Source organism: Kitasatospora sp. MAA4, assembly GCF_029893355.1.
Classification (GTDB): domain Bacteria; phylum Actinomycetota; class Actinomycetes; order Streptomycetales; family Streptomycetaceae; genus Kitasatospora.
This window is the reverse complement of the sequence record NZ_JARZAI010000015.1, coordinates 1-55,690: the sequence shown is the minus strand read 5'-3', so window position 1 is coordinate 55,690 and position 55,690 is coordinate 1. Positions and strand designations below refer to the sequence as shown.

Here is a 55,690-nt window from a genome sequence, read left to right as displayed (position 1 = left end):
CGTCCCCTGCGCCAAGGAGAAGCAGAAGGCCGACCCGACCGGCGTCGGCGACGGCTTCCGGGCCGGCTTCCTGGCGGGCCTGTCCTGGGACCTCGGCCTGGAGCGCTCGGCCCAGATCGGCTGCATGCTGGCGACCCTGGTGATCGAGACCGTCGGCACCCAGGAGTACGAGCTGCGCGCCGCCACCTTCCTGGCGCGCTTCGCCGCCGCCTACGGCGAGGACGCCGCCGCCGACGTCCGCGCCCGGCTCAGCTGACCCTGCGCACCCGGTAGGCGAGGCCCCGGTCGGCGCCGTAGTCGGCGGCCGGGGCCTCGCCCAGGTACGTCTGCTCGCGCATCGCGCACCAGGCGGGGATGTCCAGCCGGGCCGCCTCGTCGTCGGCGAGCACCACCACCTCGCCGCCCGGCGCCACCTCCCCGATCCGCTTGGCCAGCTCGATCACCGGCAGCGGGCAGCGCTTGCCGAGCGCGTCCAGCACCAGCACCTGGTTCACCGCGGGTGCGGGTGCGGGCGCGGGTGCGGGCGCGGGGGCCGGTAGGTCCAGGCCCAGCGGGGCGCGGACCGCCGCGACCAGCCCGGGCAGCACGGCGAGGAAGCGCTCCACGTCCTCGGCCGCGGTGCCCTGCGGCAGCGAGAGCCGGACGTTCCCCTCGGTCAGCACCCCCATCGCGGCCAGCACATGGCTCGGCGTCAGGGTGCTGGAGGTGCACGAGGAACCAGAGGAGACCGCGAAGCCGGCCCGGTCGAGCTCGGTCAGCAGCACCTCGCCGTCCACGTACAGGCAGGAGAAGGTGACCAGGTGCGGCAGCCGGCGGACCGGATCGCCGACCACCTCCACCTCCGGCACCAGCTGCGGCACCCGGGTGCGGATCCGCTCCACCAGCGCGTGCAGCCGGGCGTTCTCGGCCTCGGCCTCGGCCCGGACGGCCCGCAGCGCGGCGGCCGCGGCCACGATCGCCGGCACGTTGACGTAGCCGGGCACCCGGCCGCCCTCCCGCTCGTCGGCGGGCAGCACCGAGGAGAACCGGACGCCCTTGCGGACGGCCAGCACGCCGACTCCGGGCGGTCCGCCCCACTTGTGCGCACTGGCCGTCAGCAGCGACCAGCCGCCCGGCACCGGCAGCCGCCCGACGCTCTGCGCCGCGTCGACCAGCAGTGGCACCTCGCCGCACCGCTCGGCCACCTCGGCCACCGGCTGCACCGTGCCGACCTCGTGGTTGGCGGACTGCAGCACGGCCAGCGCGGTGTCCGGCCGGAGGGCGAACCGCTCGACCAGGACGCGCCCCGAGCGGTCCACCGGCACCACGTCGACCGACCCGCCGTCCGCCTCGTGCAGCTCGGCGGTGTGCAGCACGCTGGAGTGCTCGACCGCGGAGTGCAGCAGGTGGCGCCCGGTCCGGCGGCGCCCGCGCAGCGCGCCGAGCATCCCCAACTGGACGGCCTGCGTCCCGCTGGTGGTGAAGGACACCTCGTCGGCCCGTGCGCCGAGCACCTCGGCCACCGTCTCGCGGGCCGCGTCCAGCAGCATCCGGGCCTGCCGGCCGGAGCGGTAGAGCCGGGCCGGGTCGGCCCAGCCCTCGTCCAGGGCGGCGTTCAGCGCCTGCCGCGCGACCGGATGCAGGGGAGCGGTGGAGGCGGCGTCGAAGTAGGTCACGACGGACACCGTAGCCGGGTCTCACTGCGCGTCAGCTGAGCACCGGATTTGTCCGCTTCGTCCGCACCCGACGATCCGTCACCCGGACGCCCGGGCGCCGTCCCCTGATCGGGTGAATGGACCCCGAATGCCTGCCGTGACCTGCGAGTCCACGCCCGCCGGGGCTGATCGGGTAGGCGGACGGCGCGTTACCGGGACCTGCTCGTCAGGTCCGCATAAGGCTGGAGTAGGGTTTGGCCCGCATAAGCATTCAAACCGTGCCCGTGGGCGGGTCGCCGGGGAGGCGAAGCACTCCTCGGGGCGACGCGATCGCGGGCGAGACTTCGGGAAGGCGCTACGTGAGTCCCAACGGCTCCGACCGCTCGCCGCGGCGCACGATGCGGCGGAAGCTGCCTCAGGCGCTGGCACTGGGCCTCGTCATCGCGACCGCTACCGGCTGCTCGGCCAACGACCTGCCCAGGCTTGGCCTCCCCAGCCCCGTCACCACGGACGGACATCTCGTCCTCCAGATGTGGCAGGGTTCCTGGATCGCGGCGCTGGTGGTCGGCGTACTGATGTGGGGTCTGATCATCTGGAGTGTGATCTTCCACCGGCGCAGCCGCACCGGTATCCAGATCCCTCCGCAGACCCGGTACAACGTGCCCATCGAGGCGCTCTACACCGCGGTCCCCATCGTCATCGTCTCGGTGCTGTTCTACTTCGTCGCACGCGACGAGTCGCGCCTGACGCATGTGTCGGCCAAGCCGCAGCACTTCGTCAACGTGGTCGGCTTCCAGTGGAGCTGGGCGTTCAACTACGAGAACACCGAGACCCCGGACCCGACCAGCCAGATCGCGGCCTACGACGTCGGCACTCCGCAGGACATGCCGACCCTCTGGCTGCCGGTCAACGAGTCGGTCCAGTTCCGGCTGACCTCGCGTGACGTGATCCACGACTTCTGGCCCGTCAACTTCATGATGAAGATGGACGTCGTGCCGGGCGTGGTGAACAAGTTCGAGGTCACCCCGACCGTCCTGGGCACCTACGACGGCAAGTGCGCGGAACTCTGCGGCGTGAACCACGACAAGATGCTCTTCAAGGTCAAGGTCGTCACCCACGACGAGTACATGAACCACCTGCAGCAGCTCCGGGCCAGTGGCCAGGCAGGCGCGGTGCCTTCGGGCATCACGACCATGGGAAGTGAATAGTGACCATCCTCAATGAGCCCGCCGCTGCCGGCGGGGCATCCGGGGGCACCGTCAGGGTGGGCGGGGGCGTTCAGCGCACTCGCAAGCCGGGTTCCACCATCATCAAGTGGCTGACCACCACCGACCACAAGACGATCGGCACGATGTACCTCGGTACCTCGTTCGCGTTCTTCCTGATCGGTGGCATCCTCGCGCTCGTCATGCGTGCCCAGCTGGCTCAGCCCAACGGCCAGATCCTGACGAACGAGCAGTTCAACCAGGCGTTCACGATGCACGGCACGATCATGCTGCTGATGTTCGCGACGCCGCTCTTCGCCGGCTTCGCGAACTGGATCATGCCGCTCCAGATCGGCGCTCCCGACGTCGCCTTCCCGCGTCTGAACATGTTCGCCTACTGGCTCTACCTGTTCGGCTCGACCATCGCGGTGGGTGGCTTCCTCACCCCGCAGGGTGCGGCCGACTTCGGCTGGTTCGCCTACTCGCCGCTCTCCGACGCGGTCCGCTCGCCGGGCGTCGGCGCCGACATGTGGATCATGGGTCTGGCCTTCTCCGGCTTCGGCACGATCCTCGGTGCGGTCAACTTCATCACCACCATCATCTGCATGCGCGCGCCCGGCATGACGATGTTCCGGATGTCCATCTTCGTCTGGAACGTCCTGCTGACCGCCGTGCTGGTCCTGCTGGCCTTCCCGGTTCTCGCCGCCGCGCTCTTCGCGCTGGAGGCGGATCGGAAATTCGGGGCACACATCTTCGACCCGGCCAACGGCGGGGCGTTGCTCTGGCAACACCTCTTCTGGTTCTTCGGTCACCCCGAGGTGTACATCATCGCGCTGCCGTTCTTCGGCATCATCTCGGAGATCATCCCGGTCTTCAGCCGCAAGCCGATGTTCGGTTACTCCGGCCTGATCGCCGCGACCATCGCGATCGCCGGCCTCTCCGTGACGGTGTGGGCGCACCACATGTACGTCACCGGACAGGTGCTGCTGCCGTTCTTCTCCTTCATGACCTTCCTGATCGCGGTCCCCACCGGTGTGAAGTTCTTCAACTGGGTCGGCACCATGTGGAAGGGCTCGCTGAGCTTCGAGACCCCGATGCTCTGGACGGTCGGCTTCCTGGTGACCTTCCTCTTCGGTGGTCTGACGGGTGTGCTGCTCGCCTCCCCGCCGATCGACTTCCACGTCTCGGACTCGTACTTCGTCGTCGCCCACTTCCACTACGTGGTCTTCGGCACCGTCGTCTTCGCGATGTTCGCCGGTTTCCACTTCTGGTGGCCGAAGATGACCGGCAAGATGCTCGACGAGCGCCTTGGCAAGATCACCTTCTGGACGCTGTTCATCGGCTTCCACACCACTTTCCTGGTGCAGCACTGGCTCGGCGCCGAGGGCATGCCCCGCCGCTACGCCAGCTACCTGCCCTCGGACGGCTTCACCACCCTGAACACCGTCTCGTCCATCGGCTCCTTCCTGCTCGGCCTGTCGATCCTGCCGTTCCTCTACAACGTCTGGAAGACCGCCAAGTACGGGGAGAAGGTGGAGGTTGACGACCCGTGGGGCTACGGCCGTTCGCTGGAGTGGGCGACCTCCTGCCCGCCGCCGCGGCACAACTTCCTCACCCTGCCCCGGATCCGTTCGGAATCCCCGGCGTTCGACCTGCACCACCCGGACATCGCCGCGCTGGACTACCTGGAGTTCCACGGCCACCCGGCCAAGCACTTCGAGGGCGTCACGCCGGCCGTCTACGACACCCCCGAGCTGACCACCAAGGGTAAGAAGGAGGGCGACGCCTGATGAAGGAACAGGGAAAGATCTTCGCAGGCTTCGCCGTCTTCATCCTGATCTGCGCCATCACCTACGGTCTGTGGACCACGCACAGCTCGCACGGCACGGAGGCCGCCGGTACCACCGCGCTCTTCCTGGCCTTCGGCCTGTGCGCCTTCATCGCGTTCTACCTGGGCTTCACGGCCCGCCGGGTGGACCTCGGTGCCGGTGACAACCCCGAGGCCGAGGTCTCCGACGACGCCGGCGAGCAGGGCTTCTTCGCCCCGCACAGCTGGCAGCCGCTCTCGCTCGCCTGTGGCGGCGCGCTGGCCTTCCTCGGTGTCGTCTTCGGCTGGTGGCTGATGTTCTGGTCGATCCCGGTCATCCTGATCGGCCTCTTCGGCTGGACCTTCGAGTTCTACCGCGGCGAGAACCGGAACCAGTAAGGCCGGTTCGCTCACGCAGCACGGCGGGATCCCTCTTCGGAGGGGTCCCGCCATTTTTGTTGGGCTCACCGGGTGGGCCGTTCACACGGGTGGGCGCTGCGGCGTGCGTGGGGCCGATCGGAATGCGCTGATGTTCCTACAGATCCGCACCCCCAGGAGGCTCCGGTGGCCGGCACACGCGCAGCAGGTCGAGAGAACGGGACGGCGCGGCACCGCACGGTGCCGGCCTGGCTGGCGCTGGCGCCACTGCTGTTGAGTCCGCTGGCGGGCTGCTCGGACGGCGGCGGGCAGAACGGCAGCGGCAAGCCGCCGCGGGCCGTCAACGCGGCCACCCTGGTGAACACCTCGGACGTCGTGAACGCCGACCCCGCCAAGCCGTTCACGGTCACCGCCAAGTCGGGCGACAAGATCACCGACGTCACCCTGAGCGGCCCCGGCGGCACCGTGGTGGCCGGGGCGCTCGACAGCGACGGGCACGGCTGGCACAGCACCGCCCCGCTCGCCCCCGCCACCCACTACACCGCGCGGATCGCCGCCGCCGACGGCAGCGGCGCCCGCGGTGAGTCCACCGCCGACGTCACCACCAAGCCCGCCGACCGGCTGCTCACCGCGGCGCTCGGCCCCGACCTGGGCCGGGACGTCTACGGGGTGGGCGAGCCGCTCACCGTCCAGCTCTCCCAGGCGGTCACCGACCCCGCCGTCCGCAAGCAGGTGGAGCGCGGCCTGACGGTCTTCTCGCAGCCCGCGGTCACCGGCGCCTGGCACTGGGTGGACGACAAGAACCTGCACTTCCGCCCGCAGGGGTACTGGCCGGCCAACGCCTCGGTGCGGCTCACCTTCGACGTGCAGGGCAAGGCGATCGGCACCGACGGGACGTACGGCGGCGCGCCGGGCCGGGTCGCCTTCCGCACCGGTGACCGGGTGGAGGCGCTGGTCGACGCGTCGACCGACGAGCTGACCTTCAAGCGCAACGGCGAGGTGGTCAACACCATCCCGGTGACCACCGGCAAGCCCGGTTTCGACACCCGCAACGGCATCAAGGTGGTGCTCGGTCAGGAGCGCGAGGTGCAGATGAGCAGCGAGACCATCGGCATCGCCAAGGGCAGCAGCGAGGCGTACGACCTCAAGGTGGAGTGGGCCACCCGGGTGACCTGGAGCGGCGAGTACGTGCACGCGGCGCCCTGGTCGGTGGCCTCGCAGGGCGTGGAGAACGTCAGCCACGGCTGCACCGGGATGAGCACCGACAACGCCGAGTGGTTCTACGAGCAGACCCGGGTGGGCGACATCGTCCAGGTGGTGAACAGCAAGGGCCACACCATGGAGCCGTTCGGCAACGGCTTCGGGGACTGGAACCTCGACTGGGCGGACTGGGTCAAGGGCAGCGCGCTCGGCAAGGAGGTCAGCACCACCAGTTCCACGCCGGTGGCGGAGGCCTCCGCGGCCCTGCGGCCGCAGATCTGATCAGTCCGTCCCGCTCTCCCCGCTCTCCCCGCTCTTCCCGTAGACGAGGTCCAGCGCGCCGCTCACGGCCGCCAGGGCCTCGTCGCGCGTGACGCCCAGCCGCTGGGCGCGTTCGGCGAACTCCACGGCGGCCGTGGTCGCCAGGCGGTGCGCGCTGTCACCGGTGGCGGCGACCAGGGTGCCGCGCCGGCCGTGGGTCTCCACCACGCCGTCCGCCTCCAGCTCCCGGTAGGCGCGGGCCACCGTGTTGGCGGCCAGGCCGAGCTGCTCGGCCAGCGCCCGGACGGTGGGCAGCTTCAGCCCGGCCGGCAGCACGCCGGCTCGGGCCTGCTCGGCGATCTGCGAGCGGAGCTGCTCGTACGGGGGAGTGGCGGCGGAGTGGTCCATGCTGAGCTGCACGGGTGGAGCCTCCTAGGTGGGTCGGCGAAGGTTCGGGTCGGGGGACATTCTCCCGCGATCCGGCCCGGTGCGAACGCCAAGGGCCCCCGCCCGGCAGTGCCGGACGGGGGCCCTCAGGTGGCGAGTGGTCAGCTCAGGAGATCAGTGGTGGCCGTGGCCGCTGGTGATCTCCTGGTGCTCCTCGACGGTCGGCTTCGGGATCTGGCCACCCTCGCCGAAGTAGCCCTCGGAGAGCTTGGCGCGGGTCTTGGTCAGCAGGCCGACCTTGCGGGCGACACCGTTCTCGTCGACCTCGGACGGCAGCTCCAGCGGCTGGGGCTGCTCGTGCGAGGTGAGCGTGTGCAGCGCGCCCTGCGGGAGCTGGGCGTGCACCTCGATGAACTCACCGTGCGGCAGGCGCTTGATGACGCCGGTCTCGCGACCGTGCAGCACCTTCTCCTTGTCACGGCGCTGGAGGCCGAGGCACCAGCGCTTGGTGATGTAGAAGACCGCGATCGGGAGCACGAACGAACCCACCCGTACGAAGTACGTGATGTCGTTGAGCGACAGGTGGAAGTGGGTCGCGATGAGGTCGTTGCCACCGCCGATCAGCAGCACCACGTAGAGCGTGATCCAGGCCGCGCCCAGACCGGTGCGGACCGGGACGTTGCGCGGGCGGTCCAGGATGTGGTGCTCGCGCTTGTCACCAATGATCCAGCCCTCGATGAACGGGTAGGCCGCGATCAGGACCAGCACCAGCGGGAAGAGCATCAGCGGGATGAACACACCCAGGTTCAGGGTGTGGCCCCAGGCGCGGACCTCCCAGCCCGGCATGACACGGATCAGACCCTCGGCGAAGCCCATGTACCAGTCGGGCTGCGCGTCGGTGGAGACCTGGTCGGGCCGGTACGGGCCGTACGCCCAGACCGGGTTGACCGAGGCGACCGCGGACATCATCGCGATGATGCCGAACACCAGGAAGAAGAAGCCACCGGCCTTGGCCATGTAGACCGGCATGAGCGGCATGCCCACGACGTTCTTCTCGGTCTTGCCCGGGCCGCCCCACTGGGTGTGCTTGTGGTAGAAGACCAGGATCAGGTGGGCCACCAGCAGGCCCAGCATGACGCCGGGGATCAGCAGCACGTGGATCGTGAAGAACCGCGGAATGATGTCCGTGCCGGGGAACTCGCCCCCGAAGAGGAACATCTGGATGTAGGTGCCCACCAGCGGGACCGCCAGGACGGCGCCCTCCATGAACCGGATACCGGTGCCGGAGAGCAGGTCGTCGGGGAGCGAGTAGCCCATGAACCCGTCGAAGAAGCCGAGGCAGAGCAGCAGGAACCCGAAGACCCAGTTGATCTCGCGGGGCTTGCGGAACGCACCGGTGAAGAAGACGCGCATCATGTGCACGAACATCGCGGCGACGAAGACGATCGCTGCCCAGTGGTGGATCTGACGGATCAGCAGGCCACCGCGGACCTCGAAGCTGATGTTCAGCGTGGAGGCGTAGGCCTCCGACATCCTGATGCCGTCCAGCGGCGCGTACGAGCCGTTGTAGACGACCTCGCCCATGCTGGGCTTGAAGAACAGGGTGAGGTAGACACCCGTCAGGATGATGATGACGAAGGTGTAGAGGCAGATCTCACCGAGCATGAAGGACCAGTGGTCCGGGAAGATCTTCCGCAGGTTGGCCTTGGCCAGGGAGTAGATCCCGAGCCGGCCGTCCAGGTAGTCGGCCGCGGCCTCGCCCTTGTTGGCGGGCTTGGCACGGGTGCTGGCCGGGGCGGCCGGCGGCGTGGTGCTGGGCGAGGAACTCATGCGCTGCGCTCCCAGAAGCTCGGGCCCACGGGCACGGTGAAGTCCTGCGTGGCCACCAGGTAGCCCTCGGTGTCAGTAGTGATCTTCAGCTGCGGCAGCGGGTGGCCGGCCGGGCCGAAGATGACGCGAGCGCCGTCCGACAGGTCGAAGGTCGACTGGTGGCAGGGGCAGAGCGCGTGGTGGGTCTGCTGCTCGTAGAGGCTGATCGGGCAGCCGACGTGCGTGCAGATCTTCGAGTAGGCGAGCACGCCCTCGAAGCCCAGGTTCTTGGACTTCTCGTCCTTGAGGTCCTCGGGCTGGATGCGGATCAGCATCAGCGCGTCCTTGGCGATCGCCTGCTGGAAGTCCTCGTCGGAGTCCTGCAGACCGTTCGGACGGCTGGCCGAGGGGCCCGGCTTGGCGAACGTCAGCGAACCGACGGCGATGTCCTCGGCCTTCATCGGCTCGTCGGTGTTCATGTTGACGAGCCGGATCGGCGCCGCGGGGGTGGCCTCGATCCAACCGGTGTGGTCGAGCTTCTTCTCCGGCAGCGGGCCGAGGTCGCGCAGCAGCACGACACCGGCGAGCGGCACCATGGCCATCGAGCCGATCATGGTGTTGCGGATCATCTTGCGGCGGCCGAAGCCGGACTCCGCAGCACCGGTCTTGAACTGCTGGATGACGTCCGCGCGGACCTCGTCGTCAGCCTCGATCGGGTGACGCTCGGCCGGCATCTCGACGTCCGACATCAGGGTGCGGGCCCAGTGGACCGCGCCCGCGCCGATGCAGAAGAGCGCCACCGCGAGCGTCATGCCCAGCGCGAAGTTCAGCGCGCTGACGTGACCGAGCGGGAAGATGTAGACCAGCTTGTCGGGCTTGATCGCCACGTACGAGGCGATGAAGCCGACGGTCGCCAGCATGGAGGTGACGAACATCAGCGACACCTGGCGCTCGGCCCGCTTGGCGGCCCGCTCGTCGATGTCGGTGCGCCGCGGCTCGTGGGCCGGCAGGCCCGGGTCCGCGAACGGGTCGTCGGCTACGGCGGGGAGGCCGTGCCCTTCGGAGGCCGCGTGAGCCTCCGGCAGCTTGTCATCTGAGATGTTGTCGTGGCTCATGACTTCTTGGCCTTGGTGGTGTGGGCAGCGACCCAGATCGCGACCGCGATGAGAACGCCGAGACCGAAGATCCACCCGAACAGGCCCTCGGTCACCGGACCGAGACTGCCGAGGGTCAGACCACCGGGGTTGGGGGCCTCGTTCGCCTGGTAGCGGACGAACGCCACGATCTCCTGCTTCTGCTTCTCCGGCATGGTGCTCTCCGGGAAGGCCGGCATGCTCTGCGGGCCGGTCTGCATCGCCTCGAAGATGTGCTTGGCGCTGACACCCTCCAGCGAGGGGGCGTACTTACCCTGCGTCAGGGCGCCACCCGCACCGGCGAAGTTGTGGCACTGCGCGCAGTTGGTGCGGAACAGGTCGCCGCCCTTGGAGATGGCGTCCGTCTCCGTGGAGGTGTACTGCTCCGAGGTCGGCGTCACCGGGCCCGGGCCCAGCGAGGCGACGAAGGCGGCCATCTGGTCGATGTCCGACTGCGAGTAGATGTTCTTCTTCTTCGGGATCTGAGCGCCGGGCTGCTGGGCCGGCATCCGGCCGGTGCCGACCTGGAAGTCGACCGCGGCGGAACCGACGCCCACCAGACTCGGACCGTCAGCGCTGCCTTCGCCGTTGAGGCCGTGGCAGGAGGAGCAGCCCACGGCGAAGAGCCGCTTGCCCTCGTCGATCGCGAGCGACTGAGCGGAGCTGTCGGCCTGTGCCTTCTCGGCGGGCGCGAACGCAGCGTAAGCCCCCCCGGTGATCGCCAGGGCGAAGAGTAGAACGACCAGCGCCGCCAGTGGGTGGCGCCGTCGTGCGGAGAGCTTTTTCACGGAATAACCCCGGTGTCAGGATCTGGTCGGCTGGTGGTGGGCCCGGCGCGCGGTCGGCGTCGGCAGGGCATCGGCACGGACAGAAGGACCCGTAGCCGGTGAGGGCAGCGGGTCCGGCCGGCGGCCAGCGACCTGATCGGCTACTTGATCAGGTAGATGGTCGCGAACAGGCCGATCCAGACCACGTCGACGAAGTGCCAGTAGTACGACACGACGATCGCCGCAGTGGCCTGCTCGTGCGTGAACCGCTTGGCTGCGTAGGTCCGTCCCAGGACCAGCAGGAAGGCGATCAGACCGCCCGTCACATGCATCCCGTGGAAGCCGGTGGTCAGGTAGAACACCGAGCCGTACGGGTCGGAGGACAGCGACAGGCCGTCCTTCTTCACCAGGGAGGTGTACTCGTAGATCTGACCGCCGATGAAGATCGCACCCATCACGAAGGTGAGCGAGAACCACGAGCGGAGCTTCTTCACGTCACCGCGCTCGGCGGCGAAGACGCCGAGCTGGCAGGTGAGCGAGGAGAGCACCAGGATCGTGGTGTTCACGGAGGAGAAGGGGACGTTGAGGGCATGTGCCTTCTCGGCCCAGAAGTCTGGTCCCTTCACGGAGCGAGCCGTGAAGTACATCGCGAAGAGGGCCGCGAAGAACATCAGCTCGGAACTCAGCCAGACGATGGTTCCGACGCTGGTCATGTTCGGTCGGTTGACCGATCCATGTGCGTGCCCGGTTTCTGTTGCTGTTGCTGTCGCCACGACCGACATTATGTCGGTCCCTTATTCCGTCTTCACGTCGGGGGGTGTCCCTCGGAGTGTCCGGTGCGTGCGGTATGCCCGGATGGCCGTGTCCGGGTCGCCCGGGACGCGGCGAGCTGTGCGGGGCGGATGAGATTCGTCGTCCGATGCGACTTTTCTGACGGTTCGTCCGGCTGGACCACCCCTTCGCCCTGCGTGTCCTGACGCTCGGGGAGGCCGTGAGGAGGTAGCGCGTGGGCCGTTCGGGTGATCTGTGGGGGCGGGGGTGACGGCCGTTCGCCCGGTTGGGTGACGCCGGTCCGCAGCCGGTCCGCAGGAGATCACGCGGGACGCTCACCGGGGCGGGTGATGCGGAGTAGCATCCGGGAGTGGTGGACGTGGTGCGGATCACATCCGTGACGCGACCTTTATAGCGAGGCACCTTTTTCTGAGCACCCGGGAGCAGGGCCCATGACGCACACCAGCGACGAGAAGCTGACCGTTCTCGTCTACAGCGACGATCGCAACACCCGTGAGCAGGTCATCACCGCGCTCGGCCGGCGGCCCGCCGCCGACCTGCCGGAGCTGGCCTACCTGGAGTGCGCCACCACCCCCGCGGTGCTGCGTGCACTGGAGAAGGGGGGCGTGGACCTCTGCGTCCTGGACGGCGAGGCCGTCCCGGCCGGCGGCCTCGGTCTGGCCCGCCAGGTCAAGGACGAGATCTACGGCTGCCCGCCCGTGCTGGTGCTGATCGGCCGCCCGCAGGACTCCTGGCTCGCCGCCTGGAGCCGGGCGGACGCGGCGATCTCCCACCCGGTGGATCCGGTGGCGCTGGCCGACGCCGCCGCGACGCTGCTGCGGGCCCGGCTCGGCGCCCGGAGTCTCTCCAGCTGACGCTCGCCGACCCAGCTGCGCGCGAGATGTCTCACCAGGAGAGACGGAGCCGCCGTCGACCCGGCGGCGGCCCCGTCGGCTGCCCCGCTCGATAGGCTGGCGGCATCCTTTTCGAGCACCTCGGATGCGAGCTGGAGTCAGCCATGGTGAATGTGAACCCTGCGAACGGCGGCAAGGACCCCGTGCAGGTGGTCCACACCTGGCCGGACGTCCTGAGCACGCTGCTGAACGGCGGCAACCTCGCCCAGGCGGACGCCGCCTGGGCGATGGACCGGATCATGAGCGGCGAGGCGAGCCCCGCGCAGGTGGCCGGGTTCGTGGTCGCGCTGCGGGCCAAGGGCGAGACCGTCGACGAGATCGCCGGGCTGGTCGAGGCGATGTACGCGCACGCCGAGCCGCTGCACATCCCCGGCCCGGCGGTCGACATCGTGGGGACCGGCGGCGACCGGGCGAAGACCGTCAACATCTCGACCATGTCGGCGATCGTCGCGGCCGCGGCCGGCGCCAAGGTGGTCAAGCACGGCAACCGGGCGGCCTCCTCGTCCAGCGGCTCCTCGGACGTCCTGGAGCGCCTCGGCATCCGGCTGGACCTCAGCGCCCGACGGGTGGCCGAGGTTGCCGAGGAGGTCGGTCTCACCTTCTGCTTCGCGGCGAAGTTCCACCCCGCGATGCGGCACGCCGCTCCCGCGCGCCGCGACCTCGGGGTGCCGACCGCCTTCAACATCCTCGGCCCGCTGACCAACCCGGCCCGGGTGACCGCGCACGCGGTCGGCTGCTTCGACACCCGGCTCTCCGGCCTGATCGCCGGGGTGCTGGCCCGGCGCGGTTCCAACGCGCTGGTGTTCCGCGGTGACGACGGCCTGGACGAGCTGACCGTCTGCACCACCTCGCGGGTGTGGATCGTGCGCGGCGGCGAGGTGGCCGAGACCGTCTTCGACCCGCGTGAGGTGGGCATCGAGTTGGCCGGGGTGGAGAGCCTGCGCGGCGCGGACGCCGAGTACAACGCGGACGTCGCCCGCCGGGTGCTGGCCGGGCAGCGCGGTCCGGTGCGCGACGCCGTGGTGCTGAACTCCGCGGCCGCGCTGGTGGCGCTGGACCTGACCGGGGCTCCGCTGACCGAGCAGCTCGCGGCCGCCATGGTGCGCACCACGGCCGCCATCGACTCCGGGGCGGCGCAGGCCACCCTGAAGAGCTGGGCCGAGGCGACCGCGCGAGCCTGACCCCTCCGCACTCCGCACTCCGCGCGAGTTGAGACCCGCAGGGCGCTGACCTGCGGGTCTCACTGCTGTCCGGATGGTGGAACAGTGTTTGACCATCCTTCGGTCGCTGGCTAAAGTCTTCGTCAGGTCATGAGTGACAGCGCGACTAGCCCCAGCTTGCTGTCCGGCAACCCTCCGTCCGTGGCGGGGTGCCCTGGGTGAAGACCAGGCCAGACGGCGACAGGTCCGTGTGGCAAGCGCGGACCACCGGTGTATCCACTCCCCGGGGTCCAGACCCCAGGAGGAGTGCATCCCCATGTCTCTCGACACCTCTCTCGACACCGCTGTCTGCGCCCCGCTCGCCGTGCTCGGCTCCGCCGTCGAGGTCCCGCTGGTCGGCGGCGAGAAGGTCACCTACGCCGCGCTCGACTACGCCGCCAGCGCCCCGGCCCTGCAGCGGGTCTGGGACGACGTCGCCGCGTACGCCCCGTACTACGGCAGCGTGCACCGCGGCGCCGGCTACCTCTCGCAGCTGTCCACCGACCTCTTCGAGCAGAGCCGGCGCACCGTCGAGGAGTTCCTGGACCTGCGCGACGGCGACCAGCTGGTCTTCACCCGCGCCACCACCGACTCGCTGAACCTGCTGGCCGCCGTGGTCCCCGCCGGCACCCGGGTCTTCGCCTTCGAGACCGAGCACCACGCCTCGCTGCTGCCCTGGCGCCGCCAGGGCCTGGAGGTCAGCTTCCTGCCCGCGCCGCGCTCGCACGCCGAGGCCGTCGCCGCCCTGGACGCGGCGCTTGCCGCGCAGCCCGCCGAGCACCGGCTCTTCTGTGTCACCGGCGCCTCCAACGTCACCGGCGAGCTGTGGCCGGTCGCCGAGCTGACCGAGGTGGCGCACCGGCACGGCGCCCGGGTGGTGCTGGACGCCGCGCAGCTCGCCCCGCACCACCGGGTCTCGGTGCGCGAGCTGGACGTCGACTGGGTCGCCTTCTCCGGGCACAAGCTGTACGCGCCGTTCGGCGCCGGCGTGCTGGCCGGGCGCTCGGACTGGCTGGAGGCGGCCGAGCCGTACCTGGCCGGCGGCGGCGCGAGCCGGACGGTGGCCCGCCAGGAGGACGGTTCGGTGGCCGTCGAGTGGCACCAGGGCCCGGCCCGGCACGAGGCCGGCTCGCCCAACGTGATCGGCGCGTACGCGATCGCCTCCGCCTGCCGGGCGCTGACCGAGGCCGGCTTCGACAGCCTTCAGGCGCGTGAGGAGCAGCTGCTCGCCCGGCTCAAGGCCGGACTGGCCGAGATCCCGGAGGTCACCGTGCTCAGCCTGTTCGGCGGCGCGGCTGCGCAGGTGGGCGTGCTCTCGTTCGTGGTGCAGGGCTGGAACAGCTCGCACTTCTCGGCCGCGCTGTCGGCCGAGTACGGCATCGGGGTGCGCGACGGACTGTTCTGCGCGCACCCGCTGGTCCGCACCCTGCTCGCCGGCGACGCCCCGGCGCCGGCCTCCAGCTGCGGCGCCCCCGACGCCTCGCTGCCGGGGGAGCGCAGCCTGAACGCGATCCGGATCAGCTTCGGTGCCGGCACCCCCGAGGAGCACCTGGAGCGCTTCCTCGGCGCCGTCCGCGAGCTGGTCTCGGACGGCGCGCGCTGGACCTACCGCAACGAGGGCGGCCGCTGCGTGGCGGACACCCGCCGTTAGTCACTCTTATTCGAGACCGAGGGCGAAGGCCGTCTCCAGGTCGTGCTGGGAGTAGGTGCGGAAGGCGATCTGGGTCTCGGTGTGCTCCACACCGGGGACCTTGTTGAGCCGCCCGGGGATCACCTCGGCCAGGTCCTCGTGGTGGCGCACCCGCACCATCGCCACCAGGTCGTACCCGCCGGTCACGGAGTAGACCTCGCTGACGCCCTCGATGGCGGCGATCGCCTCGGCGATCTCGGGGATCCGGTCGACGCTGGTCTTGATGAGGACGATGGCGGTGATCACGAGGGAGCTCCTGGGTAGCGAGAAGTGCGGCCAGCGTATCGGGGACGCCGACAGGCCACCCACACGGCGAGAAAGCCTGCACTGAAGCCGATCACATGCGCGAGGTAGGCGACACCGGGCAGGGCGTCGCGGGCCGACCACCACTGGACGCCGAACCACAGCCCGAGCACCAGCCAGGCGGGGAAGCGCAGCGGCAGGAAGAACAGCAGGGGGACGAGCGCGGTGACGCGGGCCCGCGGGTACAGCCGCAGGTAGCCGCCGAGCACCCCGGCGATCGCTCCGGAGGCGCCGACCAGCGGCCGCAGCGACTCGGCGCCGCCACCTCCCGTCAGGGCGTAGCCGTACGCGGCCAGTGCCCCGGCGGCGAGGTAGAAGAGGAGGAAGCGGAGCCGGCCCAGCCGCTCCTCCACGCCCGGGCCGAAGACGAAGAGGAAGAGCATGTTGCCCAGCAGGTGCAGCCAGCCGCCGTGCACGAAGAGCGAGCTGAGCAGCGAGAGTGCCGGGCTCTTGCCGGGGGTGGCGACCAGTGGGCAGCCGGGGAGCGGCGGGGTGCTCCCGGCCAGCTGAGCCGCGGTCAGCGGACGGTCGCTCAGCAGCTCGGCGGGGATCGCGCCCCAGCGCTGCTGGTAGTGCTGGGCGGCGCAGGCCCGGTCGGCGGCGCTCGCGCCGTACAGCGGGTTGACGCCGCTGGGGCCGAGCAGGAAGACCACGCAGTTCAGCCCGATCAGCAGATAGCTGACCAGTGGGGCCGGGCCGGCCGGCTCGTCCTCGGGACGGCCGGCCTCGTCGCGCACCGTGAGCACCATGGGCGGATGCATTCCGCGCCGGGCGGCCGCCGACACCGCGCTGTGCTGCGACCGGGTTACCGCAGGGGCCGCGCGGCCGGTCCGGGGCTGGTGGGAACCGGTATCCGGTGCCCGGTGCGTCAGGGGCAGGCCCTAGGCTTGGAGCCTGGGCGGTGTACCGGCCCGGACCATGGACCAGTCGAGAGGACCCCGCCCATGCCCGTCCCCGCGCCCACCGCCGAGACCCGCTGGCGCTGCACGCTGTGCGGCAACCTGACCCGTTTCGACGTGACGCGCTCGTCCCGAGTGGTCGAGTACGTCCACCTCGACCTGGCCGGCGAGCCGAAGGTCGAGGAGCGCGAGGTGCTGAGCGAGTCGGTGGAGTCGGTCCGCTGCCGTTGGTGCAACGCGGTCGACCAGATCGAGCTGGTCGCCCGCCCGGGTTCCGAAGAGTAGCGGGTCCGGGTCGGCCGGGGGGTGCGATGTGTGGCGTGGTGTCCGCCGAGGCACGGTTCACGCGACAATTGCACAGAGTGGTGAGTTTCAGGGCGTCGGCACCCGGCCGCACGGCCCCCGCAGACCAGGATCGGAGCCGAGGACGCGATGGACGCAGCGAGGGAGCCCGCCGAGCCGCAGGAGCAGCTGTCCGCTGTTCCCGGCCCGGAGGCGGACACCCCTGAGGAGGCGTCCGGCGCTGGCGAGCAGTTGGACCGGCCGCTGCCCGAGGGCGTCCGTCGCCGGGTGGTCGGCCTCGCTGCCGATGCGCTCGGCGGCCTGCCCGCCGGGGAGTTGCCCGCCACGCTCCGTCCGTATGCGAAGTTCACTCCGGCCCGCCGGGCCAAGTACGCCGGGACGGCGCTGGCCGCCGCACTCGAGGCCGAACCGGTCTTCCGGCTGCGGATAGCGGAACGGCTCCGGCTCGGCCAGCCCGACCTGGTCAGGGCGCTGGAGGCGGGCAGTGTGCCCGGCGCGGCCGAGCCGCTGGATGTGGCCGCCGCCGCCTACCTGCTGCGCCCGCGCGGCTGGGTCCGGCTGGTGGAGGACGTCAGCGACCGGGTGGAGCGGGCCGGTGCGGACGATGCGGCCGCCGAGGCGGCGCGGATGGTGGAGAAGCTCCAGGAGGAGCTGACCTCCCTGCGGGCCTCGGCCCGGGCCGACCTGGACCGCCAGCGGGCCGAGTCGGAGGGCACCCGCCGGGAGTTGGAGTCGCTGCGCAAGAAGCAGCGCAGCCTGGAGAGCGACACCCGCCGCGCCCAGGCCGAGGTGAAGAAGCTCCAGGTCGAACTGGCCGCCGCAGCCTCGGCGGCCGCCACCGAGCGCGGCGCCGCGGAGAGTGAGAACCGGCGGCTCAAGCACCGGGTCACCGAGCTGGAGAGCGCGCTGGAGACCGGTCGCCGCTCGGCCCGCGAGGGCCGCAGTGTCGAGGACATGCGGCTGCGGCTGCTGCTGGACACCGTCCTGCAGTCGGCCCAGGGCCTCCAGCGCGAGTTGGCGCTGCCGGTGACCCAGCTGCACCCGGCCGATCTGGTGGACGCGGTGGTGCCGGCCTCGGCCTCGCCGCACGACGTCGCCCGCCGGGCGCTGGCGGAGGACGACCCGGCGCTGCTCGACCAGCTGCTGGCGATCCCTCAGGTCCACCTGGTGGTGGACGGCTACAACGTGACCAAGACCGGCTATCCGACCCTGCCGCTGGAGCAGCAGCGGATGCGCCTGCTGGGGGGGCTGGCGATGCTGGCGCAGCGCACCCAGGCCGAGGTGACCTGCGTCTTCGACGGCCAGGACCTGGACGTTCCGGTGATCATGGCGCCGCCGCGCGGGGTGCGGGTGCGGTTCAGCCGCACCGGGCAGACCGCGGACGAGCTGATCCGCCAGCTGGTGCGGGCCGAGCCGCAGGGGCGGCCGGTCGTGGTGGTCTCCACCGACAAGGAGGTCGCGGACGGCGTGCGCAAGGCGGGCGCCCGTCCGGTCGCCTCGGTGCTGCTGCTGAACCGGCTCTCGCGCGCCTAGCCCACGGGTGTGTGGAGGTTCGGTGAGAGCCTTCGGCCGGACGGTAGTTCGTGCCACGAGGAGAGTGGCGCAAAGATGTGATCTTCACTAGGGTCTGGCGTCAAACCTATTTTTCCGGCCACTCGCCCGATCGGGTGAGACCGCAGGAAGAAGGAGCCGTCCAGTGGCGACCCATCGCCGACCCAAGCAGCCGAGCCGCGCACGGATCACCGTGCTCACCGCAGCTGCGGCGACTGCTGTCGCGCTGTCCGCGCAGAGCGGTGCCTGGGCCGATCCCAAGCCCTCGCTGGACGACGTCAAGGCACAGATCGACGGCCTCAACACGCAGCAGGAGGCCGCCTCCGAGAAGTACGACGGGGCCAAGGAGCGCGGCGACCAGCTGCGCCAGCAGGCCTCCCAGCTGCAGGACCAGGTGGCCCGTCAGCAGGCCGACGTGACCCAGCTGCAGTCAGGGCTCGCCGGGGTGGCCGCGGACCAGTACCGCAGCGGCGGCATCGACCCGTCGGTGCAGCTGATGCTCAACTCCAACCCGACGGCCTACCTCGACCAGGCCTCCAGCATGGAGCAGGCGACCACCACCCAGACCGAGGCGCTCAAGTCCCTGCAGTCCGACCAGCGCAAGCTGGACCAGGAGAAGCAGGAGGCCGCCGCCACGCTGGCCGAGCTGGACCGCTCCACCCAGGAGCTGAACCAGGCCAAGGCGGACGTGCAGGCCAAGCTCGCCGCAGCGCAGAAGCTGATGAACTCGCTCAGCGCCTCCGACCGGGCCAGCCTCCAGCAGGCCGACCGCGCCTCGCGCGACAGTGCCCGTACCGACCTCAGCAGCCTCAACCTGCCGCCGGCCTCCGGCTATGCGGCCAGCGCCGTGGCCACCGCGCTGAGTGAGCTGGGCAAGTCGTACGTCTGGGGGGCGACCGGCCCCAACACCTTCGACTGCTCCGGTCTGATGGTCTTCTCGTACGCCTCGGCCGGCGTCTCGCTGCCGCGCACCTCGCAGGAGCAGGCCTCCTACGGCGCCACGGTGCCGAGCCTGGCCCAGGCGCAGCCCGGCGACCTGGTGATCTACGGCCCCGGCGCGCACCACGTGGGCATGTACATCGGCAACGGCAAGGTCGTGCACGCTCCGCACACCGGTGACGTGGTCCGGATCGCCGACGCCACCTCGATCGGCACGATCCAGACCATCCGCCGGGTCTGACGCCGAGTCGCCGCGACTGCGCTCGCGACGAACTGACGCTCCACCACCGGCTTTTGTGAGCTGCGCCACTCGGCGCGCCCTTCTTGATCGACCGCCGGTGACCCTCATATCACCCACAGTCAAAGTTGCACGTTTTTTCCGACAAGGATTTGAACGGATCACGGTTCTGTTACTAGGGTCATGATTCGAGCCGCCGCGATGGAGATCACCCGACCCGGGTGGCAGCGGGGGCACCGCCGAGTCTGGAATGCAGCGGGGCAGTTGACTGCCCGACGGGGGATCCCTCCCGAAGTGCTGCGGACCGGAGCCGGGGAACCACGTTCCTCGGGGTGAATCGGCGCCAGGTCGACCGAGAGGTCGGTGAGGCGTCGTAGGGCATCTCTTCCAGCCCGAACCCGTCAGCTCACCCGGTAGGCGGACGTAGGAAGAAGGAGCTCGCCTTCGTGGCGTCCCATCGTCGTCCCAAGCCCGCCGGCCGAACTCGCGCGTCGATCCTGACCGCGGCTGCCGCAACCGCCATGGCCCTGTCCTCCCAGACGGGTGCGCACGCAGACCCGGCACCCACGCTCGACCAGGTCAAGTCACAGGTCGACACCCTCAACCAGCAGGCCGAGGCCGCCAGCCAGGCGCTGGAAGGTGCCCAGGAGAAGCAGACGGCGCTCAACACGCAGGTCAGCCAGCTCCAGGACCAGGTGGCCCGCCAGCAGGACCAGGTGACCACTCTGCAGGGCGGCCTGGCCGAGGTGGCCGCCGACCAGTACGCGTCGGGCGGGATATCCCCGACCGTCCAGCTGATGCTCACCGCCAAGCCGGACAGCTTCCTCACGCAGGCCGGTTCGGTCAGCCAGATGAACAGCACCCAGTCCGAGACGCTGAAGGACCTTCAGCAGCAGCAGCAGAAGCTCGACCAGGAGAAGGCGGACGCGCAGAGCAAGCTCGCCGACCTGGCCGCCACCACGCAGACCCTGCAGGCCGCCAAGACGGACATGCAGGGCAAGCTGGCGAAGGCGCAGGCCCTGCTGAACACGCTGACCGAGCAGCAGCGCCAGCAGATGGCCGCCGCCGACGCCAAGGCCGCCGCCGACTCCGCGGCGAAGGCCGCCGCCCAGGCCGGCGGCACCGCCTCGCGCAGCGCGGCTCGCACCGACCTGAGCGCCCTGACCTCCACGGCGGGCGCCAACCCGCAGGCCGCCGCCGCCGTCGCGGCCGCCGAGAGCAAGCTCGGTGCGGCCTACGTGTACGGCGCGACCGGGCCGAGCACCTTCGACTGCTCGGGTCTGACGCAGTGGGCGTACGCGCAGGCCGGCGTCTCGCTGCCGCGCACCTCGCAGGAGCAGGAGTCGGCCGGCACCAACCTGGGCACCAACCTCGCCAACGCCCAGGTCGGCGACCTGATCATCTTCTACGGCGGCGACCACGTCGGAATCTACGTCGGCAACGGCAATGTCATCCACGCGCCGCACACCGGCTCGGTGGTCCGTTACGAGGCCGCCTCGAACATGCCGATCACGGCCATCGTGCGCCCCTGATCGCAGGCCCCTTTGGCCCGTACGGCCCGGTCTCCCCTGGGAGGCCGGGCCGTTGGCGTTCCCCGGAGCGGACAGATGTCCGATTGGTGGTCAAATATTCGCCTTGGCAGGGGTTTGGACTCATTCGCTGCACACCGCTAACGTCGGCGCTCGGAGTTCCGCTATCCCCGTCGATTGGAGCCGTCGCCTCATGGTGATGTCGCACCGTCCGACCAACCCCGGTCGCGCTGCCCTCCCGGGCACCGCACGGCGGTTCGCCCGCGCGCTGGCGGTCACGGCTGCCGCCACCACCGCCGTGGCGATAGCCGCCGCCGGCGGCGCCCAGGCCGTCCCCACCTCGCCCACCCCTGACAAGAAGGACGTCAAGGCGCAGGTCGACCAGCTCTACTCGGAGGCCGAGCAGGCATCGGAGAAGTCCAACGCGGCGGAGGAGGCCCAGAAGCGCCTGCTGAACGAGTCGGGAGCCCTGCAGGCGCAGGTCGCCGAGGGGCAGGACGTGCTCAACCGGATGCGCGGCCAGCTGTCGACGGTCGCAGCCGCCGAGTACCGGACCGGCGGCATGGACCCCTCGGTGCAGTTGATGCTCTCCTCGGACCCGGAGCGCTACCTGGACCGGGCCCGCAGCCTGGAGCAGGCCGCCGAGCAGCGGGCCGCCTCGCTGCGCGAGGTGGTCGAGCAGCAGCGCCGACTCGACCAGCGGCGTGCCGAGGCCACCAGCAAGCTCGCCGAACTCGACGGCGTGCGCAAGACCCTGGTGGACAGCAAGCAGCAGGTCCAGCAGCGGCTCAAGACCGCACAGGCCCTGCTGAACACCCTGGACGCCCACGACCGGGCCCAACTCGAGGCGCAGGACGCCCGGGACGCGGAGACCCGGGCCGCTCGCGGTGCCGACCGGGTCGACCTGGGCAACCAGGTGCCCTCCTCGGACCGGGCGGCGGTCGCACTGGCGGCGGCGATCGGCAAGATCGGTTCGCCGTACGTCTACGGATCCACCGGCCCCGGTACGTTCGACTGCTCGGGTCTGATGTACTGGGCCTGGCGGCAGGCCGGAGTGACCCTGCCGCGCACCTCGCAGCAGCAGGCGTTCGGGGGGCAGCGGATCAGCCTGGCCGAGGCGCGACCGGGAGACCTGGTGATCTTCTTCAGGGACATGCACCACGTCGGCATGTACGCCGGCGGCGGTGTCGTCGTGCACGCGCCCTACCCCGGCGCCCGGGTGCGCTACGAGAGCGTCTCGGCGATGCCGGTCGCGGCGGTGGTGCGACCCTGAACGGCGACGAGCGGCTGCGGTCCGCCCCGGCGGCCGCAGCGGCCCTGGGGCTGCCGCGGCGTGCCGCGCTGCTGCTCGCGGTCGGCGGGCTGGCCCAGCTGTCGCTGCCCCGCGTGGTGGCTCCGGCCCGGGCGGTGGCGAGCGGGCCTACGGCGCGGCAGGTCGACCAGCTGCTCGCCGAACACGCCCTCCAGCTGCGCGAAGGCCCGCTGGCCGCGCTGCCGCTGGCCGCTCTCGACTACCGGGTGACGGCCCGGCAGGGGTCCCAGGTCTCCGCCGAACTCTCCTACCGGATCAAGGACTTCGACGACTTTCCGGCCGTGCTGCAACGCCGCCTCACGCTCGGTGCGGACGGCCGGCCGGTCGCCGAGGCGGCGGCCCCCGATGCCCCGGCCGCGCCGTGGGACCCGGGCCCGCTCGCCGTCGTCCAGGGGCAGAGCAGCCTGGTGCTGGGCGCGGCCGACCGCGAGGAGCTGACCGCGCTGGCCGCCGTCGCCGACGCCGCGGTGCCGGCCGTCAGCGATCTCTGGGGGACCGCCTGGGCGGATCGGCTGCTCGTCCAACTCCCGCAGACCGAAGCTCAGTTCGCGAGCCTGCTGGCGGTGGCGGCGGACTCCTACCAGGACATAGCCGCGGTCACCAGCGCGGCGGCCGGGGCGCCCGTGCACACCCCCGCCGACCGGGTGCTGGTCAACCCGGAGGCGTACCGGCAACTCAGCGCGTTGGGACGGCGGGTGGTCATCACCCACGAGTCCACCCATGTGGCGACCCGCGCGGACACCCACCCCTGGACCCCGCTCTGGCTCTCCGAGGGGGTCGCCGACTACACCGGTTATCTCGGCACCGGCCGCACGGCCCGGCAGATCGCGCCGGAGCTGGCGAAGGACGTCGCGGCGGGCCGGACCCCGACCGAACTGCCGCTGGACAGCGACTTCGCGGCCGGCGCCCCCGCGATCGCGCAGGCCTACGAGCTCGCCTGGCTGGCCTGCGACCTGATCGCCCGGCGGCACGGCAGGCCCGCGCTGGTACGGCTCTACCGGGCGGTCGGCGCGGCCGGGCCCGGATCGGGCCGCGAGCAGCAGCTGGACCAGGTCTTCCAGGCCGAACTGGGCTACGGACTGGCGAAGTTCACCCAGGACTGGGCGGCCGAGACGGTCAGCCAGCTGAGCTGAGCTCGGCGAACTCAGTCGTCCAGCAGGCTCTGCTCGTAGGCGATCCCGGGCCGGACCGGGTAGTTGCTCTCCGGCTCCGCCGCCGAGGCGGTGACGGGCAGCGGCGCGGTCCCCTTGGTGGACTGCCAGAGCCGGTAGCAGGAGATCAGCGTCGCGGCCAGCAGCAGCAGGTTGCGGCTGGAGAGCACCACCACGCCCCACGGATTGCTGTTCACGACCTGGCCGAACATCAGCGGGAACTCCGCCGTGGTCAGCGCGGTGGCGAGCAGGATCAGCGCCGCCACCGGCTTCTGGCTGGTGCCGCGCACGGTGAGGCAGACCGCCGCCAGACCCACCAGCCAGACCATGTACTGCGGGCTGATCACCCGGCTGGTCACCGTGAAGATCAGCAGCGCGGCGAGCGCCGCGTCGAAGGTGGTGGAGGGCTGCCAGCGGCGCGCCCGCAGCCGCCAGACCAGCAGCCAGCCGAAGCCCGCCACGCTGAGCAGGACCGCGATCTTGGAGATCACCGGCACCCAGGGCCCGAGCATCTCCACCGAGCCGTAGTTCATCATCACCTGGCCGTGCCAGGCGCCGGCCAGCCGGGCGAAGTGCAGTGGCAGCGCGCCCAGTGACTCGACCTCGATGCCGCGGTTCGCCTGGAAGGTCAGGAACTCGAAGGCGCCGTTCATCCCGGCCGCCAGCAGGAAGGCCAGCGCCGCCACGGTGGCCGCCGCCGCCGTCCAGGAGTGCCGGGTGCGACGGCCGCGCGGGGTGCCCGCCAGGGCGATCAGCGGCCAGACCTTGATCAGGCCGCCCAGGCCCAGCAGGAAGCCGCCCAGCACCGGTCGGCGCAGCAGCACCAGCAGCCCGGCGATGGCCAGCGTGGTGACCAGGATGTCGTAGCGGCAGTAGACCGTCGGGCCGAGCAGCGGCACGCCGACCACCCAGACCCAGCTGCCCGCGAAGCTGCGGCCCTTGCGCAGGCCGTTGCGCACCAGCATCGTCATGGCCACCACGTCGAAGACGCAGCACAGCACGAAGAACGAGGTCATGTACGCCCACGGCAGCATCCCGGGCAGCAGCATCACCAGGGCGGCACCGGGCGGGTACTGCCAGGTCACGTCGTCCATCGGGAAGGTGCCGGTCTGCAGCACCTCGTACCAGCCGTGGTAGATCACCGAGACGTCGGTGGTCACGTCCAGCTGGCTGATCCTGATGACGCCGAACACCAGCAGCAGGATCAGGACGCGGGTGGCCGTCCACGAAGCGCCGAGCGCCCAGAGGGCTCCGCGGGCGGCCGGTGGGGCCGTCGGGGCGAGCGCGGTGGCGCCCTGTGCCCGGTGTTCGGCGACGGCGAGACCGCCGCTGCCGCTGCCAGCCTGGCCGGCTGGGCCGTCCTGCGCCAACACCACTGAGCTCCCTCGTCAACGTCTCCGCATGCCGGCCTCTCCGCATGCCGTCCTGAACCTTTTCCGACTAGGACAGGTTCAGCGGAGAAACGGTTCCGGTCGGGTCATCCGTTCCCAGCAGGTGGGCATGGTGTCCTATGGTACGGATCTGTGAGCGGTGAACCGTGCACCCCCCGACCGAGCGAGCCGTGGCCAGTATGCGCAAGACCCTCATCGTCACCAACGACTTTCCCCCGCGCCCAGGCGGAATTCAGGCCTTCGTCCACAACATGGCGGTGCGCCAGCCGGCGGGCAGCATTGTGGTGTACGCCTCATCGTGGGGCGACAAAATTAAGATGGACCGCTTCGACGTGGAGCAGCCCTTCCCGGTGATCCGCGACCGGACCACCATGATGGTCCCGACCCCGCGGGTGACCCGGCGGGCCACCGAGATCCTGCGCTCCGAGGGCTGCGACGCGGTCTGGTTCGGCGCCGCCGCACCGCTGGGCCTGATGGCCCCCGCACTGCGCCGGGCGGGCGCCCGGCGGCTGCTGGGCATGACGCACGGCCACGAGGCCGCCTGGGCCCAGCTGCCGGGCTCGCGGCAGCTGCTGCGCCGGATCGGCGAGGGCACCGACACACTGACCTACCTCGGCGAGTACACCCGCTCGCGGATCGCCCGGGCCGTCGGCCCCGGCCCGGCCGCGCGGATGACGCACCTGCCGCCGGGCGTCGACGAGAAGACCTTCCACCCCGACTCGGGCGGCGCCGAGGTGCGTGCGCGGCTCGGGCTGACCGATCGGCCGGTGGTGGTCTGCGTCTCGCGGCTGGTTCCGCGCAAGGGCCAGGACACCCTGATCACGGCCATGCCGCAGATCCTGGCCGCCCAGCCGGACGCCGTACTGCTGATCGTCGGCGGCGGGCCCTACCTCGCGGACCTGCGCAGGCTGGCGGAGGCGACCGGTGTCGCCGACTCGGTGCGGTTCACCGGAGCGGTGCCGTGGGAGGAACTGCCGGCGCACTACGGCGCCGGGGACGTCTTCGCGATGCCCTGCCGGACCAGGCGCGGCGGGCTGGACGTGGAGGGCCTGGGGATCGTCTACCTGGAGGCCTCGGCCACCGGGCTGCCGGTCGTCGCGGGGGACTCCGGCGGGGCGCCGGACGCGGTGCTGGAGGGGCAGACCGGGTACGTGGTGCCCGGCGGCTCGCCGGGTGCGGCGGCCGAGCGGATCGTCCGCCTGCTGGGCGACGAGCGGCTGCGCGGCGAGCTGGGCGCGGCGGGGCGCCGCTGGGTGGAGGAGGCCTGGCGCTGGGACCTGCTGGCGGGCCGGCTGGGCACCCTGCTCGCGGGGGAGTAGGGCGCCCAGCCGGCTTGCGGTGCCTACTTGCGGTAGAGCGCCTCGACCTCGGCGGCGTAGTCCTTCAGCACGACGCCGCGCTTGAGCTTGAGCGAGGGCGTCAGGTAGCCGTTGGCCTCGGAGAAGACGGTGTCCAGGATCCGGAACTTCTTCACGGCCTCCGCGTGTGAGACCGCCTTGTTGCCCTCGTCCACGGCCTCCTGGACGGCGGCCAGCAGCGCCGGGTCGTCGCGCAGCTCGGAGAGCGGCGCGGCCGGGCGGCCGTTCGCCTCCAGCCAGCGCGGCAGGAACTCCTCGTCGACGGTGACCAGGCAGGCGATGAACGGCTTGGCGTCGCCGACCACCATCACCTCGCCGATCAGCGCGTGCGCGCGGATCCGGTCCTCGATCACGGCCGGGGCGACGTTCTTGCCGCCGGCGGTGACGATGATCTCCTTCTTGCGGCCGGTGATCGAGAGGTAGCCCTCGTCGTCCAGGCTGCCCAGGTCGCCGGTGGCGAACCAGCCGTCGCGCAGCGCCTCGGCGGTGGCGGCCGGGTTGTTCCAGTAGCCGGTGAACACCTGCGGGCCCTTGAGCAGCACCTCGCCGTCCTCGGCGATCCGCACCGCGGAGCCGGGCAGCGGCTGGCCGACCGAGCCGATCTTCGGCTTGTCGTCCGGGTTGAAGGCGGTGGCCGCGCAGGTCTCGGTCAGGCCGTAGCCCTCCAGCACGGTGAAGCCGATACCCCGGTAGAAGTGGCCGAGCCGCTCGCCGAGCGGGGCGCCGCCGGAGATCGCGTGGGTGGCCCGGCCGCCCAGTGCGGCCCGCAGCTTGCCGTAGACCAGCTTGTCGAAGACCTTGTGCTTGAGCCGCAGGGCCAGGCCCGCGCCGCCCTGGTCCAGCGCCCGGCTGTAGGCGATCGCGGTGTCGGCGGCCTGGTCGAAGATCTTGCCCTTGCCGTCCGCCTGGGCCTTGGAGCGCGCGGTGTTGTAGACCTTCTCGAAGACCCGCGGCACGCCGAGGATCAGGGTCGGCCGGAACGAGGCCAGCTCGGCCGTGACGTCCTTGATGTCCGAGACGTGGCCCAGCTTGCAGCCCGAGATCGCCGCGGCGATCTCGGCGATCCGGCCCAGCACGTGCGCCAGCGGCAGGAAGAGCAGCACCGAGCTCTGGTCGGGGCGGAACAGCTCGGGCATCCGGGCCGTCACGTTGCCCAGCTCGGACAGGAAGTTGCCGTGGGTCAGCTGACAGCCCTTCGGGCGGCCGGTGGTGCCCGAGGTGTAGACGATGGTGGCGATCGAGTCCTCGGTGGGCACCGAGCGGCGCTCGGTCACCACCGCGTCCGCGACGGCGCTGCCGGCCTCGGCCAGTGCCGCGATCGCGCCGCGCTCGATCTGCCAGCTGTGCTTCAGCTCGGTGAGCCCCTCGCGGACCTCCGCCAGCACGGCGGCGTGCCCGTCGGTCTCGGTGATCACCGCGACCGCGCCGGAGTCGCCGAGGATCCACTGCACCTGCTCGGCGGAGGAGCTCTCGTACACCGGCACGGTGATGGCGCCCGCGCACCAGATGGCGAAGTCCAGCAGCGTCCACTCGTAGCGGGTCCGCGACATCACCCCGACTCTGTCGCCCGGCACGACGCCGGAGGCGATCAGGCCCTTGGCGGTGCGGTGCACCTCGGCGAGGAACTCGGCTGCGGTGATGTCCTCCCAGCGACCGTCCACCTTGCGGCTGAGCACCGCGGTGCCGGGGCGCGCGGCGGCGTTCTGGTGGACCAGGTCCGAGAGGTTTCCACCGCTCGGAACCTGGTAGAGGGCCGGAAGGCTGAACTCGAGCACTGCTGCTCCTGTCTGCGACGCTGCGGGACGGCAGGACGTTACTGCCCGGTAGGGAGATTCGGGTAGGGGTGTCGGGCATGGTGTTCGCAGTGTCACACCGGCGGCCCGCCGGGGGTCGTTCCGATCCGCACCTTACGGCAGGCCGCCCGTGACGTGCGGATAGCCCCGTCTGCGGGGACAGGCGGGGGACGTACAGCGGTGGTACCCGCGGGCCGGGCGGCGTCCCCGACCGCGATAGCCTTCGAGCGCGCACACCTGACGACTCGCACGGGACAACGCGGAGGCCCACTCATGGCGGAACACACCAGGTCGAGCATCGTCGTCGAGGCGACCCCGGCCGAGGTGATGGCGGTGATCGCCGACTTCGAGGCCTACCCGCAGTGGACGGGCGAGGTCAAGGAGATCGAGGTCCTCGGCCGTACCGACGCCGGGCGGGCCACCGAGGTGCGCCTGGTCCTGGACGCCGGGGCGATCCGCGACGAGCACGTGCTGGCCTACACCTGGGACGGCGACCGCGAGGTCTCCTGGACCCTGGTGAAGAGCCAGATGCTCCGCGCGCTGGACGGTTCGTACGCGCTGGCGCCCGCCCAGGGCGGCACCGAGGTCACCTACCAGCTCGCGGTGGACGTCAAGATCCCGATGCTCGGGATGATCAAGCGCAAGGCCGAGAAGGTCATCATCGACCGGGCGCTGGCCGGGCTCAAGAAGCGCGTCGAGGGCTGATCGCCGGATGCCGGACGGAGGCGCGGCGGGCCTGATGCGGACGATCCTGGTCACCGGCGAGAGCGGCGGGGTGCCCGAGGTGGCCGCCGCCACCGCGCTGCACGCCGCCGGGCGCGGTCGGCGCACCCTGCTGGTGGCCGCCGACGACTCGCACCGCCGGCTCGACGACCTGCTCGGCCACCGCCTGAGCGCCGAGCCCCAGCAGATCGCCGACGGGCTGTGGGCCGCCCGGATCGACGAGCAGCAGGCCTTCCGGCAGGCCGTCGCCGGCCTCGACGGACGGCTGCGCAGCGGCTACGACCTGCTCGGCGTCGAGCCGCTGGACGACGACGAACTCACCGCCCTGCCCGGCACCCGCCACCTCGCCCTGCTCCGGGCGCTGCGCCAGCCGCCCGGGACCTGGGACGTCCTGGTGGCCGCCGCCCCGCCGCCCGCCGAGCTGACCGCCGCCCTCGCGCTGCCCGAGCAGCTCGACCGCTACCTCGCCCGGCTGCTGCCCGAGCAGCACCAGGCCGCCCGTTCGCTGCGTCCGATGCTGGCGGCCCTGGTCGGCATGCCGATGCCGGCCGACTGGATCTACCAGGCCCGCGGCTGGGCGGCCGGTGAACTCGCCGCTGCCCGCGAGGTGGTGGAGTCCCCGGCCACCACCGTGCGGCTGGTGGCCGACGCCGGTGGCAGCACCGCCGCCGGGCTGCGCCGGGCCCGGGCCGGCCTCGCGCTGTTCGGCCACCGGGTGGACGCCGTCGTCGCGCACCGCGCGCTGCCGGCCGCCGCGCTCGCCTCGTCCGACCCCTGGCTCGCCGCGCTGGCCGCCAGTGAGCGCGACCGGCTGGACGGTCTCGCCCTGGACGTCCCGCTGCTGGTCGGGGACCAACTGGCCGAGCAGCCCAGCGAACTGGCCCGCCAGCTGTACGGCGAGGGTCCCGGGCCCGAACCCGCCGAGGTCTGGCCCTGGACGGCCGAGGACCGCCTGGCGCAGGACGGCGTGCTGATCTGGCGGCTGACCGTGCCCGGCGCCGACCGCGCCGATCTGGAGCTGATGCGGCGGGGCGACGAGCTGGTGGTCGGGCTCGGCCCGTACCGGCGGATCCTGTCGCTCCCGTCCGCGCTGCGCCGCTGCACGGTGGCGGGCGCCGGCCTGCGGGACGGCGAGCTGACGGTGCGCTTCGCGCCCGATCCGGAGCTCTGGCCGCGCTCCTGAGCGCTCTTGGCCGCGCATGTGGCGGCCTCCGGTAGCGTCGGAGCAGGGGCCGCGGTCGCGGTCGCCGGCACGAGGAGGCGCCCGTCATGAACAGTTCAGATCCTGTCGACAACCCGCTCGGCCCGGTCGTCGAGGAGGCGCGCAAGCTGGCCTCCGCCGTCGGCGAGAAGGCCCAGCAGGCCGCCGACCAGTTCCGCGCCCAGTACCCGGACGTCTACGGGCACCTCGCCACCGCCGGGAGTGAACTGCTGGCCGCCTACCGGGCCGCCGTGGCCGGTCACGAGCGCCGCTGGTGCGCCCCGGAATCCACCGGAACCGAACACATCGACGTGGACGACTGAACACGGTTACCCAGAGGTCCAAACCAATTACGGATCGGCTTGAATCGTACGACTATTGAAGCCTCTCGGCGGGGTTCGCTTGCTGTTGTCTTCGGATAATGTATGGCACGGTGTGTAGGGGAGTACGGACCGGGCGAGTACCGGCCCACCCATCGGGCACGAGCGAATGACTGAGGGACACATGGCTCTGACCATCGGCGTCGACGTCGGCGGGACCAAGATCGCGGCTGGTGTGGTCGACGAGGCCGGCGAGATCCTGGCCCGCACCCGGGTACCCACCCCGGCCGACCCGCAGTGGGCCGTCGACGCCATCGCCCAGGCGGTGCGCGAGCTCAAGGAGCAGTACGGCGACGTGACCGCGGTGGGCGTGGGCGCCCCCGGCTTCGTCGACCGGGAGCGGTCCACGGTGATCTTCGCGCCGAACATCGCCTGGGAGAACGAGCCGCTGCGCAGCCGCATCGAGGAGCTCACCGGCCTCGAAGCGGTGGTCGAGAACGACGCCAACTGCGCCGCCTGGGCCGAGTTCCGCTTCGGCGCCGCGGCCGAGCACAGCGACATGGTGCTGATCACCGTCGGCACCGGCATCGGCGGCGGCCTGGTGCTCGACGGCCGGCTGCACCGCGGCCGCTTCGGCGTGGCCGGCGAGATCGGCCACCTCAACATGGTCCCCGACGGCCTGCTCTGCGGCTGCGGCGGCCACGGCTGCTGGGAGCAGTACGCCTCCGGCCGGGCGCTGCGCCGCTACGGCCGCGAGAAGGCGGCCGCCGACCCGATCGCCGGCAAGCGGATGCTGGAGCTCAACGACGGCGCCGCCGACACCATCCGCGGCATCCACATCACCGAGGCGGCCGAGGACGGCGACCCGCTCGCCCTGGAGTGCTACGCCGAGCTGGCCGACTGGCTCGGCCGCGGCATGGCCGACCTGGCCGCGCTCTTCGACCCGGGCGTCTTCGTGCTGGGCGGCGGGGTCTCCGACTCCGGCCGACTGCTGCTCGACCCGGTCGCCAAGGCCTTCGGGACCTACCTGAACGGCGGCGTGCACCGCCCGCGCGCCGAGGTGGTGCTCGCCTCGATGGGCTCGGCCGCCGGCATCGTCGGCGCCGCCGACCTGGCCCGCACGCGCTGAGGATCCGTCACGCTACCGGTCCCGCAGCGGCGGAACCGGTAGCGTGTCGAGGATGACCCTCGACCTCCCGCCCTCCGGCCCGGAACCCGACGGCGCCGAACGGGTCCGCGTGCTCAGCTACAACATCCGCTCGCAGCGCGACGACCGGCGCGCGCTGGTCCGGGTCGTCCGGGCCTGCGAGGCCGACCTGATCTGCATCCAGGAGTCACCCCGCTACTGGCGGCCCCAGGCCCAGGCGCAGTGGCTGGCCCGGGAGACCGGCACCGTCGTGCTCTCCGGCGGCGGCCGCGCGGCCGCCGGGCCGCTGCTGCTCGGCAGCCCGCGCGTCACCGTGCTGCGCCGCGCCGACCTGCTGCTGCCCAAGGCCCGCGGACTGCACGCCCGCGGCTTCGCCACCGCCGTCGTCCGGATCGGCCGCGCCGCCCCCTTCGCGCTGACCAGCTGTCACCTCAGCCTCGACCCGGCCGAGCGGCTGAGCCAGTTCCAGCTGCTCCCCGGACAGCTCTCGGGCGCCGAACACGCCGTCATCGGCGGCGACTTCAACGAGCACCCCGAGGACCCCGGCTGGCAGTGGCTGGCCGCCCGCTACCAGGACGGCCACGCCACCGCTCCCTGGGGCGGCGAGTACACCTCCCGCCCCGGCGACCCCTACCAGCGCCTGGACTCCGTCTTCGCCACCCCCGGCATCCGCATCCTCGCCTGCGGCGTCCCCGCACTGCCGCACACCGACCTGATGGCCGCCACCGACCACCTCCCGGTGGTCGCGGTGCTCCAGATCCCAGCCGCTAAGACCGACCGGCAATTGGGGGGTGGGTGAAGAAGGGGGTCCCCCCGGCCGGAGGCTGGGGGAGGGTCGAGGGCCGAGTCTGGGCGGTGCCGACGAGGGAGCCACTGCGGAGCATTGGCGACTGAGGAGAAGCCGTCCAAGGGGGCACCTCCCGCCCGAAGGGTGGGGGAGACAGCCATCGGGCCGCGACGCCGCCCCCCAATTGCCGGTCGGTCTAAGTCCTAGACGACCGCGCCGCCGTGCGGGTCCGGGGGCTCGTCCTCGTCGCGGTCCTTCATCCGGATCACGAGCGTGGCGAAGCCGCCGAGGAAGGCGGTGAGGCCGACCCATGCGGGCCAGCCGGCGATCTCGCGCCAGAAGAAGGCGTCGAAGAGCAGCAGGGCGGGACCGCCGAGGACGGCGATCCAGGCGAACTTGGCGGTGGTGTCGCCCTGGGGGAGCGGCGGCGGCTCCGGGGGGATGTAGTGGCCCTCGTCCGGGTCCTCGGCCGGGGTCCAGCTGCGCGGGGGCTCGGCGGGAGTGGTGCTGGGACGGGGGCGGGGCTGGGGGTTGAACCCGGCCAGGTCGTTCTTGGCGCGCAGGTTCTCGATCTCCGGCCAGTCCGGCCGGTTGAGATCCACCGGGTCGTCGAACTGCGCGACCAGGGCGGCGAAGATCGCGTCCTGTTCGGCCTGGCTGCCAGGGGCCGGAGCAGGCGTGTTCTCGCTCTCCTGGGGACGGTCCTCGTCGGCGCCCGGCGCCCCGCTCATCGGTACTGCCTCATCTGCTCTGCCGGCCCTTCAGCCCTGGTGGCCCTAGCCCTGACGATCATCGGCCTTCGCGACAGTGGTCAAACGCTGGATGAACGCGAGAGATTCCTCGAATACCAGTCCGGCGTCGTGGTCCAGCGTGGCCACATGGAAGCTGCGCTCGCAGAGCCGCTCCGTCACGTCGACCGAGGATATCCGGGCGAGCACCAGCGCGGAGTTCGCCGGGGAGACCACGTGGTCCTGCGGGCTGTGCAGCAGCAGGACCGGCCGGGTCACCCGCGGCAGGCCGCGCTGGATCTCGCGCCAGAGCCGGGAGAGCGACCAGGCGGCGTGCAGCGGCGTGCGGTGGTAGCCCACCTCCGAGGCACCCTCCAGCGCGATGTCGCCCGCCACCCCGGGAATGCTGGGCACCAGGTGCCGCAGGGCGGGGAGCAGGGCGGTGGCGGGGGTGTCGGAGCGGACCGACGGGTTGACGACGACCACTCCGGAGATCAACTCGCCGTACTCGGCGGCCAGCCGCAGCGCCAGCCCGCCGCCCATCGACAGGCCGGCCACGAAGACCTGCTCGCATTCCTCCGAGAGGAGGAGCAGCTCGCGGACGACCTCGGCGTACCAGTCCTCCCAACGGGTCACCTGCATGTCCTGCCAGCGGGTGCCGTGACCGGGGAGCAGTGGCAGCGAGACGGTGAGTCCGGCGGCGGCCAGGTGCTCGGCCCAGGGGCGCATCGACTGCGGGGAGCCGGTGAAGCCGTGGCAGAGCAGGACGCCGACCGGCCCGCCGCGGTGGCGGTACGGTTCGGCACCGGGCAGCAGCGGCATGCGCAGGCTCCTTCGCGGAGGTGGGGGAAGCGCCGGGAGCGAATCGTCCCATGCGCGGGGGCGGCAGTACACCCCGCGGAACGCCCCGCGGAGCGGCTGTGAGCGGTGCGCCCGGGCGGTCGGGTGTCGGGAGGGACGCTTCGGGGCATTAGGATCGACCGGTCTGCAACACAGGAGGCCCCGGTTGTTCTACCGACTGATGAAGATGATCGTCGCGCCGCTGCTACGGATCTTCTTCCGGCCGTGGATGGAGGGTGCGGAGAACATCCCCGACGAGGGAGCCGCGATCATCGCGAGCAACCACCTCTCCTTTTCGGACTCCTTCTTCCTGCCCGCGCTGATGAAGCGTCGGGTGACCTTCATCGCGAAGGCGGAGTACTTCAACACGCCCGGACTGAAGGGCAAGCTCACCGCGGCCTTCTTCAAGGGCGTCGGCCAGCTGCCGGTGGACCGCTCCGGCGTCCGCGGCGCGGGCGAGGCGGCGATCCGCAGCGCGATCTCGGTTATCGACCGCGGCGAGCTCTTCGGGGTCTACCCCGAGGGCACCCGCTCGCCGGACGGCAAGCTCTACCGCGGCAAGGTCGGCGGCCTGGCCCGCGTCGCGCTGGCCACCGGTGCTCCGGTGATCCCGGTCGCGATGATCGACACCGAGAAGGTCCAGCCGCCCGGCCAGGTGCTGCCCACCTTCGGCATCCGCCCCGGCATCCGGATCGGCCGCCCGCTGGACTTCTCCCGCTACCAGGGCATGGAGAACGACCGCTTCATCCTGCGCTCGGTCACCGACGAGGTGATGTACGAGATCATGCGGCTGTCGGGCCAGGAGTACGTGGACATCTACGCGACCGCCGCCAAGCGGCAGATCGCCGACGACAAGAAGCGGGCCGACGCCGAGCGCCGGGCCGAGCAGCGCGCCCTGCACGCCGAGCAGAAGGCGGCGCTGAAGGCGCAGCAGGAGGCCGAGCAGGCCCAGCGAAACGCGGACGCCAAGTCCGAGGAACAGGCGAAGAAGCAGGAGCCGGGCAACTCGTAGAAGTCGGTCGACGGGGGACGACATGGCGGCGCAGACACCTGCCCGCGCACTGCTGCGCAGTGGGCCCGGCGGGGCGGTGGCGGCCGGCGGCATGTCGGTCGAACTGCCGCTCTGGCGGGCCATCTCCTGGTTCCGGGTGCTGGCCCTGGGCTACGCGCTGATCCGTTTCGCGCTCGCCTACCAGCACGTCCGGCACCCGGTCGCGGGCTGGATCTACCTGGGCGCGCTGGTCCTGTGGACGCTGGCCAGCCTGCGCGCCTTCACCGGACCGGGCCGCTGCACCTGGCCGGTGCTGGCCTGGGACCTCACCATGACCGTCACCGGCGTGGTGATGAGCGGGGTGATCGACACGCCCGCCCGGGTGGCGGCCGGCGCGGCCACGCTGCCCACCATCTGGGCGGCGGGCACGGTGCTGGGCTGCGCGGGCAAGGGCGGCTGGCGGCCGGCCGCCGTGGCCGGCCTGGTGATCGGGCTGGCGAACATCGCCCGGCACGGCGGCTTCACCACCGACAACGTGCACGACATCGTGCTGCTGCTGATGGCCGGCTGCGCGATCGGGTACGTGATCGAGCTGGCCCGGGCCAGCGAGGCCACGCTGACCCAGGCCCTCCAGGTGGAGGCGGCCAACCGGGAGCGCGAGCGGCTGTCGCGCGACATCCACGACGGGGTGCTCCAGGTGCTGGCGCTGGTGGCCCGCGAGGGCGGTGGCTCGGCCGAACTCGGTCGACTGGCGGGAGAGCAGGAGCGGGCGCTGCGCGCGCTGATGACCGGCGGCCCGCTGCCGGAGCAGCGCAGCGGGGAGCCACGGGACCTGGGCGCACTGCTCGCGCCGTACGCGGGCGAGCGGGTGACGGTGTCCGCGCCGGGGGAGCCGGTGCTGCTGCCGGGAGCGGTGGCCGACGAGCTGCTGGCCGCGGTGGCGGCCGCGTTGGACAACGTCCAGCGGCACGCCGGACCGGACGCCCGGGCCTGGGTCCTGCTGGAGGACGAACCGGACCGGGTGACGGTGAGCGTCCGCGACGACGGCGCGGGCTGCGCGCCGGACCGCCTGGCCCAGGCCCGGCGCGACGGACGGCTCGGCGTGGCGCAGTCCATCCAGGGCCGGCTGCTGGACCTCGGCGGCACCGCCGAGTTCTACTCCGCGCCGGGCGAGGGCGTGGAGATCGAGATGTGCGTGCCGCGAAAGGGGGCGTGACGATGGAGCAGCTGCGCGTGATGGTGGTGGACGACCACCCGATGTGGCGGGAGGCGGTCTCGCGCGACCTGGCCGACGCCGGGTTCGCGGTGGTGGCCACCGCGGGGGACGGCGAGCAGGCGGTCCGGCGGGCCCTGGCCTGCCGGCCGCAGGTGATCGTGCTGGACCTCAACCTGCCGGCGCTGCCCGGCGTCGAGGTCTGCCGCCGGGTGATGGCGCAGGACCCGGCCGTCCGGGTGCTGGTGCTCTCCGCCAGCGGGGAGCAGGCGGACGTGCTGGAGGCGGTGAAGTCCGGGGCGACCGGCTATCTGGTCAAGTCGGCCGGCCGCGAGGAGCTGTTGGAGGCGGTGCGGCGCACGGCGGCCGGCGACCCGGTCTTCACCCCGGGCCTGGCCGGCCTGCTGCTGGGGGAGTTCCGCCGACTGGCCGGTCAGCCGGCGGAACTCCCTCGGCAAGGCGTCCCGCAGTTGACGGCACGCGAGACCGAGGTGCTGCGGATGGTGGCCAAGGGCCTGTCGTACCGTCAGATCGCCGACCGGCTGGTGCTGTCGCACCGCACGGTGCAGAACCACGTCCAGAACACCCTGGGCAAGCTCCAGTTGCACAACCGGGTCGAGCTGGTCCGCTACGCCATCGAGACCGGCCTCGACACACCGGACTGACCCGGGCTCACCGCAGGACAGCAGGTAGGCTCGGCGCGATCGGCAGTAGGGCGGCCACGATGTCCACGCCGTCCCGGGTCAGCACCGACTCCGGGTGGAACTGCAGGCTCGCGAAGCCCGGGCCGCGCAACGCGTGGACGTCGCCGGTGAGTTCGTCGCGGGCGACCTGGATCCCGGCCCCGGCGAGCCGCTCGGCCCCGGCGTCGGTGCAGCGGGCGGTGAAGGTGTTGTAGAAGCCCACCGTCCGGCGCTCGCCGAACAGGTCGATGCTCTCCTGCGCGCCCTGGAACGGTACGGCCTTGCGGCCCAGCGGCAGCCCGAGCTCCCGGCAGAGCAGCTGGTGGCTGAGGCAGACGGCGAGAAGCGGCGCGGTGCGGGTCAGCGAGCGGACGCCCTCCAGTACGTCGGCGGTGATCTGCCGCAGCAGCGCCATCTTGGGGTCGCCGAGGTCGGCCGGATCGCCCGGGCCGGGGCCCAGCACCAGCGGTCCGGTGTGCGCGGCCACCCGGGCCCGCAGGTCGGGGACGTCGTAGCGGACCACGCTCACCCGGTGGCCGAGCGAGGTCAGCAGGTGGGCCAGCATCGAGGTGAAGGTGTCCTCGCCGTCCACCACCAGGGTCTGCGCCTGCTGGGAGGCCGGTGCGGGCTGCTGCATCCGCAGCCAGAACGGCGCCAGGTTGGTCCGGCGGGCGTCCAGCGCGTTCTGCACCCGGTGGTCGTCGGCCAGGCGCGGGCCCGAGCCGTGCGCCGAGGGGCGGGCGGAGGCGGGGCGGGCGCCGATCGCGGTCAGCACCCCGGCCGCCTTGGCATGCGTCTCGGCCACTTCGGAGTCCGGGTCGGAGTGCCGGACGAGGGTGGCGCCCACCCGGACCACCAGGCGGCCGGTGGCGGGCTCGATGTCCGCGGTCCGGATGCAGATCGGCGAGTCCAGCTGCTGGCCGCCGCTGGAGGAACGGCCGATCAGGGCGAGTGCGCCCGAGTAGTAGCCGCGTCCGCTGCTCTCGTAGCGGCGGATCACCCGGGTCGCGTTCTGCACCGGGCTGCCGGTGACGGTGGCCGCGAACATGGTCTCCTTCAGCACCTCCCGGACGTCCAGCGAGGTGCGGCCGCGCAGCTCGTACTCGGTGTGCGCGAGGTGGGCCATCTCCTTGAGGCGCGGGCCGAGCACCTGGCCGCCCAGGTCGCCGACCGTGCACATCATCTTGAGTTCCTCGTCGACCACCATGGTGAGCTCCTCCAGCTCCTTGGGGTCGTGCAGGAAGTCGAGCAGCGAGCCGAGGTCGGGCCCGGCGGCCGGATAGCGGTACGTCCCGGAGATCGGGTTCATCACCACCGTCCCGCCGCTCTGCCGCACGTGCACCTCCGGCGAAGCGCCGACGAGAACCCTCTCCCCGGTGTGCACCAGGAAGGTCCAGTACGCGCCGCGCTCCTGCTCCAGCAGGCGGCGGAACAGGGTGAGCGCCAGCGCGGGCGAGAAGTCCTCCAGGGTGGCGGCGAAGTCGCGCCGGATCACGAAGTTGGCGCCCTCGCCGTTGCCGATCTCCTCCCGGATGACCTGCCGGACGATCTCCGCGTACCGCGCGTCGTCGATGTTGAAGCCGCCGCCGGTCAGCGTCACCGGCCGGACGGGCAGTGCGGGCAGCACCTCCGCCAGCGGAAACGCGTACTGCTCGGTCACCGAGAGGGCCTGCAGCGGCGTGCCGTCGTCGTGCGCCTCGAAGCCGCGCTCCCGGATCTGCCGGTACGGGACGAGGGCGAGCAGGTCGTGCCGCGGTGCGCCGTCGGCCGGGCGCCCGAACCGCACCGGCAGCTCGGCCAGCGTCTCGTACGAGCCGACCTCGCCCAGCAGGATCTCGACGGTGTCCGGAGCGAGCCGGGGAGCGCGGCGGTGCAGGAGGGCGAAGGCGGGTGCGCCGGGGGCGCTGAGACGGGCGAGCAGAGCGGCAGCTGTGGGGCTGGTCACGTTCGGCTTTCCTTCCGGAGGGTTTCTCGGGTGAGGGATGCGGGTCCGCTCTGCCGGGAAGGCCGTCTGCCGGGAAGATGCCGACGGCCGCCCCGAGGGGCGGCCGTCGTGTCGTCAGGGACGCGCGATCAGTGGGCCACCTCGGGGATGGTCCACCACCAGCAGAAGGTGTGCGGCGCGTTCATGGATGCGACAGTAGCCGATGGGCCGCCGGAGTGAAGCCGATCGGTGAATTGTCCGCGAGCCGTCTCACCCACCGGGCAGCAGGAACAATTCGGTTGTCGCACCCCGTAGCCTTGGGCCCGTGACCGTGACAAATCATCACTCCTGGCAGTCCCTGCCCGCGGCGCAGCAGCCTGAATGGCCGGATCCTGAGGCGCTGCGCACCGCTCTTGCGGACCTCGCCTCGTATCCGCCCCTCGTCTTCGCCGGCGAGTGCGACCAGCTGCGCGCCCGGCTCGCTGCCGTTGCGCGTGGTGAGGCCTTCCTGCTCCAGGGCGGCGACTGCGCCGAGGCCTTCGACGGCGTCTCGGCGGAGCACATCCGCAACAAGCTGAAGACCCTGCTGCAGATGGCCGCCGTGCTGACCTATGCGGCGTCCGTCCCGGTCGTCAAGATCGGCCGGATCGCCGGGCAGTACTCCAAGCCGCGTTCCAAGTCGACCGAGACCCGCGACGGTGTGACCCTGCCGGTCTACCGCGGCGACTCGGTGAACGGCTTCGAGTTCACGCCGGAGTCCCGTCGCCCCGACCCCGAGCGCCTGAAGCGGATGTACAACGCCTCCGCGGCAACGCTCAACCTGGTGCGCGCCTTCACCACCGGTGGTTACGCCGACCTGCGCCAGGTGCACGCCTGGAACCAGGACTTCGTGCGCAACTCGCCGGCGGGCCAGCGCTACGAGCGCCTCGCCAAGGAGATCGACAACGCGCTGAGCTTCATGCAGGCGTGCGGTGTCGCGCCCGAGGAGTTCAAGACCGTCGAGTTCTACTCCTCGCACGAGGCGCTGGTGCTCGACTACGAGACCGCCCTGACCCGGGTGGACTCGCGCACCGGCAACCTCTACGACGTCTCGGGCCACATGGTCTGGATCGGCGAGCGCACCCGCCAGCTGGACGGGGCGCACATCGAGTTCGCGTCCAGGATCAGCAACCCGATCGGCGTCAAGCTCGGCCCGACCACCTCGGTGGACGAGGCGCTCACCCTGATCGAGCGGCTCGACCCCGAGCGCGAGCCCGGCCGGCTCACCTTCATCACCCGGATGGGTGCGGGCAAGGTCCGCGACCACCTGCCCACCCTGGTGGAGAAGGTCACCGCCTCCGGTGCCCAGCCGGTCTGGATCTGCGACCCGATGCACGGCAACACCTTCGAGGCCGAGACCGGCCACAAGACCCGCCGCTTCGACGACGTGCTCGACGAGGTCAAGGGCTTCTTCGAGGTGCACCGCGCGCTCGGCACCCACCCGGGCGGCATCCACGTGGAGCTGACCGGCGACGACGTCACCGAGTGCGTCGGCGGCGGCGACGAGGTGTCGGTGGACGACCTGCACCAGCGCTACGAGACGGCCTGCGACCCGCGGCTCAACCGCAGCCAGTCGCTGGACCTGGCGTTCCTGGTCGCCGAGATGTACCGCGGGCACTGACCCGCCGAGTGTGACGAAGGCCCCTTCGGTCCTGGACGATTCCAGGACCGAAGGGGCTTTTTCGTTCTCCGACCGCCAGGTAAGGTAAGGCTTAGCTCAATGGCCCTGAGACTCCGGGAGATACCGCGATGTACGTGTGCATGTGTCATGCGGTCACCGAGGACCAGGTCAAGCAGGCCATCGACGGCGGTGCCAACTCCCCGCGTCAGATAGCCCAGGGCTGCAAGGCCGGCACCGACTGCGGCTCGTGCGTCCGACGGATCCAGGCGATGCTCGGCGAGCACGGCGCGCGGCCGTGCCCGACCGCGCGGTTGGCCGCGAAGCTGGGCCTGGCCGATCCGGAGGTCAACCTGCCGGCCGTGGCGGAGTCATCCGTTCGCCGCGCCGCGTAGCAGGGCTCCCGGGTCAGGACTCCGGCTGCTCGATCAGCTGCGCCAGGTAGAGCGCCTCGCCGAGCTTCTCCAGCAGTTCGAGCTGGGTGTCGAGGTAGTCGATGTGGTGTTCCTCGTCGGCCAGGATCGCCTCGAAGATGTTGGCCGAGGTGACGTCGTTCTTGGCGCGCATCACCACGATGCCCCGGCGCAGCCGGTCGATCGCCTCGACCTCGACCTGCCGGTCCGCCTCGAACATCTCCTTGACCGTCTGGCCGACCCGGACGTGGAAGAGCCGCTGGTAGTTCGGCAGGCCGTCCAGGAAGAGGATCCGGTCGGTGAGCAGCTCGGCGTGCTTCATCTCGTCGAAGGACTCGTGCCGGGTGTACTTCGCGAGCTTCGTCCAGCCGAAGTTCTCCTGCATCTTGGCGTGCAGGAAGTACTGGTTGATCGCGGTCAGCTCGGCGGTGAGCTGCTCGTTGAGGAACTCGATGACCTCGGGGTCGCCCTTCATGGCGTGCCTTCCTGCCTGCGGGGGGAACAGGTTGTTTCGAACGGCATAGTGGCACTGGGTGAGGGGGAATTTCCAGTAAGTTCACACTTACCCCGTGATGGGTGGGATTGTCCGATAGAGGGAGATTCTCCCGATTGAGGGGCGCGCGGCCCGGCCAAGGGGCGCGCGGCGAGCATCGCCCGCCGTCTGTCACCATGGACGCATGGGTCAGTCCGAACAAGAAACTCAGCAGTCTGACCCGAGCCTCCCGCCCGGCCAGCGCCTGCAACGCGGCTGGCCGGTCCTGCACTACGGTCCGGTCCCCCGGTTCAAGCCGCTGACCTGGGACTTCCAGGTCTTCGGGGCGACCGCCTCGGCCGAGAAGCACAGCTGGGACCACGAGGGATTTCACAGCCTGCCCCGGCGCACCGTCTCTGCCGACTTCCACTGCGTCACCCGCTTCTCGATGCTCGGCAGCGAGTGGAGCGGTGTGTCGGCAGCCACCATCCTCGAACTCGCCCCGCCGGACCCCGCCGTCACCCATGTGATGGTCTGGGCCGAGTACGGCTACAGCTCGAACCTGCGGATGGAGGATTTCGCCGACCCCCGGACGCTCTTCGCCACCCACCGCAACGGCGAGCCGCTGACCGTCGAGCACGGCTTCCCGGTGCGCCTGGTCGTCCCGCAGCTGTACGCCTGGAAGGGCCCCAAGTGGGTGCGGGCCGTGGAGTACATGCGGGCCGACCGCCGGGGCTTCTGGGAGGAGCGCGGCTACCACAACCGGGCCGACCCCTGGGCCGAGCAGCGCTACTCCTACCAGGAGGAGCCCGGCGACGGGCCGATGCGCTAGCGCGTCAGAACTTGATCGTCACGGTGGAGCCCTTGGGCGCCGACTGACCGGCGCTCGGGCTCTGCGAGCTGACGTTGATCAGGCCCAGCAGGCTGAGCCCGCTCTCCTTCACCTTGAAACCGGCCGCGGTCAGCGCGCTGGTCGCCGCCGACTCGCTCATCCCGGTCACGTTCGGCACCACCACCGGCTGCGGCCCCTTGGAGAGCGTCAGCGTCACCGTCGAGCCCGGCACGGCGGTGCCGGTGACGTCCTGCGCGGTGACCGCCCCGGCCGGGACGGTGTCGGAGTACGCCTGGTCGCTGCCGAGCGCCGCCCTGAAGCCTGCGGTCGCCAGCGCGCTCTGCGCCTGGGTCACCGGCTGGCCGACCACGTTCGGCACGGCGACCGGCGCCGGGCCCTGGCTGACCACCAGCGAGACCGGGGCGTTGACCGGCAGCGGCTGGCCGGCGGCCGGCGAGGTGCTGATCACCGAGCCCTGCGGCACGGTGGGGCTGAAGTCCTGGCTGGTCGTGCCGGGGGTCAGCCGGGCGGCGGTGAGCTGCTGCTTCGCCTGGTCCAGCGGCTTGCCGCCCACGTCAGGGACGTTGATCCGCTCGGGCCCCTTGGAGAGGGTCACCTTGACCCCGTCGCTCTTGCGGGCCCGCGCGCCGACCCCGGGATCGGTACTGATCACCTGGCCGGCCGGCACGGTCTCGCTGAACGCCTGGACGAACCGGCCCTGCAGCCCGGCGCCGTCCAGGGTGGCGACGGCCTGCGCCTGGGTCTGGCCGAGCACGCTGGGCACCGACGCGTACACCGCGCCGGACAGGAAGTAGCTGACCACCGCGACGACCAGCAGGACGGCGCCGAGCGCCGAACCCCAGACCAGGGAGCGCCGCGAGCGACCGGTCCGGCGCGGGCGCGGGGTCCGGACGGGCGTCGGCTCGTTGTACGGCCGGGACGGGGTGACGAGCTGCGGTTGCTGCGGCGGCGGGAACGCGAACACGCTGGTGGGCTCGGGGGCCGGGGCGGTGATCACCGAGGTCGCCTCGTTGGTGGCGAACCGCGGGGTGGGCCGGGTGGAGGCGGGCGGCTCGGCGTCCAGCTGGTCCGGCGTCAGGGCGCGGCGCACCCGTTGCAGCGCGGCCAGCAGCTCCACCGCGTCCCAGGGGCGGTACTGCGGGTCGCGCGCGGTGGCCGCGGCGACTATCGCGTCCAGCTCCGGCGGGATGCCGGGGACGGCGATCGAGGGGGCCGGGACGGACTCGTTCAGATGACGGTAGATCACCTGCATCGGGCTCTCGGCGGTGTAGGGCTTCTGACCGGTCAGCAGCTCGTAGAGCATGATGCCGGCCGCGTAGACGTCCACCCGCTGGTCGGTCGGCTCGCTCTGCATGATCTGCTCGGGCGCCAGGTACGAGACGGTGCCCATGATCATGCCGGGCGTGGTGGCGCCACCGGTGTCGGCGGGGCCGGCGCCGCTGGTGGAGAGCAGCCGGACCAGGCCGAAGTCGGCGACCTTGACCATGCCGCCGTCGGTGATCAGCACGTTCTCCGGCTTGACGTCCCGGTGCACCAGGCCGGCCCGGTGCGCGGCGCCGAGCGCGGCCAGCACCGGCTCCAGCACGTCCAGCGCGGCCCGGATGCTCAGCGCCCCGCGGTCGGTCAGCACGTCACGCAGGGTCCGCCCGGGGACGTACTCCATGGCCAGGAAGACCGCGGTGCCGTCGGCGCCCTGGTCGAAGACGTTGACCACGTTGGGGTGCGAGAGCCGGGCGACGGCCTTGGCCTCCCGGATGAAGCGCTCGGTGAACCCCGCGTCGCCGGCCAGCCCGGGGTGCATCACCTTGAGCGCCAGCACCCGGTCCAGGCGGGTGTCGGTCCCCCGGTAGACCGTGGCCATGCCGCCCACCGCGATGCGCTGCTCGACCCGGTACCGGCCGTCCAGCAGCGCTCCGAGCAGGGGATCGTTCAGCGTCATGTCCACCGGAGCAGTCTAGGGCCGGGTCCGACGATTCCCGCCGGGTGCCGCGGGGTCAGAACGCCGGGCGCTCGCGGTGGTCGAGGTCGGCTCGGCCGGCCATGGCGGAGGAGGCCTCGGCGTGGAAGCGGCGCGGGATGCGGCCGGCCCGGTGAGCGAGGCGGCCGGCCTCGGCGGCCCTGCGCATCGCGTCCGCCATCAGCACCGGCTCCTGAGCCCGCGTCACGGCCGAGGCCAGCATCACCGCTGCGCAGCCCAGTTCCATGGCCAGCGCCACGTCCGAGGCGGTGCCGGCGCCCGCGTCCAGGATCACCGGGACGTTCGCGCTCTCCACGATCAGCTGGAAGTTGTGCGGGTTGCGGATGCCCAGGCCCGAGCCGATCGGCGAGCCCAGCGGCATGATCGCAGCGCAGCCGACGTCCTCCAGCTTGCGGGCCAGCACCGGGTCGTCGTTGGTGTAGGGGAGCACGACGAAGCCGTCGTCCACCAGCGTCTCGGCAGCGTCCAGGGTCTCGATCGGGTCGGGCAGCAGGGTCCGCTCGTCCGCGATGACCTCCAGCTTGACCCAGTTGGTGCCGAGTGCCTCGCGGGCCAGCCGGGCCGTCAGGACGGCCTCGCCGGCGGTGAAGCAGCCGGCCGTGTTCGGCAGGATCCGGATGCCGTTGCGGGTCAGCACGTCGAGCACCGAGCCCTGGGTGGTGGCGTTCACCCGGCGCATGGCCACCGTGGTCAGCTCGGTGCCGGAGATCAGCAGCGCCTGCTCCAGGACCTCCAGGCTGGGGGCGCCGCCGGTGCCCATGATCAGGCGGGAGCCGAAGGTGGTGTCGGCGATGGTCAGCAGGTCGTCGGCCATGGTGGTCAGCCTCCCTGGACGGCGGTGAGGATCTCGACCCGGTCGCCCGCGCTGAGCACGGTCCGCTCCCAGGCGCTGCGCGGCACGACGGTCTCGTTGAGCGCCGCGGCCACCCCGGTGGGCGCGCTGCTGAGCGTGCCGACCACCTCGGCGAGGGTGGCGGACTCCGCGACCTCGCGCGGTTCGCCGTTGACGGTGAGCGGGATCAGGATCGGTGTCGCGGTCATCATGCGGCCTTCACGGTGAAGCGGGTGGGAGAGAACGGGAGGGCCGACGCGGGGGTGACCCCGGTGGCCAGGTACTCGGCGAGCAGGTCGCCGGTGACGGCGCTGAGCAGCACGCCGTTGCGGTAGTGGCCGGTGGCGGCGACCAGGCCGGGCAGGTCGGTGGGTCCGAGCAGCGGCGCGTTGTCGGGCGAGCCCGGGCGCAGGCCGGCGCTGGTCTCCACCAGCGGCAGTTCGGTGATCCCGGGCACCAGGTCGTGCGCGTCGCGCAGCAGCTCGTAGACGCCGCCCGCGGTGACGGTGGTGTCGTACCCCTGCTCCTCGCTGGTCGCGCCGATCACCAGCTCGCCCTCGGCGCGCGGCACCATGTAGAGGTGCTGGCCGCGGACCACCGCCCGGACGTTGCGCGAGAGGAAGGGGCCGTGCCGGTCCGGCATCCGCAGCCGCAGGATCTGGCCCTTGACCGGCCGGATCGCGGGCAGCACCCCGGCCGGCAGGCCGGGCAGCAGATGGCTCTGCGGGCCTGCGGCGAGCACCAGTTGAGGGGCGCTCAGCGCGTCGCCGCCGTCCAGTCGGACGCCGCTCGCGCGGCCGTCCTCGACCAGCAGCTCGGTCGCCAGGGCGCGCCGCAGCACCACGCCCGCCTGCTCGCAGGCGGCCACCAGGGCGGCGCTGAGCCGGCGGCCGTCCACCTGGTGGTCGTCGGCGACCAGCAGGCCGCCGCGCACCGCGGGGGAGAGCATCGGCTCCAGGCGGCGGCACTCGCGGCCGGTCAGCCAGCGCGAGTCCAGGCCGAGGCGCTGGTGGAAGGCGTAGAGCTCGCGCAGTTCCTCGCGGTCGTCGGCGTCCAGTGCGACGGCGAGTGTGCCGGTGGCGCGGTAGCCGGTGGACAGGCCGGTGAGCTTCTCCAGCTCGGCGGCGAACGCGGCGTAGCGCTCGTTGGAGGCCATCCCCAGCCGCAGCAGCGGCTCCTCGCCGTACTGCAGCTCGGTGACGGGAGCCAGCATCCCGGCCGCCACCTGGGCCGCGCCGCCGCCCGGGTCCGGGTCCACGACGGTCACCGCGAGCCCGCGCTGGGCGGTACGCCAGGCGACCGCGAGCCCGATGATGCCGCCGCCGATCACGAGCACGTCAGGTCGTGCGTCTGTGCAAGCCAAGGCGCTGATGCTCCCTTCGCCGGAATGACCCGGATCAGGTTCGGACGGTCGCAGGCTGCATCGGCCCGCCTCTCAGCCCGGTGCACCGGGCTCCCGTGATGAGGATGCCCCCACCATAACTCCGGGCCGCAGCCGCGCCGAAGGCCTGTCCGGTGCGCGATACCCCTCGATAGGGTGAGCGGGTGGCTGAACTGGAGCGGGCGGAGCAAGTGGTCGTGGTGGGGTCCGGGATGGCGGGGGCGCAGTGCGCGCTCGCGCTGCGCCAGGGCGGTTGGCGCGGGGGGATCAGCCTGCTGGGGGCGGAGCCGCACCCGCCGTACGACCGGCCGCCGCTCTCCAAGGACGTGCTGCTCGGCAAGGCCGACAGCAGCGTCTTCGACCTGGACTTCGACCAGCTGGGCATCGAGCTGCTGGCCGGCCGCCGGGCCACCGCCGTGCGGCCCGGGGTGCTGCACACCGACGCCGGTGAGCTGCCGTACGGGCGGCTGGTGCTGGCCACCGGCGCCGACCCGGTCCGGCTGCCGGTCTCGGACGGCGCCCGGGTGCTGCGCACCGTCGACGACGCGCTCGCGCTGCGGGCCGCGCTGGGTCCGGGGAGCCGGCTGGTGCTGGTCGGGGCGGGCTGGATCGGCGCCGAGACCGCCACCGCGGCCCGGCAGCTGGGCTGCGAGGTCACCGTCCTGGAGGCCGCCGCCGAGCCGCTGGCCGGCGTGCTGCCGCGTGAGCTGACCGCGCCGATGGAGCGCTGGTACGCCGAGGCCGGGGTGCGACTGCGGCTGGGTGCGAAGGTGGCCGCGGTGGAGCCGGGCGCGGTGGTGCTCGCGGACGGCGACCGGGTTGCCGCCGACGAGGTGGTGATCGGCATCGGCGCGCGGCCCGCCACCGGCTGGCTGGCCGACTCGGGCATCGAGCTGGACGCGGCCGGGGCGATCGTCGCCGACGCCTCGCTGCGCACAAGCCTGCCGCTGGTCTGGGCGGCCGGGGACTGCGTCAGCTACCCCTCGGCGCGGTTCGGCGAGCGGATCAACGTCCAGCACTGGGACCACGCGATGCACTCGGGCCGGGCGGTGGCCGCCGCGCTGCTGGGCTCCGACGAGCCCTACGACCCGGTGCCGTACTTCTGGTCCGAGCAGTTCGGGCGGATGGTGCAGTACGCGGGCCGGCACGCGGCCGGCGACCGGATGGTGCTGCGCGGCTCGCCCGAGGACCCGGCGTGGAGCGCGCTCTGGCTGCGCGAGGGCGTGCTGGTGGCGGCCATGGCGGTGGATCGGCCGCGCGACGTGGTGCAGGCCCGCAAGCTGATCGCGCAGGGCTCGGCGTTCGATCCGGAGCGGGCAGCCGACCCCTCGGTGGCCCTGAAGTCGGCCGTCGTCTGAGACCCTGGTGCTGTGAGTAGCGATACGGATGCCAAGATCGAAGCCCTCGTGAGCGAGTGGATGTACCTGCCCGACATCTCCGAACAGTGGGGTGTACTGGTCACCGAAGTGCGTCAGATGGTCAAGGACCACAAGCTGATCGCGTTCCGCCGCGGCGCGAACCGCTCGCTCCAGGTGCCGGCCGCCTTCATCGACGGCCCGGGCCTGACCAAGCACCTGGCCCCCACACTGACCCTGCTGCAAGACGCCAAGTTCACCGACGAAGAGATCATCGAGTGGCTCTTCACCGAGGACGAGACTCTGCCGGGCAGCCCGATCCAGGCGCTGCAGGAGAACCGCGGGACCGAGGTCAAGCGGCGCGCCCAGGCGATGCTGATCTGATGGCCGGCGCGGACCACCGGGCGAAGCTCGCGGACGCCCGGCTCTACCTGTGCACCGACGCCCGGCGCGAGCAGGGCGACCTGCCGCAGTTCCTGGACGCCGTGCTGGCCGGCGGCGTGGACATCGTCCAGCTCCGGGACAAGGGCCTGGAGGCCAAGCAGGAGCTGGAGTACCTGGAGGTCTTCGCGGACGCCGCCCGGCGGCACGGGAAGCTCTTCTCGGTCAACGACCGCGCCGACGTCGCGCACGCCGCTCGCCCCCAGGTGCTGCACCTGGGCCAGGACGACCTGCCGGTCCCGCACGCCCGGGCGATCCTGGGCGAGGACGTCGTGATCGGGCGGTCCTGCCACGCGGAGTCCGAGGTGGACGCGGCGATCGCCGAGGCCGGCGTGGACTACTTCTGCACCGGGCCGGTCTGGCCGACGCCCACCAAGCCGGGCCGCTTCGCACCGGGCCTGGGCCTGGTGGAGTACGCGGCGCGGCAGTCGACGGACCGTCCGTGGTTCGCGATCGGCGGGATCGACCTGGGCAACCTGGACGAGGTGCTGGCCGCCGGTGCCCGCCGGGTCGTGGTGGTCCGGGCGATCACCGCGGCCGAGGACCCGGGCGCGGCCGCCGCGGAGCTGGCCCGCCGGGTGCGCGCCGTCTCCTGACTCAGTAGCGGCGGACGGTGGCGGCCCGGGCGAGCGCGAGCAGCGTGGCCCGGGCCGCCTCGTCAGCCAGCGGCGCCGCGTCCAGGGCGGACAGCGACTGACGCATCAGCACGTCGATCCGCTCCTCGACCCGCTCGGCCGCGCCGCTGCGGGCCACCAGCTCGCTCAGTTCGGCGATCTCCTCGGGGGTGAGCCCCGGCGCGCCGAGCCGGGCGTCCAGCCGGGCGGCCTCGGCCGGGGCCAGCGCGCGCAGGGCGAGCGCGATCAGCAGGGTGCGCTTGCCCTCGCGCAGGTCGTCCCCGGCGGGCTTGCCGGTCACGGCCGGGTCGCCGAAGACCCCCAGCAGGTCGTCGCGGAGCTGGAAGGCCTCGCCGAGCGGCAGCCCGAAGGCCGAGTACGCGTCGACCAGGGTCTGCGAGGCGCCCGCGAGCCGGGCGCCGACCTGAAGCGGCCGCTCGATGGTGTACTTCGCCGACTTGTAGTGCAGGACGGTCTGCGCCCGGTCCAGGGCCAGCGCGTCGGTCGAGTCGCCGGCCACCGGCTCCAGTACGTCCAGGTACTGGCCGGCCATCACCTCGGTGCGCATCAGGTCGAAGACCGGCTTGGCGGCCAGCACCGCGGCGGACTCCAGGCCGCAGCGGACGAACAGTTCGTCGCACCAGATCAGCAGCAGGTCGCCGAGCAGCACCGCCGCCGCCGCACCGTACTGCTCGCGGTCGCCGCGCCAGCCGCTGTCCCGGTGCAGTGCCTCGAAGCGGCGGTGGATGGAGGGCAGCCCGCGCCGGGTGTCGCTGCGGTCCATCAGGTCGTCGTGCACCAGCGCGCTGGCCTGGAGCAGCTCCAGCGCCGCCGCGGCGTGTGCGATGCCGCTGCTGTCGGCGGCCCCGCCGGCGCCCCGCCAACCCCAGTAGCAGAACGCCGGGCGCAGCCGCTTGCCGCCGTCCAACAGGAAGTCCCGCAGCGCGTCGGCGGCCGGGACCAGGCCGGGGGAGATCTTGCCGAGCAGGACGCCCTGTTCGTCCATGAACGCCGCGAGAGCGGCGTTCACGCGCTCGCGGACCGCCTCCACATCAAGGGGCTGGACGGGCGAGGGGCTGGGCGAGGTCACGACGGTTCTCCGCAATCATTGGGGTACCGCCAGACTAGCGCCGGGTGCCGGGCACTGGCCGCCGCGCCGCTTCCGTGGCGCCCCTTGGACATGTGGACATTCCGTCTCGTTCTGTGGACGTTCTCTGTCCGCGACCCCCTGGTGACCGTTAATCTGCGGTCATGGCACTAGGAATCCCCTCCACCAGAACCGACCGCGCGCTCACGGTCCGCGAACTGCTGGCGGCAGGGCAGAGGTCCTTCTCCTTCGAGTTCATGCCCCCGCGCAGCGAGGCAGCCGAGCACAAGCTCTGGGACGCGATCCGCCGTCTGGAGACGCTCAATCCGAACTTCGTCTGCATGACGTACGGCGCCGGCGGCTCCTCGCGCGGGCGCACCGTCAACATGGTCGGCCGGATCGCCACCGAGACCACGCTGACGCCCGTCGCGCACCTGACCGCCGTCGACCACTCGGTGGCGGAGCTGCGCAACATCATCGGCCAGTACGCGGACGAAGGCGTCCGCAACGTCCTCGCGGTGCGCGGCGACCCGCCCGGCGACCCGCTGGGCGACTGGGTGCGCCACCCCGAGGGCGTCACCTACGCCTACGAGCTGGTCGAGCTGATCAAGGGCATCGGCGACTTCTGCGTGGGCGTGGCGGCCTTCCCGCAGATGCACCCGCGCTCGGCGAACTGGGACGAGGACATCCGCCACTTCGTCGCCAAGGTGCGGGCCGGTGCCGACTACGCGATCACCCAGATGTTCTTCGAGGTCGAGGACTACCTGCGGCTGCGCGACAAGGTCGCCGCGGCCGGCTGCGACGTGCCGATCATCCCGGAGATCATGCCGGTCACCAACGCCAAGCAGCTGGAGCGCTTCCCGCAGCTGAGCGGCTCGGCCTTCCCCGCGGAGCTGGAGAGCCGGCTGCGCGCCGTCGTGGACGACCCGCAGGCGCTGCGCGAGGTCGGCATCGAGCACGCCACCGCGATGTCCGAGCGGCTGCTCGCCGAGGGCGTGCCGGGGCTGCACTTCATCACCCTCAACGGCTCGCTGGCCACCTTGCAGATCTACCAGAACCTCGGCCTGCACCGGGGCTGACCGCGGGTACCGGCAGGCCCCGGCCGGATGTGGGGCCGGATGGTTGGAACCGGTACAGTCGCCGCACGCGCGGGCCCGCGCGCCGGGCTGTGGTGGAGGTCGCAGATGAGCATCGGATTGCTGGTGTTGTACGCGGCCCTCGCGGTGGTCGCCCTGTGGCTGGTCGCCGAACTGCTGTTGCAGAACCGGGCGCCGCTGCACTGGCGGGGCGTCGCACTCGGCGGGTTCCTGCTGGTGGTCGCCGGGATGGCGATCCGCTCGGTGCCGGTGATCGGGGCGGGCGCGGTGGCCTTCGCGACCGGCCAGGTCTTCGTGACGCTGGCGGTCAAGCGCGGGACGACCAGGAGCTGGTCGCTGCGCGCCTCGGACGGCGCGCTGCCCGGCCCGCTGGCCAAGGTGCCGCTGCTCAGCGCGGCCACCGGCGGCGAGGCGGCGGTCGCGGCGGTGGCGGTGCCGGTGGTCGGTGAGGTCGGCCCGATCGAGGAGCCGGAGCAGGGGATCCTGCCGGAGCCGCTCACCGAGGACGACTTCGGCGTGTACGAGACCCCCGGCTACCTGCAGGACTCGCCCCAGGAGGAGCCGCAGCCCCAGCAGCAGTCGTACCCGCAGTACGGCGAGCAGCAGCAGTGGCAGCAGCAGCCGGTCCAGGGCTACCAGGACGCCGGTTACCAGCAGGGCTGGGACGGGCAGCAGGGTTACCCGCAGCAGCAGCAGTACCAGGACCCGTACTGGCAGCCGCAGCAGCAACAGCAGTACCAGGACCCCGCCCAGTACCAGCAGGACTACGGCATCCCGCACCAGCAGGGCTACGAGCAGCAGCACTACCAGCAGCCCGAGAGCTGGACCCAGCAGCAGTAGGCGGGTCAGGCCGGGCCGATCAGCCCGGCCGTGATGCAGGCCGACATGCCCGCGCGAGCCAGCCCGCCGCCCGGGTGCGCGGAGCCGCCGATCAGGTAGCGGCCCGGCGTCGGTTCCTCGTTCGGCGTCAGCAGGAACTCCCCGCGCGCGCCCGCCAGGGCCGGCCGCGGGACGGCGCCGCCCGGGGCGGAGGTCTCCCGCTCGGTGTCCGCCGGGGTGCGCACCACCCGCCAGAGCAGCCGCTCGCGCAGGCCGAGGCCGGCCGCGTCCGCGTGCTCCAGCAGCCGGTCCGCGAAGCGGTCGGCGACGCCGGCGGCGGTCCAGTCCAGCCGGGCCTGCGAGGGGACCGTGACGGTGAGGGTGACGCACTCGTGGTTGTCGTCCGGGCGCAGTGACGGGTCGTCGGGCCGCAGCACCTGCACGGTCGGGCGGTCGCAGAGCCGGGCGGTGGGGCCGAACAGCGCGTCGAGCTCGTCGGCCCGGTCGGCGGCATGCAGCACGGTGCGGTGCGGCGTCCCGGCGGGCCGCGCCCCGCGCAGCGCGAGCAGCACGCTGACCCGGCCCGGCAGCGTCGGGTCGCCCGGCGCCTGACGCAGCAGCACGCCGGTCGGCGGCTCCACGACCCGGGTCCTGAAGTGGAACTCCACGCCGCGCTGCTCGCAGCGCCGGTAGACCGCCTCGGCCAGCGCCCGCATGCCGCCGCGGACGTACCAGACGCCGAAGCTCTGCTCCATGTACGGGATCACGGTGGCGCCGGCCGGGACGGTCCGCGGGTCGAAGCCGAACCGCAGGGCGTACTCCTCAAGGAGTGCGGTCAGCGCCGGGTGGCCGCCCAGTTCGCGCTGCGCGACCTGGGCGAGGGTGGGTTCGCCGCCGAGCAGCCGGCCCAGTCCCCGGCGCGGTGCGGCCGGGTACGGGTCGCTGCGCAGAGCCGCGGGGTCGGCGGGCAGCGGCTCCTCGAGCAGCGGGCGGCGGGTGGCCTCCCAGACCGTGCGGCCGCGGTTCGTCAGCTGCCCCCAGCGCTCGCCCGCCCCCGCGCCGAAGGCCGCGTCCAGCGCCTGGCCGACCCCGCCGCGCGAGGCGTTGGGCAGCAGGACGGACGAGCCGTCGGCGAAGACGTGCCGGCTCTCGGGGTCCACCGGGGAGAGCTCGACCAGCTGCTCCAGCGGCTCCCGGCCGGTCTTCAGCGCGAGGTCGCGGTAGACCGCGGGCAGCGTGAGCAGGGTGGGACCGGTGTCGAAGGCGAAGCCGTCGCGCCGGTACTGCCCCAGCATCCCGCCGTACGTGCTGCTCGCCTCACAGACCGTCACCCGGTGCCCGACCGTCGCCAGCCGCGCCGCCGCCGCCAGTCCGCTGATCCCCGCTCCGATGATGACGATCCGTGCCATGGCTCAAGATCCTAGTAGGGGCGTCTGCCGCATCCGGCGGGCCCGGCGCTCGCGGCGGTTGGCCAGGAAGCGGCGGATCCGGGAGAAGGCGAACCAGACCACCAGCAGACCCGCGGCCAGCAGCACCGCGGCGATCGAGGCGGCCACCCAGGGGTGGAAGATCGCCAGGGTGACCAGGCCGGCCACCGCGAGATCCTCCAGCAGGCTGATCACGATGTTGCTGAACGGCTCGGGCGAGGTGTTGACCGCCATCCGGACCGAGGCCTTGACCAGATGGCTGGCCAGCGCGGTGGTGCCGCCGATCGCGCCCGCGGCCAGCTGGCCGAGCGAGCCCGGGTGCTGGCTCGCCAGCAGGGCGGCCACCACGGCGCCGGCGATCGGGCGGATCACCGTGTGGACGGCGTCCCAGACCGAGTCCACGTACGGGATCTTGTCGGCCACGGCCTCGCAGAGGAACAGCACGATCGCGGCGATCAGCACGTCGGTGCGCTCCAGCACCGGCGGCACCGAGTCCGCGCCGCCGAAGCGGCCCAGCAGGCCGAGCAGCATGACCACGGCGTAGGCGTTGATGCCGCTCGCCCAGCCGCTGGTGAAGATCAGTGGTAGGACCGTCAAGGTTCTCTCCCCGTGTCGAATATTCGCCGGTCACCGTATCGCGCGCCGTCGTTGTCAGTGCCGGGGGACAGCATGGGGGAGCACGGGTCGACCGATCCGTGCGGCCTGCTCCGGACCGGGGGAGAACATGAACGTCACCGACCTCCCGAACGAGATCCCCGACAGGACGTCCGCTTCGGCGTCCGACCAGATCCCGCTGCGTTCCGTCGACGTCCATCCGGTGCTGCTCAGGGCGGGGGCGCCGCCGGCTGCCCTGGACCTGCTGGCGCAGGCCCACCGCACGCTGGTCCGAGCCGGCAGCGCGCAGGACCCGCTGGAGCGGTACGCCACCGCGCACCTGGCCGCGCTGCGCACCACCGCAGCGGTGCTCGCCGTGCGCGGGCGCCCGGAGACCAACCCGCGCCGGCGCAGGGCGATCCGCAGCGCGTGGGAGGTGCTGCCCGAGATAGCGCCCGAACTGGCCGAGTGGGCGGTCTACTTCGCAGCCGGCGCCCGAAAACGCGCCGCGGCCGAGGCCGGCCTGCAGGGCGCCGCGAGCGAGCGCGACGCCGACGACCTGGTCCGCAACACCGCGGTCTTCCTGCGCCTGGTCGAACGCGTGCTGCGCCTCGGCCCGCCACCCCCTGATCACAGGCTCTAAGGTGGAGTCGTCAGGCTCGCCGCCCTTCTGAGGAGACCTCACCTTGTACCCGACGCGTCCCCGCAGCGCCCTGCGTACCGCCGTGGTCTGGGAGGTGGTGCGGACGGCCCTGGAGCGTCGGGCGGCCGAGCTGGATCAGCCGGTGCTCGACGTGCTGGACACCGGCGGCGGCACCGGCAACTTCGCCGTGCCGGTGGCCCGGCTCGGCCACCGTGTCACGGTGGTCGACCCGAGCCCGGACGCGCTCTTCGCGCTGGAGCGCCGCGCCGCCGAGGCGGGCGTGACCGACCTGGTGCGCGCCGTCCAGGGGGACACCCAGACGCTGCCCGACCTGATCGCCCCCTCCTCGGTGGACGCGGTGCTCTGCCACGGCGTGCTGGAGATGGTCGACGACCCCGCGGACGCGCTCACCAGCCTGACCGGGACGCTGCACAAGGGCGGGCTGGTCAGCCTGCTGGCCGCGAACCGCAACGGCGCCGTGCTGGCCCGGGCGCTGGCCGGTCACTTCGACGAGTCGCGGACGGTCCTCACCGCGCCGGACGGCCGCTGGGGCGCCGGCGACCCGATGCCGCGCCGCTTCACCGCCGACGAGCTGGGCGAGCTGGCCGCCGCGGCCGGCCTGCGGGTCGAGTCGGTGCACGGCGTGCGGGTCTTCGCCGACCTGGTGCCCGGGGTCCTGGTCGACACCGAACCGGGAGCCATGGAGGCGCTGCTCAAGCTGGAGGAGGCCGCCTCCCAGCAGCCCGCTTTTCACGCGGTCGCCACCCAGCTGCACGTGCTCGCGGCGCTCGGCTGAGTTAGCCTTCGCGCCCGCGGGCACTCCGGCGTGTCCCGGGTCGTTGGCTGGGTGCTGGGTGCTCGCAGATGTGTCGGACACGACGGATCGTCGCCCGCCCCGAAGGGCACCCGTGGACCGTATGATCTGGGTAAAGCCAGAACGCATGACGGCCAGGCGCATGGGGCATATGGACCACAACGAAGCCAGGTGGCGGACCGGTCGCCCCCGCGACCGACGAGTAGGAGGACTCCGTGCCGCTCTCGGAGCACGAGCAGCGACTGCTCGACCAGATGGAGCGAGCGCTGTACGCCGAAGATCCCAAGTTCGCGACAGCGCTTGAGGGAACCGGGCTGCGCATGTACACCCGTCGCCGGGTGTACCAGGCTGCGGCCGGGTTCGTGGTGGGTGTCGCCCTCCTGATGGGGGGCATGGTCGCTCAACTCATCTGGGTGAGCGTCGTCGGATTCCTCGTCATGCTGGGCTGCGCGGTCCTCGCCGTCACCGGGTGGCGCCGCCATCCGCCGGCCGGCCAGGGGGCCGGGCAGCGGACCGCCCCCGCGCCGCGCCGCAAGGCGAGCGTGATGGACCGGATGGAACAGCGCTGGCAGCGCCGCCGGGACGAACACGACGGCATGTAGTAGGCCGCAGACGCAAGCGAGAAGCACGGTGGGGGGGGCGGCCGCGGGCGGCCCCCCCCCCCCGCGTGGAGGCGGGGCGGGGGGGGTGGGCCGCCGGCCCCCCGTGGCCCCCCCCCCCCCCCCCCCCCCCCC

Annotated in this window: 54 protein-coding genes, 1 pseudogene and 3 riboswitches (1 of these 58 cut by a window edge); of the genes and pseudogenes, 34 read left to right on the top strand and 21 right to left on the bottom strand. The window is 72.0% G+C overall.

All coding sequences use genetic code 11. The features are described from left to right. Positions 1-256: the final stretch of a carbohydrate kinase family protein gene (locus tag P3T37_RS20825; RefSeq protein ID WP_280725258.1), read on the top strand. Its footprint begins 719 nt before the window's first position; 256 of the gene's 975 nt are visible here — the last part of the coding sequence; the start codon falls outside the window, past its left edge; its stop codon occupies positions 254-256. On the opposite strand, the gene P3T37_RS20820 is transcribed toward P3T37_RS20825, so the two are convergent. Beyond that, positions 249-1,655, bottom strand: a complete 1,407-nt coding sequence (locus tag P3T37_RS20820) for a cysteine desulfurase/sulfurtransferase TusA family protein (RefSeq protein ID WP_280725257.1) — start codon at positions 1,653-1,655, stop codon at positions 249-251. The genes P3T37_RS20825 and P3T37_RS20820 overlap by 8 nt on opposite strands. Before the next feature lie 338 nt (positions 1,656-1,993). On the opposite strand from P3T37_RS20820, the gene P3T37_RS20815 reads away from it, so the two are divergent. The 4 genes from P3T37_RS20815 (at position 1,994) to P3T37_RS20800 (ending at position 6,506) form a co-directional block, all read left to right on the top strand. Beyond that, positions 1,994-2,842 carry a cytochrome c oxidase subunit II gene (locus P3T37_RS20815; RefSeq protein WP_280725256.1) on the top strand — a complete coding sequence of 283 codons (849 nt, stop codon included), beginning with the start codon at positions 1,994-1,996 and terminating at the stop codon, positions 2,840-2,842. Then, positions 2,842-4,629, top strand: a complete 1,788-nt coding sequence (gene ctaD / locus P3T37_RS20810) for a cytochrome c oxidase subunit I (RefSeq protein WP_280725255.1) — start codon at positions 2,842-2,844, stop codon at positions 4,627-4,629. The genes P3T37_RS20815 and ctaD overlap by 1 nt, the downstream gene beginning before the upstream one ends. Next, entirely contained in the window at positions 4,629-5,045 is a 417-nt protein-coding gene (locus P3T37_RS20805; protein ID WP_280725254.1) for a cytochrome c oxidase subunit 4, read from the top strand. Before ctaD ends, P3T37_RS20805 begins: the two co-directional genes overlap by 1 nt. Before the next feature lie 165 nt (positions 5,046-5,210). Next, positions 5,211-6,506, top strand: coding sequence for an Ig-like domain-containing protein (locus tag P3T37_RS20800; protein ID WP_280725253.1), 1,296 nt, complete (start codon positions 5,211-5,213; stop codon positions 6,504-6,506). On the opposite strand, the gene P3T37_RS20795 is transcribed toward P3T37_RS20800, so the two are convergent. The 5 genes from P3T37_RS20795 to P3T37_RS20775 form a co-directional block, all read right to left on the bottom strand. Next, entirely contained in the window at positions 6,507-6,893 is a 387-nt protein-coding gene (locus tag P3T37_RS20795; protein WP_280725394.1) for a GntR family transcriptional regulator, read from the bottom strand. A gap of 153 nt (positions 6,894-7,046) precedes the next feature. Beyond that, a complete protein-coding gene (locus tag P3T37_RS20790; protein WP_280725252.1) occupies positions 7,047-8,702 on the bottom strand; it encodes a ubiquinol-cytochrome c reductase cytochrome b subunit in 1,656 nt (551 codons plus the stop codon). Then, positions 8,699-9,796, bottom strand: coding sequence for a Rieske 2Fe-2S domain-containing protein (locus P3T37_RS20785; protein WP_280725251.1), 1,098 nt, complete (start codon positions 9,794-9,796; stop codon positions 8,699-8,701). Before P3T37_RS20785 ends, P3T37_RS20790 begins: the two co-directional genes overlap by 4 nt. Beyond that, a complete protein-coding gene (locus P3T37_RS20780) occupies positions 9,793-10,602 on the bottom strand; it encodes a c-type cytochrome (RefSeq protein WP_280725250.1) in 810 nt (269 codons plus the stop codon). The genes P3T37_RS20785 and P3T37_RS20780 overlap by 4 nt, the downstream gene beginning before the upstream one ends. A 140-nt stretch (positions 10,603-10,742) precedes the next feature. Further along, positions 10,743-11,363: a heme-copper oxidase subunit III gene (locus P3T37_RS20775; protein WP_280665905.1), complete on the bottom strand. Its 621-nt coding sequence runs from the start codon at positions 11,361-11,363 to the stop codon at positions 10,743-10,745. 441 nt (positions 11,364-11,804) lie between these two features. On the opposite strand from P3T37_RS20775, the gene P3T37_RS20770 reads away from it, so the two are divergent. The 3 genes from P3T37_RS20770 (at position 11,805) to P3T37_RS20760 (ending at position 15,116) form a co-directional block, all read left to right on the top strand. Further along, positions 11,805-12,227, top strand: coding sequence for a hypothetical protein (locus P3T37_RS20770; protein ID WP_280725249.1), 423 nt, complete (start codon positions 11,805-11,807; stop codon positions 12,225-12,227). 143 nt (positions 12,228-12,370) lie between these two features. After that, entirely contained in the window at positions 12,371-13,447 is a 1,077-nt protein-coding gene (trpD, locus tag P3T37_RS20765) for an anthranilate phosphoribosyltransferase (RefSeq protein ID WP_280725248.1), read from the top strand. Positions 13,448-13,572: 125 nt separating this feature from the next. Next, a riboswitch (SAM riboswitch) is annotated at positions 13,573-13,692 on the top strand. Positions 13,693-13,742: 50 nt separating this feature from the next. Further along, complete coding sequence (locus tag P3T37_RS20760; protein WP_280725247.1) at positions 13,743-15,116, top strand: aminotransferase class V-fold PLP-dependent enzyme; 1,374 nt, start codon at positions 13,743-13,745, stop codon at positions 15,114-15,116. 6 nt (positions 15,117-15,122) lie between these two features. On the opposite strand, the gene P3T37_RS20755 is transcribed toward P3T37_RS20760, so the two are convergent. Both P3T37_RS20755 and P3T37_RS20750 read right to left on the bottom strand, forming a co-directional pair. Further along, positions 15,123-15,401 carry an Lrp/AsnC ligand binding domain-containing protein gene (locus tag P3T37_RS20755; RefSeq protein ID WP_035805591.1) on the bottom strand — a complete coding sequence of 93 codons (279 nt, stop codon included), beginning with the start codon at positions 15,399-15,401 and terminating at the stop codon, positions 15,123-15,125. Beyond that, on the bottom strand, positions 15,398-16,207 hold the full coding sequence (locus P3T37_RS20750) for a rhomboid family intramembrane serine protease (RefSeq protein WP_280725246.1): 810 nt from the start codon (positions 16,205-16,207) through the stop codon (positions 15,398-15,400). The genes P3T37_RS20755 and P3T37_RS20750 overlap by 4 nt, the downstream gene beginning before the upstream one ends. Positions 16,208-16,402: 195 nt before the next feature. On the opposite strand from P3T37_RS20750, the gene P3T37_RS20745 reads away from it, so the two are divergent. The 6 genes from P3T37_RS20745 (at position 16,403) to P3T37_RS20720 (ending at position 23,362) form a co-directional block, all read left to right on the top strand. Continuing rightward, positions 16,403-16,642: a hypothetical protein gene (locus P3T37_RS20745; protein WP_280725245.1), complete on the top strand. Its 240-nt coding sequence runs from the start codon at positions 16,403-16,405 to the stop codon at positions 16,640-16,642. Between the two features lie 147 nt (positions 16,643-16,789). Continuing rightward, positions 16,790-18,193 carry an NYN domain-containing protein gene (locus P3T37_RS20740; protein WP_280725244.1) on the top strand — a complete coding sequence of 468 codons (1,404 nt, stop codon included), beginning with the start codon at positions 16,790-16,792 and terminating at the stop codon, positions 18,191-18,193. 163 nt (positions 18,194-18,356) lie between these two features. Then, the gene (locus P3T37_RS20735; RefSeq protein WP_280725243.1) at positions 18,357-19,391 is read left to right on the top strand and encodes a C40 family peptidase; all 1,035 of its coding nucleotides are present in this window, start codon (positions 18,357-18,359) and stop codon (positions 19,389-19,391) included. Positions 19,392-19,673: 282 nt separating this feature from the next. Further along, positions 19,674-19,824: riboswitch (cyclic di-AMP (ydaO/yuaA leader) on the top strand. A 10-nt stretch (positions 19,825-19,834) separates the two neighbouring features. Further along, entirely contained in the window at positions 19,835-20,920 is a 1,086-nt protein-coding gene (locus P3T37_RS20730) for a C40 family peptidase (protein ID WP_280725242.1), read from the top strand. A 196-nt stretch (positions 20,921-21,116) separates the two neighbouring features. Further along, the gene (locus P3T37_RS20725; RefSeq protein WP_280725241.1) at positions 21,117-22,190 is read left to right on the top strand and encodes a C40 family peptidase; all 1,074 of its coding nucleotides are present in this window, start codon (positions 21,117-21,119) and stop codon (positions 22,188-22,190) included. A gap of 113 nt (positions 22,191-22,303) precedes the next feature. Then, positions 22,304-23,362: a hypothetical protein gene (locus tag P3T37_RS20720; protein ID WP_280725240.1), complete on the top strand. Its 1,059-nt coding sequence runs from the start codon at positions 22,304-22,306 to the stop codon at positions 23,360-23,362. Between the two features lie 11 nt (positions 23,363-23,373). Here the strand turns inward: P3T37_RS20720 and P3T37_RS20715 are convergent, their stop codons facing one another. After that, a complete protein-coding gene (locus tag P3T37_RS20715) occupies positions 23,374-24,753 on the bottom strand; it encodes a glycosyltransferase 87 family protein (RefSeq protein WP_280725239.1) in 1,380 nt (459 codons plus the stop codon). A 197-nt stretch (positions 24,754-24,950) separates the two neighbouring features. On the opposite strand from P3T37_RS20715, the gene P3T37_RS20710 reads away from it, so the two are divergent. Further along, complete coding sequence (locus P3T37_RS20710) at positions 24,951-26,090, top strand: glycosyltransferase family 4 protein (RefSeq protein WP_280725238.1); 1,140 nt, start codon at positions 24,951-24,953, stop codon at positions 26,088-26,090. 23 nt (positions 26,091-26,113) lie between these two features. Here P3T37_RS20710 and P3T37_RS20705 read toward each other — a convergent pair whose 3' ends face one another. Further along, positions 26,114-27,904, bottom strand: a complete 1,791-nt coding sequence (locus P3T37_RS20705) for a long-chain fatty acid--CoA ligase (protein ID WP_280725237.1) — start codon at positions 27,902-27,904, stop codon at positions 26,114-26,116. A 291-nt stretch (positions 27,905-28,195) separates the two neighbouring features. Here P3T37_RS20705 and P3T37_RS20700 point away from each other — a divergent pair, with 291 nt between their 5' ends. From P3T37_RS20700 to P3T37_RS20680, 5 genes and pseudogenes are all read left to right on the top strand, one after another. Next, a complete protein-coding gene (locus P3T37_RS20700) occupies positions 28,196-28,627 on the top strand; it encodes an SRPBCC family protein (RefSeq protein ID WP_280725236.1) in 432 nt (143 codons plus the stop codon). A 34-nt stretch (positions 28,628-28,661) separates the two neighbouring features. After that, positions 28,662-29,828 carry an ArsA-related P-loop ATPase gene (locus P3T37_RS20695; RefSeq protein ID WP_280725393.1) on the top strand — a complete coding sequence of 389 codons (1,167 nt, stop codon included), beginning with the start codon at positions 28,662-28,664 and terminating at the stop codon, positions 29,826-29,828. A 119-nt stretch (positions 29,829-29,947) separates the two neighbouring features. Beyond that, a pseudogene (locus P3T37_RS20690) lies at positions 29,948-30,169 on the top strand (DUF5304 family protein); the annotation flags it as partial. Between the two features lie 181 nt (positions 30,170-30,350). Then, positions 30,351-31,295 carry an ROK family glucokinase gene (locus tag P3T37_RS20685; RefSeq protein WP_280725235.1) on the top strand — a complete coding sequence of 315 codons (945 nt, stop codon included), beginning with the start codon at positions 30,351-30,353 and terminating at the stop codon, positions 31,293-31,295. 52 nt (positions 31,296-31,347) lie between these two features. Next, positions 31,348-32,112 (top strand): endonuclease/exonuclease/phosphatase family protein, encoded by a 765-nt coding sequence (locus P3T37_RS20680; protein ID WP_280725234.1) that lies wholly within the window; start codon positions 31,348-31,350, stop codon positions 32,110-32,112. Between the two features lie 191 nt (positions 32,113-32,303). Here the strand turns inward: P3T37_RS20680 and P3T37_RS20675 are convergent, their stop codons facing one another. Further along, positions 32,304-32,831 (bottom strand): hypothetical protein, encoded by a 528-nt coding sequence (locus tag P3T37_RS20675; protein WP_280725233.1) that lies wholly within the window; start codon positions 32,829-32,831, stop codon positions 32,304-32,306. 45 nt (positions 32,832-32,876) lie between these two features. Continuing rightward, a complete protein-coding gene (locus P3T37_RS20670; RefSeq protein WP_280725232.1) occupies positions 32,877-33,650 on the bottom strand; it encodes an alpha/beta fold hydrolase in 774 nt (257 codons plus the stop codon). A 199-nt stretch (positions 33,651-33,849) separates the two neighbouring features. Between P3T37_RS20670 and P3T37_RS20665 the strand changes: the two genes are divergently transcribed. Genes P3T37_RS20665 through P3T37_RS20655 form a run of 3 tightly spaced genes read left to right on the top strand, consistent with a single transcriptional unit; the run spans position 33,850 to position 36,537 of the window. Then, entirely contained in the window at positions 33,850-34,680 is an 831-nt protein-coding gene (locus tag P3T37_RS20665; RefSeq protein ID WP_280725392.1) for a 1-acyl-sn-glycerol-3-phosphate acyltransferase, read from the top strand. Positions 34,681-34,702: 22 nt separating this feature from the next. Beyond that, on the top strand, positions 34,703-35,875 hold the full coding sequence (locus P3T37_RS20660; RefSeq protein ID WP_348533262.1) for a DUF5931 domain-containing protein: 1,173 nt from the start codon (positions 34,703-34,705) through the stop codon (positions 35,873-35,875). Positions 35,876-35,877: 2 nt separating this feature from the next. After that, on the top strand, positions 35,878-36,537 hold the full coding sequence (locus tag P3T37_RS20655) for a response regulator transcription factor (RefSeq protein ID WP_280725231.1): 660 nt from the start codon (positions 35,878-35,880) through the stop codon (positions 36,535-36,537). Positions 36,538-36,544: 7 nt separating this feature from the next. Here the strand turns inward: P3T37_RS20655 and P3T37_RS20650 are convergent, their stop codons facing one another. Beyond that, complete coding sequence (locus P3T37_RS20650) at positions 36,545-38,500, bottom strand: anthranilate synthase family protein (RefSeq protein WP_280725230.1); 1,956 nt, start codon at positions 38,498-38,500, stop codon at positions 36,545-36,547. Positions 38,501-38,804: 304 nt separating this feature from the next. Between P3T37_RS20650 and P3T37_RS20645 the strand changes: the two genes are divergently transcribed. Both P3T37_RS20645 and P3T37_RS20640 read left to right on the top strand, forming a co-directional pair. Beyond that, complete coding sequence (locus P3T37_RS20645) at positions 38,805-40,139, top strand: 3-deoxy-7-phosphoheptulonate synthase class II (protein ID WP_280725229.1); 1,335 nt, start codon at positions 38,805-38,807, stop codon at positions 40,137-40,139. Positions 40,140-40,267: 128 nt separating this feature from the next. Beyond that, positions 40,268-40,531 carry a (2Fe-2S)-binding protein gene (locus P3T37_RS20640; RefSeq protein WP_280725228.1) on the top strand — a complete coding sequence of 88 codons (264 nt, stop codon included), beginning with the start codon at positions 40,268-40,270 and terminating at the stop codon, positions 40,529-40,531. A gap of 13 nt (positions 40,532-40,544) precedes the next feature. Here P3T37_RS20640 and bfr read toward each other — a convergent pair whose 3' ends face one another. Continuing rightward, on the bottom strand, positions 40,545-41,024 hold the full coding sequence (bfr, locus tag P3T37_RS20635; RefSeq protein WP_280725227.1) for a bacterioferritin: 480 nt from the start codon (positions 41,022-41,024) through the stop codon (positions 40,545-40,547). 202 nt (positions 41,025-41,226) lie between these two features. On the opposite strand from bfr, the gene P3T37_RS20630 reads away from it, so the two are divergent. Continuing rightward, positions 41,227-41,853 (top strand): sulfite oxidase-like oxidoreductase, encoded by a 627-nt coding sequence (locus P3T37_RS20630; RefSeq protein WP_280725226.1) that lies wholly within the window; start codon positions 41,227-41,229, stop codon positions 41,851-41,853. A 4-nt stretch (positions 41,854-41,857) separates the two neighbouring features. Here P3T37_RS20630 and pknB read toward each other — a convergent pair whose 3' ends face one another. From pknB to thiO, 4 genes are all read right to left on the bottom strand, one after another. Next, a complete protein-coding gene (pknB, locus tag P3T37_RS20625; RefSeq protein WP_348533266.1) occupies positions 41,858-43,813 on the bottom strand; it encodes a Stk1 family PASTA domain-containing Ser/Thr kinase in 1,956 nt (651 codons plus the stop codon). A 55-nt stretch (positions 43,814-43,868) separates the two neighbouring features. Then, positions 43,869-44,666, bottom strand: a complete 798-nt coding sequence (locus P3T37_RS20620; protein ID WP_280725224.1) for a thiazole synthase — start codon at positions 44,664-44,666, stop codon at positions 43,869-43,871. Positions 44,667-44,671: 5 nt separating this feature from the next. After that, positions 44,672-44,872: a sulfur carrier protein ThiS gene (gene thiS / locus P3T37_RS20615; RefSeq protein WP_280725390.1), complete on the bottom strand. Its 201-nt coding sequence runs from the start codon at positions 44,870-44,872 to the stop codon at positions 44,672-44,674. Between the two features lie 20 nt (positions 44,873-44,892). Then, positions 44,893-46,047: a glycine oxidase ThiO gene (gene thiO / locus P3T37_RS20610; RefSeq protein ID WP_280725223.1), complete on the bottom strand. Its 1,155-nt coding sequence runs from the start codon at positions 46,045-46,047 to the stop codon at positions 44,893-44,895. Further along, positions 46,041-46,154, bottom strand: a riboswitch (TPP riboswitch). It overlaps the preceding gene by 7 nt. Positions 46,155-46,229: 75 nt before the next feature. Here thiO and P3T37_RS20605 point away from each other — a divergent pair. Genes P3T37_RS20605 through thiE form a run of 3 tightly spaced genes read left to right on the top strand, consistent with a single transcriptional unit; the run spans position 46,230 to position 48,457 of the window. After that, positions 46,230-47,423: an FAD-dependent oxidoreductase gene (locus P3T37_RS20605; protein ID WP_280725222.1), complete on the top strand. Its 1,194-nt coding sequence runs from the start codon at positions 46,230-46,232 to the stop codon at positions 47,421-47,423. Positions 47,424-47,483: 60 nt separating this feature from the next. Continuing rightward, positions 47,484-47,804, top strand: coding sequence for an Rv2175c family DNA-binding protein (locus tag P3T37_RS20600; protein ID WP_280725389.1), 321 nt, complete (start codon positions 47,484-47,486; stop codon positions 47,802-47,804). Beyond that, entirely contained in the window at positions 47,804-48,457 is a 654-nt protein-coding gene (gene thiE / locus P3T37_RS20595) for a thiamine phosphate synthase (RefSeq protein WP_280725221.1), read from the top strand. The genes P3T37_RS20600 and thiE overlap by 1 nt, the downstream gene beginning before the upstream one ends. A gap of 1 nt (position 48,458) precedes the next feature. Here thiE and P3T37_RS20590 read toward each other — a convergent pair whose 3' ends face one another. Then, positions 48,459-49,565, bottom strand: a complete 1,107-nt coding sequence (locus P3T37_RS20590) for a polyprenyl synthetase family protein (RefSeq protein WP_280725220.1) — start codon at positions 49,563-49,565, stop codon at positions 48,459-48,461. 161 nt (positions 49,566-49,726) lie between these two features. On the opposite strand from P3T37_RS20590, the gene metF reads away from it, so the two are divergent. Together metF and P3T37_RS20580 are read left to right on the top strand one after the other, a co-directional pair. Next, positions 49,727-50,641, top strand: coding sequence for a methylenetetrahydrofolate reductase [NAD(P)H] (gene metF, locus P3T37_RS20585; protein ID WP_280725219.1), 915 nt, complete (start codon positions 49,727-49,729; stop codon positions 50,639-50,641). A gap of 105 nt (positions 50,642-50,746) precedes the next feature. After that, positions 50,747-51,499 (top strand): hypothetical protein, encoded by a 753-nt coding sequence (locus P3T37_RS20580; protein WP_280725218.1) that lies wholly within the window; start codon positions 50,747-50,749, stop codon positions 51,497-51,499. Positions 51,500-51,504: 5 nt separating this feature from the next. Here P3T37_RS20580 and P3T37_RS20575 read toward each other — a convergent pair whose 3' ends face one another. Next, entirely contained in the window at positions 51,505-52,887 is a 1,383-nt protein-coding gene (locus P3T37_RS20575; RefSeq protein ID WP_280725217.1) for an NAD(P)/FAD-dependent oxidoreductase, read from the bottom strand. A gap of 3 nt (positions 52,888-52,890) precedes the next feature. Continuing rightward, a complete protein-coding gene (locus tag P3T37_RS20570) occupies positions 52,891-53,502 on the bottom strand; it encodes a DUF4126 domain-containing protein (RefSeq protein WP_280725216.1) in 612 nt (203 codons plus the stop codon). A gap of 127 nt (positions 53,503-53,629) precedes the next feature. Between P3T37_RS20570 and P3T37_RS20565 the strand changes: the two genes are divergently transcribed. The 3 genes from P3T37_RS20565 (at position 53,630) to P3T37_RS20555 (ending at position 55,558) form a co-directional block, all read left to right on the top strand. After that, positions 53,630-54,142: an SAV_6107 family HEPN domain-containing protein gene (locus P3T37_RS20565; RefSeq protein ID WP_280725215.1), complete on the top strand. Its 513-nt coding sequence runs from the start codon at positions 53,630-53,632 to the stop codon at positions 54,140-54,142. A gap of 43 nt (positions 54,143-54,185) precedes the next feature. Further along, positions 54,186-54,938: a methyltransferase domain-containing protein gene (locus P3T37_RS20560; protein WP_280725214.1), complete on the top strand. Its 753-nt coding sequence runs from the start codon at positions 54,186-54,188 to the stop codon at positions 54,936-54,938. 233 nt (positions 54,939-55,171) lie between these two features. After that, positions 55,172-55,558 (top strand): DUF3040 domain-containing protein, encoded by a 387-nt coding sequence (locus P3T37_RS20555; RefSeq protein ID WP_280725213.1) that lies wholly within the window; start codon positions 55,172-55,174, stop codon positions 55,556-55,558. Positions 55,559-55,690: the final 132 nt, after the last annotated feature.

Excerpts from the sequence above, each read along its gene's own strand:
- P3T37_RS20665 (WP_280725392.1), top strand. The coding sequence starts at position 33,850 with ATGAAGATGATCGTCGCGCCGCTGCTACGGATCTTCTTCCGGCCGTGG.
- P3T37_RS20790 (WP_280725252.1), bottom strand. The coding sequence starts at position 8,702 with ATGAGTTCCTCGCCCAGCACCACGCCGCCGGCCGCCCCGGCCAGCACC.
- trpD (WP_280725248.1), top strand. The coding sequence starts at position 12,371 with ATGGTGAATGTGAACCCTGCGAACGGCGGCAAGGACCCCGTGCAGGTG.
- P3T37_RS20580 (WP_280725218.1), top strand. The coding sequence starts at position 50,747 with ATGAGCATCGGATTGCTGGTGTTGTACGCGGCCCTCGCGGTGGTCGCC.
- P3T37_RS20795 (WP_280725394.1), bottom strand. The coding sequence starts at position 6,893 with ATGGACCACTCCGCCGCCACTCCCCCGTACGAGCAGCTCCGCTCGCAG.
- P3T37_RS20655 (WP_280725231.1), top strand. The coding sequence starts at position 35,878 with ATGGAGCAGCTGCGCGTGATGGTGGTGGACGACCACCCGATGTGGCGG.
- P3T37_RS20620 (WP_280725224.1), bottom strand. The coding sequence starts at position 44,666 with ATGGCCGACGACCTGCTGACCATCGCCGACACCACCTTCGGCTCCCGC.
- P3T37_RS20805 (WP_280725254.1), top strand. The coding sequence starts at position 4,629 with ATGAAGGAACAGGGAAAGATCTTCGCAGGCTTCGCCGTCTTCATCCTG.
- pknB (WP_348533266.1), bottom strand. The coding sequence starts at position 43,813 with ATGACGCTGAACGATCCCCTGCTCGGAGCGCTGCTGGACGGCCGGTAC.
- P3T37_RS20770 (WP_280725249.1), top strand. The coding sequence starts at position 11,805 with ATGACGCACACCAGCGACGAGAAGCTGACCGTTCTCGTCTACAGCGAC.
- P3T37_RS20600 (WP_280725389.1), top strand. The coding sequence starts at position 47,484 with ATGTACCTGCCCGACATCTCCGAACAGTGGGGTGTACTGGTCACCGAA.
- P3T37_RS20685 (WP_280725235.1), top strand. The coding sequence starts at position 30,351 with ATGGCTCTGACCATCGGCGTCGACGTCGGCGGGACCAAGATCGCGGCT.
- P3T37_RS20745 (WP_280725245.1), top strand. The coding sequence starts at position 16,403 with ATGCCCGTCCCCGCGCCCACCGCCGAGACCCGCTGGCGCTGCACGCTG.
- P3T37_RS20760 (WP_280725247.1), top strand. The coding sequence starts at position 13,743 with ATGTCTCTCGACACCTCTCTCGACACCGCTGTCTGCGCCCCGCTCGCC.
- P3T37_RS20575 (WP_280725217.1), bottom strand. The coding sequence starts at position 52,887 with ATGGCACGGATCGTCATCATCGGAGCGGGGATCAGCGGACTGGCGGCG.
- P3T37_RS20680 (WP_280725234.1), top strand. The coding sequence starts at position 31,348 with ATGACCCTCGACCTCCCGCCCTCCGGCCCGGAACCCGACGGCGCCGAA.
- P3T37_RS20565 (WP_280725215.1), top strand. The coding sequence starts at position 53,630 with ATGAACGTCACCGACCTCCCGAACGAGATCCCCGACAGGACGTCCGCT.
- P3T37_RS20695 (WP_280725393.1), top strand. The coding sequence starts at position 28,662 with ATGCGGACGATCCTGGTCACCGGCGAGAGCGGCGGGGTGCCCGAGGTG.
- P3T37_RS20750 (WP_280725246.1), bottom strand. The coding sequence starts at position 16,207 with ATGGTGCTCACGGTGCGCGACGAGGCCGGCCGTCCCGAGGACGAGCCG.
- bfr (WP_280725227.1), bottom strand. The coding sequence starts at position 41,024 with ATGAAGGGCGACCCCGAGGTCATCGAGTTCCTCAACGAGCAGCTCACC.
- P3T37_RS20725 (WP_280725241.1), top strand. The coding sequence starts at position 21,117 with ATGTCGCACCGTCCGACCAACCCCGGTCGCGCTGCCCTCCCGGGCACC.
- P3T37_RS20710 (WP_280725238.1), top strand. The coding sequence starts at position 24,951 with ATGCGCAAGACCCTCATCGTCACCAACGACTTTCCCCCGCGCCCAGGC.
- P3T37_RS20640 (WP_280725228.1), top strand. The coding sequence starts at position 40,268 with ATGTACGTGTGCATGTGTCATGCGGTCACCGAGGACCAGGTCAAGCAG.
- P3T37_RS20785 (WP_280725251.1), bottom strand. The coding sequence starts at position 9,796 with ATGAGCCACGACAACATCTCAGATGACAAGCTGCCGGAGGCTCACGCG.
- P3T37_RS20775 (WP_280665905.1), bottom strand. The coding sequence starts at position 11,363 with ATGTCGGTCGTGGCGACAGCAACAGCAACAGAAACCGGGCACGCACAT.
- P3T37_RS20675 (WP_280725233.1), bottom strand. The coding sequence starts at position 32,831 with ATGAGCGGGGCGCCGGGCGCCGACGAGGACCGTCCCCAGGAGAGCGAG.
- P3T37_RS20660 (WP_348533262.1), top strand. The coding sequence starts at position 34,703 with ATGGCGGCGCAGACACCTGCCCGCGCACTGCTGCGCAGTGGGCCCGGC.
- metF (WP_280725219.1), top strand. The coding sequence starts at position 49,727 with ATGGCACTAGGAATCCCCTCCACCAGAACCGACCGCGCGCTCACGGTC.
- P3T37_RS20700 (WP_280725236.1), top strand. The coding sequence starts at position 28,196 with ATGGCGGAACACACCAGGTCGAGCATCGTCGTCGAGGCGACCCCGGCC.
- thiE (WP_280725221.1), top strand. The coding sequence starts at position 47,804 with ATGGCCGGCGCGGACCACCGGGCGAAGCTCGCGGACGCCCGGCTCTAC.
- P3T37_RS20740 (WP_280725244.1), top strand. The coding sequence starts at position 16,790 with ATGGACGCAGCGAGGGAGCCCGCCGAGCCGCAGGAGCAGCTGTCCGCT.
- P3T37_RS20670 (WP_280725232.1), bottom strand. The coding sequence starts at position 33,650 with ATGCCGCTGCTGCCCGGTGCCGAACCGTACCGCCACCGCGGCGGGCCG.
- P3T37_RS20630 (WP_280725226.1), top strand. The coding sequence starts at position 41,227 with ATGGGTCAGTCCGAACAAGAAACTCAGCAGTCTGACCCGAGCCTCCCG.